This is a genomic window from Paenibacillus plantarum (assembly GCF_013141695.1).
In the GTDB taxonomy this organism is placed as follows: Bacteria; Bacillota; Bacilli; order Paenibacillales; family NBRC-103111; genus Paenibacillus_E; species Paenibacillus_E plantarum.
Genome location: NZ_WHNY01000092.1, coordinates 1 through 57,671, shown reverse-complemented (window position 1 = coordinate 57,671; position 57,671 = coordinate 1). Strand labels below are relative to the sequence as shown.

Annotated in this window: 43 protein-coding genes and 3 pseudogenes (1 of these 46 running past the window's edge); 38 read left to right on the top strand and 8 right to left on the bottom strand. The window is 45.7% G+C overall.

Annotated features, from left to right (window positions below; translation table 11 throughout):
• Positions 1 to 848 carry the 3' portion of a Gfo/Idh/MocA family protein gene (locus tag GC096_RS36390; RefSeq protein WP_171637851.1) on the top strand. It extends 235 nt beyond the left edge of the window, so the window shows 848 of its 1,083 coding nt (coding positions 236-1,083); its start codon lies off the left edge, out of view; it ends in the stop codon at positions 846 to 848.
• A gap of 69 nt (positions 849 to 917) precedes the next feature.
• Here the strand turns inward: GC096_RS36390 and GC096_RS36385 are convergent, their stop codons facing one another.
• Positions 918 to 1,754, bottom strand: coding sequence for a helix-turn-helix domain-containing protein (locus GC096_RS36385; RefSeq protein ID WP_312886422.1), 837 nt, complete (start codon positions 1,752 to 1,754; stop codon positions 918 to 920).
• 406 nt (positions 1,755 to 2,160) lie between these two features.
• Here GC096_RS36385 and GC096_RS36380 point away from each other — a divergent pair, with 406 nt between their 5' ends.
• The 15 genes from GC096_RS36380 (at position 2,161) to GC096_RS36310 (ending at position 23,357) form a co-directional block, all read left to right on the top strand.
• A complete protein-coding gene (locus GC096_RS36380; RefSeq protein WP_171637849.1) occupies positions 2,161 to 4,386 on the top strand; it encodes a helix-turn-helix domain-containing protein in 2,226 nt (741 codons plus the stop codon).
• Positions 4,387 to 4,626: 240 nt separating this feature from the next.
• Complete coding sequence (locus tag GC096_RS36375) at positions 4,627 to 6,210, top strand: type 2 periplasmic-binding domain-containing protein (RefSeq protein ID WP_171637847.1); 1,584 nt, start codon at positions 4,627 to 4,629, stop codon at positions 6,208 to 6,210.
• 95 nt (positions 6,211 to 6,305) lie between these two features.
• Entirely contained in the window at positions 6,306 to 7,274 is a 969-nt protein-coding gene (locus GC096_RS36370) for an ABC transporter permease (RefSeq protein WP_312886419.1), read from the top strand.
• Positions 7,275 to 7,304: 30 nt separating this feature from the next.
• Positions 7,305 to 8,189: a carbohydrate ABC transporter permease gene (locus GC096_RS36365; protein WP_171637844.1), complete on the top strand. Its 885-nt coding sequence runs from the start codon at positions 7,305 to 7,307 to the stop codon at positions 8,187 to 8,189.
• Between the two features lie 34 nt (positions 8,190 to 8,223).
• Positions 8,224 to 10,335, top strand: a complete 2,112-nt coding sequence (locus GC096_RS36360; protein ID WP_171637842.1) for a right-handed parallel beta-helix repeat-containing protein — start codon at positions 8,224 to 8,226, stop codon at positions 10,333 to 10,335.
• Positions 10,332 to 11,453, top strand: a complete 1,122-nt coding sequence (locus GC096_RS36355; protein WP_171637840.1) for a glycoside hydrolase family 88 protein — start codon at positions 10,332 to 10,334, stop codon at positions 11,451 to 11,453. Before GC096_RS36360 ends, GC096_RS36355 begins: the two co-directional genes overlap by 4 nt.
• Positions 11,450 to 12,346, top strand: a complete 897-nt coding sequence (locus GC096_RS36350; protein ID WP_312886421.1) for an amidohydrolase family protein — start codon at positions 11,450 to 11,452, stop codon at positions 12,344 to 12,346. The genes GC096_RS36355 and GC096_RS36350 overlap by 4 nt, the downstream gene beginning before the upstream one ends.
• Complete coding sequence (locus GC096_RS36345; RefSeq protein ID WP_171637836.1) at positions 12,343 to 13,005, top strand: hypothetical protein; 663 nt, start codon at positions 12,343 to 12,345, stop codon at positions 13,003 to 13,005. The genes GC096_RS36350 and GC096_RS36345 overlap by 4 nt, the downstream gene beginning before the upstream one ends.
• A gap of 33 nt (positions 13,006 to 13,038) precedes the next feature.
• The gene (locus GC096_RS36340; protein ID WP_171637834.1) at positions 13,039 to 14,121 is read left to right on the top strand and encodes an enolase C-terminal domain-like protein; all 1,083 of its coding nucleotides are present in this window, start codon (positions 13,039 to 13,041) and stop codon (positions 14,119 to 14,121) included.
• A gap of 45 nt (positions 14,122 to 14,166) precedes the next feature.
• Complete coding sequence (locus GC096_RS36335) at positions 14,167 to 15,510, top strand: DUF455 family protein (protein WP_171637832.1); 1,344 nt, start codon at positions 14,167 to 14,169, stop codon at positions 15,508 to 15,510.
• A 34-nt stretch (positions 15,511 to 15,544) separates the two neighbouring features.
• On the top strand, positions 15,545 to 16,447 hold the full coding sequence (locus tag GC096_RS36330) for an aldo/keto reductase (RefSeq protein ID WP_171637830.1): 903 nt from the start codon (positions 15,545 to 15,547) through the stop codon (positions 16,445 to 16,447).
• Positions 16,448 to 16,464: 17 nt separating this feature from the next.
• Positions 16,465 to 19,161, top strand: coding sequence for a right-handed parallel beta-helix repeat-containing protein (locus GC096_RS36325; RefSeq protein WP_171637828.1), 2,697 nt, complete (start codon positions 16,465 to 16,467; stop codon positions 19,159 to 19,161).
• Between the two features lie 14 nt (positions 19,162 to 19,175).
• The gene (locus GC096_RS36320) at positions 19,176 to 20,615 is read left to right on the top strand and encodes a hypothetical protein (RefSeq protein ID WP_171637826.1); all 1,440 of its coding nucleotides are present in this window, start codon (positions 19,176 to 19,178) and stop codon (positions 20,613 to 20,615) included.
• 48 nt (positions 20,616 to 20,663) lie between these two features.
• The gene (locus GC096_RS36315) at positions 20,664 to 22,403 is read left to right on the top strand and encodes a DUF5107 domain-containing protein (protein WP_171637824.1); all 1,740 of its coding nucleotides are present in this window, start codon (positions 20,664 to 20,666) and stop codon (positions 22,401 to 22,403) included.
• A 111-nt stretch (positions 22,404 to 22,514) separates the two neighbouring features.
• Entirely contained in the window at positions 22,515 to 23,357 is an 843-nt protein-coding gene (locus tag GC096_RS36310) for a phytanoyl-CoA dioxygenase family protein (protein ID WP_171637822.1), read from the top strand.
• Between the two features lie 62 nt (positions 23,358 to 23,419).
• Here GC096_RS36310 and GC096_RS39635 read toward each other — a convergent pair whose 3' ends face one another.
• From GC096_RS39635 to GC096_RS36295, 3 genes are read right to left on the bottom strand one after another with little or no spacing between them, the layout of a single operon-like run.
• Positions 23,420 to 23,707 carry a DUF6171 family protein gene (locus GC096_RS39635; protein ID WP_376769554.1) on the bottom strand — a complete coding sequence of 96 codons (288 nt, stop codon included), beginning with the start codon at positions 23,705 to 23,707 and terminating at the stop codon, positions 23,420 to 23,422.
• Between the two features lie 12 nt (positions 23,708 to 23,719).
• Positions 23,720 to 25,198 (bottom strand): alpha-N-arabinofuranosidase, encoded by a 1,479-nt coding sequence (locus GC096_RS36300; protein WP_171637818.1) that lies wholly within the window; start codon positions 25,196 to 25,198, stop codon positions 23,720 to 23,722.
• Entirely contained in the window at positions 25,191 to 26,240 is a 1,050-nt protein-coding gene (locus tag GC096_RS36295; protein WP_171637816.1) for a GntR family transcriptional regulator, read from the bottom strand. Before GC096_RS36295 ends, GC096_RS36300 begins: the two co-directional genes overlap by 8 nt.
• Positions 26,241 to 26,457: 217 nt before the next feature.
• Here GC096_RS36295 and GC096_RS36290 point away from each other — a divergent pair, with 217 nt between their 5' ends.
• Together GC096_RS36290 and GC096_RS36285 are read left to right on the top strand one after the other, a co-directional pair.
• Entirely contained in the window at positions 26,458 to 26,796 is a 339-nt protein-coding gene (locus tag GC096_RS36290; RefSeq protein WP_171637814.1) for a hypothetical protein, read from the top strand.
• A 231-nt stretch (positions 26,797 to 27,027) separates the two neighbouring features.
• On the top strand, positions 27,028 to 27,696 hold the full coding sequence (locus GC096_RS36285; RefSeq protein ID WP_171637812.1) for a hypothetical protein: 669 nt from the start codon (positions 27,028 to 27,030) through the stop codon (positions 27,694 to 27,696).
• 23 nt (positions 27,697 to 27,719) lie between these two features.
• Here the strand turns inward: GC096_RS36285 and GC096_RS36280 are convergent, their stop codons facing one another.
• Together GC096_RS36280 and GC096_RS36275 are read right to left on the bottom strand one after the other, a co-directional pair.
• A complete protein-coding gene (locus GC096_RS36280; protein WP_171637810.1) occupies positions 27,720 to 28,010 on the bottom strand; it encodes a hypothetical protein in 291 nt (96 codons plus the stop codon).
• A 13-nt stretch (positions 28,011 to 28,023) separates the two neighbouring features.
• Positions 28,024 to 29,280 (bottom strand): annotated as a pseudogene (locus GC096_RS36275) (ArsB/NhaD family transporter).
• 271 nt (positions 29,281 to 29,551) lie between these two features.
• Here GC096_RS36275 and GC096_RS36270 point away from each other — a divergent pair.
• The 4 genes from GC096_RS36270 (at position 29,552) to GC096_RS36255 (ending at position 35,930) form a co-directional block, all read left to right on the top strand.
• Entirely contained in the window at positions 29,552 to 31,396 is a 1,845-nt protein-coding gene (locus tag GC096_RS36270; protein ID WP_171637808.1) for an ATP-binding protein, read from the top strand.
• Positions 31,386 to 32,078: a response regulator gene (locus GC096_RS36265; RefSeq protein ID WP_171637806.1), complete on the top strand. Its 693-nt coding sequence runs from the start codon at positions 31,386 to 31,388 to the stop codon at positions 32,076 to 32,078. The genes GC096_RS36270 and GC096_RS36265 overlap by 11 nt, the downstream gene beginning before the upstream one ends.
• Positions 32,079 to 32,576: 498 nt before the next feature.
• On the top strand, positions 32,577 to 35,420 hold the full coding sequence (locus GC096_RS36260; protein ID WP_171637804.1) for an RCC1 domain-containing protein: 2,844 nt from the start codon (positions 32,577 to 32,579) through the stop codon (positions 35,418 to 35,420).
• 363 nt (positions 35,421 to 35,783) lie between these two features.
• Positions 35,784 to 35,930 carry a hypothetical protein gene (locus tag GC096_RS36255; RefSeq protein WP_171637802.1) on the top strand — a complete coding sequence of 49 codons (147 nt, stop codon included), beginning with the start codon at positions 35,784 to 35,786 and terminating at the stop codon, positions 35,928 to 35,930.
• An 850-nt stretch (positions 35,931 to 36,780) separates the two neighbouring features.
• Here GC096_RS36255 and GC096_RS36250 read toward each other — a convergent pair.
• A pseudogene (locus tag GC096_RS36250) lies at positions 36,781 to 37,045 on the bottom strand (transposase); the annotation flags it as partial.
• A 58-nt stretch (positions 37,046 to 37,103) separates the two neighbouring features.
• On the opposite strand from GC096_RS36250, the gene GC096_RS39630 reads away from it, so the two are divergent.
• The 4 genes from GC096_RS39630 (at position 37,104) to GC096_RS36230 (ending at position 43,980) form a co-directional block, all read left to right on the top strand.
• Positions 37,104 to 37,274 carry a family 4 glycosyl hydrolase gene (locus GC096_RS39630; protein ID WP_376769553.1) on the top strand — a complete coding sequence of 57 codons (171 nt, stop codon included), beginning with the start codon at positions 37,104 to 37,106 and terminating at the stop codon, positions 37,272 to 37,274.
• Positions 37,271 to 37,864: a family 4 glycosyl hydrolase gene (locus GC096_RS36240; protein ID WP_171637768.1), complete on the top strand. Its 594-nt coding sequence runs from the start codon at positions 37,271 to 37,273 to the stop codon at positions 37,862 to 37,864. Before GC096_RS39630 ends, GC096_RS36240 begins: the two co-directional genes overlap by 4 nt.
• Before the next feature lie 267 nt (positions 37,865 to 38,131).
• On the top strand, positions 38,132 to 41,194 hold the full coding sequence (locus GC096_RS36235) for a right-handed parallel beta-helix repeat-containing protein (protein WP_171637800.1): 3,063 nt from the start codon (positions 38,132 to 38,134) through the stop codon (positions 41,192 to 41,194).
• Between the two features lie 5 nt (positions 41,195 to 41,199).
• A complete protein-coding gene (locus GC096_RS36230) occupies positions 41,200 to 43,980 on the top strand; it encodes a hypothetical protein (RefSeq protein WP_171637798.1) in 2,781 nt (926 codons plus the stop codon).
• A 14-nt stretch (positions 43,981 to 43,994) separates the two neighbouring features.
• On the opposite strand, the gene GC096_RS36225 is transcribed toward GC096_RS36230, so the two are convergent.
• A complete protein-coding gene (locus tag GC096_RS36225) occupies positions 43,995 to 44,798 on the bottom strand; it encodes a helix-turn-helix domain-containing protein (RefSeq protein WP_171637796.1) in 804 nt (267 codons plus the stop codon).
• A 156-nt stretch (positions 44,799 to 44,954) separates the two neighbouring features.
• Here GC096_RS36225 and GC096_RS36220 point away from each other — a divergent pair, with 156 nt between their 5' ends.
• From GC096_RS36220 to GC096_RS36165, 12 genes and pseudogenes are all read left to right on the top strand, one after another.
• On the top strand, positions 44,955 to 45,749 hold the full coding sequence (locus tag GC096_RS36220) for a M55 family metallopeptidase (protein WP_171637794.1): 795 nt from the start codon (positions 44,955 to 44,957) through the stop codon (positions 45,747 to 45,749).
• 60 nt (positions 45,750 to 45,809) lie between these two features.
• Positions 45,810 to 46,562: a LamG-like jellyroll fold domain-containing protein gene (locus tag GC096_RS36215; protein ID WP_171637792.1), complete on the top strand. Its 753-nt coding sequence runs from the start codon at positions 45,810 to 45,812 to the stop codon at positions 46,560 to 46,562.
• A gap of 176 nt (positions 46,563 to 46,738) precedes the next feature.
• On the top strand, positions 46,739 to 48,487 hold the full coding sequence (locus tag GC096_RS36210) for a sensor histidine kinase (protein WP_171637791.1): 1,749 nt from the start codon (positions 46,739 to 46,741) through the stop codon (positions 48,485 to 48,487).
• An 18-nt stretch (positions 48,488 to 48,505) separates the two neighbouring features.
• Entirely contained in the window at positions 48,506 to 50,098 is a 1,593-nt protein-coding gene (locus GC096_RS36205) for a response regulator (protein ID WP_171637789.1), read from the top strand.
• Between the two features lie 131 nt (positions 50,099 to 50,229).
• Positions 50,230 to 51,183 carry an ABC transporter permease gene (locus GC096_RS36200; protein ID WP_171637787.1) on the top strand — a complete coding sequence of 318 codons (954 nt, stop codon included), beginning with the start codon at positions 50,230 to 50,232 and terminating at the stop codon, positions 51,181 to 51,183.
• 27 nt (positions 51,184 to 51,210) lie between these two features.
• Positions 51,211 to 52,077: a carbohydrate ABC transporter permease gene (locus GC096_RS36195; protein WP_171637785.1), complete on the top strand. Its 867-nt coding sequence runs from the start codon at positions 51,211 to 51,213 to the stop codon at positions 52,075 to 52,077.
• 108 nt (positions 52,078 to 52,185) lie between these two features.
• Positions 52,186 to 53,700, top strand: a complete 1,515-nt coding sequence (locus GC096_RS36190) for an extracellular solute-binding protein (protein WP_171637783.1) — start codon at positions 52,186 to 52,188, stop codon at positions 53,698 to 53,700.
• A 174-nt stretch (positions 53,701 to 53,874) separates the two neighbouring features.
• Positions 53,875 to 55,200: a Gfo/Idh/MocA family protein gene (locus GC096_RS36185; protein WP_246303245.1), complete on the top strand. Its 1,326-nt coding sequence runs from the start codon at positions 53,875 to 53,877 to the stop codon at positions 55,198 to 55,200.
• Positions 55,201 to 55,248: 48 nt separating this feature from the next.
• On the top strand, positions 55,249 to 56,100 hold the full coding sequence (locus tag GC096_RS36180; protein WP_171637774.1) for a sugar phosphate isomerase/epimerase family protein: 852 nt from the start codon (positions 55,249 to 55,251) through the stop codon (positions 56,098 to 56,100).
• 35 nt (positions 56,101 to 56,135) lie between these two features.
• On the top strand, positions 56,136 to 56,255 hold the full coding sequence (locus GC096_RS39625; RefSeq protein WP_171637772.1) for a hypothetical protein: 120 nt from the start codon (positions 56,136 to 56,138) through the stop codon (positions 56,253 to 56,255).
• A gap of 139 nt (positions 56,256 to 56,394) precedes the next feature.
• Positions 56,395 to 56,651 (top strand): annotated as a pseudogene (locus tag GC096_RS36170) (ATP-binding cassette domain-containing protein); the annotation flags it as partial.
• A gap of 171 nt (positions 56,652 to 56,822) precedes the next feature.
• Complete coding sequence (locus tag GC096_RS36165) at positions 56,823 to 57,311, top strand: AAA family ATPase (protein ID WP_171637770.1); 489 nt, start codon at positions 56,823 to 56,825, stop codon at positions 57,309 to 57,311.
• The last annotated feature ends 360 nt before the right edge of the window (positions 57,312 to 57,671 follow it).

Here is a 57,671-nt window from a genome sequence, read left to right as displayed (position 1 = left end):
ATGATTCCCACGCGGAAATTACGATTGCTGCATTGGAAGCTGGCAAGCACGTTATGTCAGAGAAGCCTATGGCGAAAACAGCTGTTGATGCAAGACGTATGGTGGAAGCAGCTAAACGTACTGGCAAAAAGCTAACAGTTGGCTACAACAATCGCTTCCGTGGCGATAGCCAACATTTATATAAGATTTGTTCTGAAGGCGAGCTTGGCGAGATTTATTTCGCGAAGGCACATGCGATTCGTCGCCGCGCGGTACCTACATGGGGCGTATTCCTCGATGAAGAGAAACAAGGCGGAGGCCCGTTGATCGATATCGGAACGCATGCCTTGGATTTGACGTTGTGGATGATGAATAACTATGAGCCAGCGGTTGTTTTGGGGACTTCCTATCACAAACTATCTGGGCGTGAGAACGCGGCGAATGCATGGGGCCCTTGGGATCCGGCTAAGTTTACGGTGGAGGATTCCGCTTTTGGCATGATTACGATGAAAAATGGTGCAACGATTATTCTTGAATCGAGCTGGGCATTGAATACGCTTGAAGTCGATGAAGCGAAATGTACACTTTCTGGAACAGAAGGCGGCGCTGATATGAAAGGCGGCCTTCGCATTAACGGCGAGAAGCACAGTCGCTTGTTCACGACAGAAGTGGAATTGCAAGCGGGCGGAGTTGCTTTTTATGATGGAAAAGCAGAAGTTGCCTCAGATCTAGAAATGAGATTATGGATTCAAGCGATTGAGAACGACACCGATCCCGTTGTTACACCAGAGCAAGCTTGTGTGGTATCTGAGATTTTGGAAGCTATTTATGAGTCTGCGAAAACAGGTAAAGCTGTGTATTTCGACTAGTGTGATTCCTAATCCCCCCATGCCTGGGAAATAGTTAATGACATCAAAAATCCCTTCTTCCGATAGCGATTATCGGTTGGAGGGATTTTTTGTTGTTTTTCGATGTTCGCCGGGAGACGTGCCGGTGCGTTGTTTGAATATTTTAGAAAAATGATGCAAATCAGCAAAGCCACAATAATCGGAGATGGATTCAAGACTGTGCTCTGTATTAGTAAGTAATTCTTTGGCATGGTGTATGCGCATCTGCAATAAGTATTGGTGAGGCGAAGTACCGTAACGTTGCTTGAAGAGGAAACTGAACCTAGAAACAGATAAATTGGCGCGGTCCGCCATATCCTGTACAGAAAGGGGATCACTCAAATGATGAGAGAAATAAGAGGTGATCCAGTTTAGGGATGGCGTTGGTGAAGGAGCCTCGTGTTGATAGGGTTCTAATAGAGTTAGGATGATTTCTAGCATGACTTGCTGAGCTCTTAATTGGGTAAGCGGATTAGGCATATGGACAAGCTCTATGGTTTGCAGCAGTTTTTCTTTGAGAAGAATAGGGTTCTGTGGTTGAACGTGTACGGGAACGCGAATCTTGAACAGATCTTGAAGGGTTGGCTGCATCAGATGACTGTAGGCTGAAAGATCAATTTGCCCTGGTCGGGTGGGAAAGCTGTCTTCTCGTTCAGGATTATAGGCGATATCAAAGTGGAGAAAAGGCGTGACCGTGTTCGTTAGTCCTTCTAAGGAAAGCAGACTGCCTGGTTGAATGAGGCAGAATTGCCCCGCGTAAAACATATATTTCTGATGATCAACCCAGAAGCAGCAAGTACCTTCTTGGATGTAGACCAATAAATAGTCAAGGAGTCTACGCTCTGGAGAACTCCAGGGCTTGCGTACGGCAAAGTCACATTCTCTGATATAAGGGACAACAATTGGCGGAGAATCCAGTAATGGTTGCAGTATGAAAGCCCCCTTTCATAATATTCATAAGCATCTTTCGGATTGTAGGTGGTTGTACACTACTCTCTTATTTTAGTTCAGGAGGAGTGTTGAAATCCAGTTGTTTAATATCTTTGAACCGATTATCTCCGAGTTGGTGAAAACGTTGAACAACCAAGATAAAACGCTGGATAAACGGTGATACGTATGGGAAAGCGTTTTTCCAAATTGTGAATATATGTGTGAAAAGGTAACTGCCATTCAACGATATTCACCACAATTCAAAGAAAATACAATAGCCATATTGCCCGCAATACCTTAAAATAAGGAAACGGTTACTGTTTTAAAAGAAAATTGGAAGCGCATACAATTGGAGGGGATGCCAATGGGGGCTATGGCTAAATTTAAGAACAGCTATCTCGTCCGACTTCTAGTGTCTTACATTTTATTAGCCGTTGTGATTATTGGATTATTTGGGGGTATCCTCTATACGAGAGCGAACCAAATGATGGTCAAAGAAATGTCGCAAAGCAGCAACAGGAGCTTGGAAAGCATTCGAGATTTTACGGAGAAAGAATTCCTGCCCAAATTTGTTGACACCTATAAAACGATGGCTACGGTCATGCCAGAGATGTTGAAGGAAATTGCCTATTTGATCGATTATCCTTATCGGGATAACAGCTATATCATCCCTACATTTAACCAGCATCTAAAGCTGGCTTCTTTAGCCAATCCGGGCACGAAGAATATCACGTTTTATTTTCTCAAGGACGACATTATTATTGATACCAACTATTTCTACGAGTCACCTGACCGTTCCCCGGATCTTCCGTTTATCGAAGACATTCAGAATATCCCGGTACATCAATGGTTTTTCCGGATGTCTGGCGTGGACAATGAGCTAGAGGCAAAGCAGCACCGCGTGTTGACCTATGTCTCTACACTGCCGCAGCGGTCGGTCGGCGACCAGATTAAAGGGTATATGTACGTGGATGTCGATCTGGCTTACCTGGATAATACTTTGCAGAATATACTGGCTCCACAGTTGGAGACTCTGACGGTGCTCGGACCAGACCGACAACTGCTGCTTGGCAGGCTTCCGAACGATGAAGCGGCCCTGCAGGCGACATTAAATTATTCACAAGAAACGACATCGGGTTTCGAAGTCAAGGAGGGCAAGGATTATCGGGAAGTCGTTTCTTATTCGCCGCAATCGTATTCAACTGTTGGGTGGACGTACATAGTCAAGAAGCCGATGAATGCCTTTCTGCTGTCGGCAAATTCATTCAAGCGAGATATCATACAGGGCTGCATTGCACTTCTTGTTTTGGGTGTACTGATTTCTTTGATTATCTCGCAAAGGTTCTATTTGCCGGTGAAGAAGATTGTTGCTTACATCCGCAAACAACATGGGCAAATGCTATTTCAAACGAACAACGAGTATACGATGATCGATAGCGTGCTGCATACGCTGGATCGAAACCTGGTTTATCAAATGAAAACGAGGAGGCTCTACGACCTTCTCAACGGAAATCCGTACAAAACAACAGGAGTCCGGTTGATTCCTTCGGATGCAATCTGCATGGTGGCTGTAGTTCGGATGGAACATGGCTACAGTGAGGAGTTCAAGCGCTGCTATGAATGGTGGCCGAAGGCATTTTCATGTGACTATGACATCTTGAATGCCAAAGATTTAGCTTTCCTGCTCTATGTACGGAACGAGGAATTGAGCAGCATTGCCCAAGTACAGGCGCATTTTGCCGACTTCAAATCGGTGATTAACGACGAGCTAACATTCAGTGTAGGGATCGGTCACGTCGTCAGTGCGGAAGAGGGCATTCACCAATCCTATAAACAAGCTTTGCATGCGTTGAAATATACGTTTTTGTTTGGTGGCAGCCACATCATTACGTATGAGGAAATTGCCGAGCGCCAAAGCTTGCAGGACAAAATTCCGTATGATCAGTATCAGAATGCGCTGCGAGCTGCGGATACTGAGGCGCTTGAGCGGTTCATGGCTGAATTCGCGAGCGCTATCCATCGGGTGCCGCTTCAGGTGGAAGTGGTGGAATTCGAGCTGATGCAGCTCATTTCCCGATTGTCGCATGTGATCATCGATCTGAATTTGCACGAAGTCGCCATTTCCAGCTCGGACCTGCTTGATAATTTCCGTAAAACTACGATAGACGAAACGCTTGAATGGCTGCAAAGCATCAATCTCCGCATTGCCGAGTACTTGCGTTCGCGTACGATTAATCCGCATGCAGCGGTCATTCACCGGCTGAAGGCATTTATTGATGAGCATCTGGACGAGGACATTTCACTAGATACGTTATCACGGCAAGCTTCGTTGTCACCTTCCTACGTTTCGTCGTTATTCGGTGACATATTGTCGGTGTCCTTCTCTGAATATTTGACGAATGCCCGGATCGAGAGAGCAGCGGAGCTGCTTATCGGAGGAACGAGGTCAGTTACAGATATTTCAACTGCGGTCGGGTATCGTAACATCCAGTATTTTTGCCGTAAATTCAAGGAAATGTATGGTGTAACTCCGACGCAATATCGCAATTCACGAGGTGACGCTGCCGTATTACTGGCAACTAAAGCATAAGGATATCATTATTAGAAACAAGTGTGCCGAGGAATGGACTTTCGTTCCGCAGTTCACTTGTTTTTTTCGTCAGAAAGGCTGAAACCGGGGTGCATTATCTTTGTGAGTCGTTCATTCGAGAAATTATAAAGCGTTTTCAAAGAATGTAAACACAATTCAATAATATTGCAATTGTTGCAAGTGTTTTTTTTAGATACGATGCGAATGTGATTATACTTATGGGAAAAGGGGTTGAACAAAATGACTAGATTAAGAAAATGGTCTGCGGGATTATCACTTATTTTGACTGCCAGCGTCTTTGCCGGCTGCACATCGAGCCCGGCGGAAACCACTCCGAAGGGAGAGCCTACAGCATCTACGCCCGTTACGAAGGAAAGTCCGATGGAAATCTCATGGGCGGGCCTGTATCCCCCGAATGACAACAATTCAAAAGTACAGCAATATTTGGAGAAAAAGTTTAACGTGAAATTCAAGAATATGAAGTTTGATCGTTCCAATTGGGCCAGTCAATTTAATGTGAAGATAGCTGCGGGGGAGATTCCTGATTTCTTTATTTATGAAGGAGGCTTAACCGTACAAACCTTGCAAAAGCAGGGTGTGCTGGCCGAAATTAAGATCGAAGAGATCCAGAAATACATGCCGAAGTATACGAAATCCGTATTGGAGCTTGAACCCACGATTTGGACGGTCGGCAATGTCGAAGGTAAGAATTATGGTATTCCGCAAACCTTTCCTCCCGGTGCTACGCCATTCCTGCCGGCCTATAACGGCAAATGGCTGAAAGCTATTGGCTACAATGAACCGCCAAAAACGATTAAGGAATTTGAGGATGTTATGTATAAGTTCCGAAATAATGATCCAGACGGCAACGGGAAGAAAGATACGTATGGATTGAGTGCGAGAGGGAAGGACCAGAACGGCTTCTATTTCTTTAATTCCGTCTTCGGTGCATTCGGAGTCAATCCCTATCAATGGAATCCAGACAAGAACGGAAATTTGCAGTTCGGCATGATCACGGAAGAGTCGAGGCAAGCCTTTAAGCTGCTCAGCAAGTGGTATAAGGACGGGGTAATCGATCCGGAATTTGTGACGGAAGACGAACCTAAACGGAGACAAAACTGGGTTAACGGTCGTTACGGCTATCTCGACGGAGGCTTATGGTATCACTACTTACCGGGTATCGGAGCCTACAGCGGGGATTTTAAAATCAAAAATCCGGATTCCGACGTAGTTGTCGGACCGATTCTATCCGGCCCTAATGGACCGGGAGTTGGTTTGGCACAGGGGGTCAAGCAGCAGCCTTTCTCCATGGGGATTCAGGTGGAGAAGGACGAGAAGAAACGAATCAAGATCCTGCAAATATTGGAAGCGCTCAGTACGGATGACGAAGTTTATTTGTATGCTTCCTACGGTGAAAAAGGCGTGGATTGGGATATGAAAAATGGCGTCCCTGCGATGATCAATCCCGATTACAACGATGCTGCCAAACTTGGCGCATCCATAGGCGGCGGTTTTTTCTATTCGTTCTTCAAAACCAAATCTCCATTGATGGATAAGTATTCGTACAGCCAAGCAGAATTGGAGATGCGGGAGAAATGGACGAAGGGGCACAAAATTACAGTTAATCAATATCCACCTGATACGAAGACAAAGACGGAGCATCCGAACCTTGGTAAAATGCAGAGTGAATTTTTCCTCAAATTCATCCTCGGACAGGTTGATTTGGATAAAGGCTTCGACGATTTCGTCATGCAATGGAAAAAAGAAGGCGGCGACGATACGACTGAAGCCGCTAATATTGCCTACAAGGCTATGAAGAAGTAGTGACAAATTAGGTCATGCGGTTGCCGAAGCGTTATATAGGCCATCCTTCGGCAGCTTTCTCTTATTATTATGATGTAAAGGATGTGACCACGTTGGTGTCTACTACTGCAATAAATCCGGACACACCTTTAACCAAGGGTAAAGCTTCCAGAAACCGGTATCCGGTTTGGAATCAATACAAGAAATGTTCGTATTTGTTCCTCATGCTGCTTCCGGTTCTCATTTGGTACGTCATTTTCTGCTACGTCCCGATGTATGGCATCGTCCTCGCATTCAAAGACTTTAAGCCGGTACTCGGCATTTTCGATAGTCCATGGGTCGGATTTAAAAATTTTGAACTGCTATGGGATCCGTACAGCGGATTTGTCCCGGCGGTTAAAAATACGCTCATTATTAGTTTTTATCACATTGTCTTCGGTTTTCCGGCTCCGATCATTTTGGCGTTGTTATTTAACGAACTGAGGCTCCAAGTATTCAAGCGGGTTGCGCAAACGATTTCGTATCTTCCGCATTTTTTTTCATGGGTCGTCATGGCCGGCTTGTTGAATGTTATTCTTTCTCCTTCTACGGGAGCGGTCAATGTGATTATTCAGTGGATCGGCTTCGACCCCATCTATTTTCTCGGCGACAAAGAATGGTTCCGTTTCACGCTGATTACTTCCGGCATTTGGAAGGAGGTAGGGTGGGGAACGATTATATACTTGGCCGCGCTCGCTTCCGTGGATCCGCATTTGTATGAAGCTGCCGTGATGGATGGAGCAAGCCGCTGGAAGCAAATTTGGTACATTACGCTGCCGTCGCTGCTGCCTGTCATTTCGCTTCTGTTTATTTTGAGGATCGGTCATTTGCTGGATGGCGGCTTCGATCAAATTTTCAATTTGTACAATCCTGCGGTTACCGAGGTTTCGGATATTATTGACACGTTTGTCTATCGGGCAGGTTTGACTTCTATGCAATACAGCTTTGCTACTACGGTAGGTTTATTTAAAAATGTTATCGCTTTCATACTGATTTTAATAACGAACTATGTCATAAAGAAATCCGGTCAGGAAGGGTTAATCTAGCGATTCCCCGGTAGGGAGGGAGGTTATGTGATGTTAAGCAAAATGACTGTAGGCGAGAGGCTGTTTCAGCTCGTTCTCGTCGCGTTCATCTCCCTGATGTGCGCGGCTATGATGTATCCGTTTATTCACGTATTGGCACTTTCGCTTAGTTCGTATGAGGAATCGCTGCGCCCAGGTATTCATTTGTACCCGCGCGGATGGTCGCTTGATGCCTACAAACGTACTTTTGCTTCGGGAGACATCTTTATTGCCATGGGCAATTCCGTATTCCGAACGGTGGTTGGAACGGCTTTATCCATCTTTGCGATGGCTCTTGGGGCTTATCCTTTATCGAAAAAATACCTTCCGCACCGGGCTTTCTATACGACGTTCATCGTGTTCACGATGTTTTTCAGCGGCGGACTCATTCCTTCTTATTTGCTGATCAAAGCACTCGGATTGATGGATTCCAGATGGGTCCTGATCATTCCTACGTTATTCAGCACGTTTACGATGTTCATTATGCGCAATTTTTTCATGAGCATTCCGGCGGAATTAGAGGAATCAGCGCGAATGGATGGTGCGAACGATGTTCGCATTCTGCTTACGATTATTATGCCATTGTCGAAGCCGATACTCGCAACGGTGGCGCTGTGGACAGCAGTTGCTCACTGGAACGCGTGGTTCGATGCCCTACTCTATATAAGCGACCATTATAAAATGGTGCTGCAGCTGTATCTGCGCAAATTGATCATCGAAAACCAGGAACAGGCGATGCAAACCATCATGCTGCAGACGACTGGGGATTCCCGGCCTACGCCAGAGACCATTAAGGCTGCCGTATTGATGATTGCCACGGTGCCGATCGTTATCGTCTATCCTTTTCTACAAAAATATTTCGTCAAGGGTATCATGGTCGGTTCCTTGAAAGGGTGATCTGGTCAAGAGCTGAGGACAGGAGATGTGAGCTATGCATAAAGACAGCAACCGAACGTTTTACGTCGCACTTGATGGGAGTGACCGTAATCCGGGAACACAGGAAGAACCGCTTTCCACGCTGGAAGGGGCGAGAAATGCGATCCGTCAGATGATCAACGAGTCGGGATTGCCGGCTGACGGGGTTATCGTCTATATGCGCGAAGGCGCTTACCGGCTCACCGAGACGTTCCGTCTGGAGGCACAGGATTCGGGCACAGTGGATCGGCCGATTGTGTATACGTCGTTTCCCGGTGAGGAGGTACGTTTCGTCGGTGGAGTAGACCTCCCGGCAAACAGGTTCGGCCCGGTGACAGAATCGGCGATTAACAACCGTCTCAAGGAGCGGGCACGCGACCATGTTTTGCAAATTGATTTGAAAGCGTTAGGAATTACCGATTACGGGAAAATCGTGCCAGGCGGCTTCCGTATATCGAAAGACGTCACGGAGGCAACGCCGGAGCTTTTTTTTGCAGGGAAAACGATGATGCTTGCGCGTTACCCGAATGACAATTACGTCAAAATTGCCGGGGTCGTCGACCCGGGCGGCAACCCGCGCGAATTTGAGTTGGATGAAGCTAAGATGGCGGAGGAAAACGTCAAAGGCGCAAAGTTCGAGTATGCTGATCCGCGGCCGGGAACTTGGCTCAACACTGGTGATGTATGGATGTATGGCTATTGGTACTGGGATTGGGCCGACGGTAATTTACGCATCCAGTCGATCGACATCGCCAATAAGCGAATTCTGACGGAAACGGCAAGCTTTTATTCGATTCGCTCCGGTCAGCGGTATTTTTACTACAACGTGTTGGAAGAGCTCGACTCACCGGGTGAATGGTATTTGGATCGTGATACAGGCATTCTCTATTTGTATCCGCCATCTCCTATTACGGAGGGCAGCGTTCAGCTTTCCTTATTGAAAGATCCGATGGTACATCTGGATGGCGCATCCCATGTCAGCTTCAGTAAGCTAACGTTCGAGGTTAGTCGTGGCAGCGGAATTCACATCGTGGGTGGCTCGCATAATGTGATTGCTGGGTGCACAATGCGGCGATTGGCCGGCTTTGCCGTTATTGTAGGCGAAAACACAACAACGGGGACGAATGCAGGGACGCATCATGGCATCGTCAGCTGCAACATATGTGATACCGGAATCGGCGGAATCAGCCTGGGCGGAGGTGACCGACAAACGTTGACGCCTGGCGGCAACTACGCCCGGAACAACGACATTTCCAACTATAGCCGGTTGAAACTGACCTACAGCGCGGCTGTACAGCTGAATGGAGTCGGCAATATCGCGGCTAATAATTACATCCACGATGCGCCTCATGTCGGCATACTGATTTACGGAAACGAGCATGTAGTGGAGTATAACGAGATTTATAACGTCTTAATGGAAACGGGTGATGCTGGTGCCATCTACATGGGCCGCGATTGGACGGAACAAGGCAATGTGATCCGCTACAATTACATCCATAAGATTTATAACGACGCGTCGGAACTGCATATTGGCATTTATCTTGACGACATGGCTTCAGGTACGACGATCTACGGAAATATTTTGCATGATATTGATTTGGCTGTGATGATCGGCGGCGGTCGGAACAATGCTATGGTGAACAACCTGATCCTCAGCTGCCAAAGATCGCTGCAGTTGGATGATAGGGCCATGCCCGACTGTTGGGCTGCCTATCATGTGGAGGAAGGGCAGGTTATGCAGCGGCGGCTGCAGGCGATGCCTTATAACGAAGAGTCGTGGCGCACCAAGTATCCGAGTTTGCTTACAATCTGGCAGGACGCCCCGGGTTCTCCGAAATATAACAACATTTCTCGAAATGTGCTTTGTCGAACCGGAACGACCTCTTATGGTCAACAATCGCTTCATGAAGATACGATGGCGATCGTCCCGACAGCTAGGGAGTTCGGTACGATTGAACACAATTGGGTAACGGATACGGATTTGCTTTTTGCCGATGAAAACAGCGGCAACTTTTCTTTACAGGACGATTCACCAGTTTTCAGCGAGGTACCCGGATTTGAGGCCATACCGTTCGAGCGAATTGGTTTGTACAGGGATGAATATCGCAGGAAGGGGGAGCGTCTATGACGGAACAAACGTCGAAAGCATGGATGGAAGAGGCTTGGCAGCGGGTGGTCGCCAAGGTCGGACGTACGAGCGTACGCATAGGCGACAGCTTTCCATATGTATCGATCAATGGCAGATACAATGCGGAACCATGCGACTGGTGGACGAACGGTTTTTGGCCGGGACTGCTGTGGCTTCTGTACCGAGAAACCGGGGAAGCGCGTTTACAAGCTTTGGCCGAATTCTGTGAGGCGAAGCTCGATGAACCGCTGCAGGCTTACGAGCCGTTGCATCACGACGTCGGTTTCATGTGGAGTTTATCGGCGGTCGCCAACTACAAACTCACCGGAAATACTTTGTCGAAACGGCGTGCCTTGACAGCAGCCAGCCATTTGATGGGACGCTACAATGCTCGGGGGCACTTTCTGCGTGCTTGGAACGGGGGTGACCAGCAGGGTTGGGCGATTATCGACTGCATGATGAACCTGCCGCTGCTTTATTGGGCGAGCGAGACGACGCAGGATCCACGGTTTCGCCACGTAGCGGTGGAGCACGCGAATATGGCACTCAAGGAGTTTGTCCGCGAGGACGGCTCCGTCTATCATATCGTCTGCTTCGATCCAGAAACGGGTGAGCGGCTCGAGGCAAGAGGAGGGCAGGGATATGCCGCGGATTCCGGCTGGTCCCGAGGTACAGCTTGGGCAATTTACGGCTTCACACTCAGCTACAAGTATACGGGTGACCTGCAGTATTTGCAGGCGGCTAAGAAGATAGCACATTATTTTCTTGCTAATCTTGCCGAAGACTGTGTTCCGAACTGGGATTTCCGTGCTCCTCTCGAGGAAAATATGGCCAAAGATTCAACGGCTTCGGCCTGTGCGGCAAGCGGACTTCTGGAGCTGAGCCGGCTTGTGCCCGCAGCCGAGGCAGAGCTGTATGCGTCGGCCGGTGCTAAGATTGTTCAAACGCTGTACGAGAGGTATGGCGCATGGGACTGTGATGACGAGGAGGCGTTAATCGTCATGGGTACGGCCAATCGACCGCGTCAGACTTATGTGAACGTGCCGATCATTTACGGCGATTATTTTTTCACCGAAGCGCTACTGAAGCTGCGCGAACGGACGGAATTGTTTTGGTGACGGGTGCTGGAGCACCATTGATAATCGATACGCACGTTCATTTATGGCGCCCGGACAGAGGAGATTATGGCTGGTTGAAGCCAGAGAACCCTGTCCTGTACCGTGATTATTTACCGCAGCATGTGCAGCCGGAGCTTGCTCGAAAGGGCGTAACTGCCGTTGTTGCCGTACAGGCGGCCGCAACAGTTGCGGAGACCGAATACTTGCTGACGCTGGGGGATCATTTCGGATGGATCGCCGGTGTCGTCGGCTGGTTGGACGTCGCTTCAGGCGATTTCGTCAAACAGTATGAACGATTGCGACGCAACCCGCGATTTGTCGGCATCCGCGTGAACGGCAGCACTTTCGCAGCCATACAGGACGGGGAGCCGCTCAGCCAACTGAGCCGCAATTTGCGGCACATGGCCGACGACGGCTTCCCTGTCGACCTGCTCCTGCGTCTGGGTGAGATGCCGTCCGTCATCAAGCTGCTTCGCGAGGTGCCGCACCTAAAAGCGGCGGTGAACCACTTGGGAGTTCCCCCTGTGCTGGATCAATCGCCGAAGGATTGCGAGGCGTGGAACAGCCTGATGCGAGAGCTGGCCGAGTATGCTGGCGTCGTCTGCAAGCTGTCCGGCATGATCACGCAATCGCGCGGATACGATGTCCGCTTGTGGCGTCCATACGTTGAACAACTCGTGGCGGCGTTCGGGCCGCAGCGTCTCCTGTTCGGCAGCGATTGGCCGGTTTGCTTGCAAGCCGGCGGATACGACGAAGTCATGCGGTTGTTTCACGAGGTGCTTCGTGGACTTCTGGACGAATCCGCTTTGGCGAGAATTTGCGGTGATAACGCTGTGTCCTTTTACCAGCTTCAGGCTGTCGGTTTGCCTGGTCTTGGAGGTGATTTCAAATGAACATATCGTTGAAACGTTCTTTATATATGTCGCAATTGAAACAGGGGACGCTCGAATCATTTCGGAAGTTCTTGCAATCCGACGCCCCGGCGTTTGTGGTACGGATGCGGAAACGGAACTTCATCACATTTTCCCTGTTTAGTTGGCAGCATCAGCTTTTTCTATATACGGAAGCGCCATCCGAAGACTGGGAATTTCAATGGCCCGAGGCATACACAGCGTGGTTGGAAACGTGGCCGGACTGGTCGGGTTATGCCAGAGCACGCAATCTAGTGCCGCTGATGGACGTTTTCCACGACAATCGGCCTGATGATACAGCGGGATGGCGAGGTGTTCACTCTCCGCAGCAAAGGATTGGCAAGCTGGCCAGGTTGAAGCCTGAGAGGTACAGCAGCTATGTTTTTTACCACTTTCAGAAGCAGGAAGAGGAGCCGGGAAGCTTTAATGATCGTTATATCATTGGCGCTTACGAAAATTTACTTTTCTCATATCATGAGCTTCCCGCGATTGTCAGCGAGGCTCCTACAGGTTTGCTGCAAACGAATAATTCCCCCGAGGATTGGCATGGCGTTATGCACCCGCATTTTGACCCGTGGACCGACACGGAGGAAGAAGGAGAAAAGTTATGGCGGAGCCTGGAAGAACTGCTCAGTTACTAATTACTTGAACATCACAAGGAGTGAATCATACAAATGAAAATTATTGACGTCAGAGCTTACGGTATCCAAACGCCCGTAACAACCTCGTTTAACTGGCGTAAAGGGCTGCCGGGGTCAGGGGCCGTTCGAGAGCAGGGGATTCTGCGCATCATTACCGACGAGGGCATCGAAGGCATTGCCGTGACGCAGCGTGCCGGAATGACGGTCGATTACGTACAGCGAAGATTGAAGGGGATGCTGATCGGCAAAGACCCGCTGCTCAAAGAGAAGCTCTGGCACGAAATTTGGGAAATGGATCGGTTGGAGGAATTTCAGATCATGTACATGGGGCTGGTCGACATGGCGCTCTGGGACATTACAGCGAAAAAAGCCGGCATGCCGCTGTACCAGCTCATTGGCGGAAACAGCGATCGTGTGCAGGCGTATGCCTCCACCGTCACTTATGATACAACGGAACAATTCCTTCAAGTCGCGGATGCTTGTATCGAACGCGGTTATCGAGCGATCAAGCTTCACGCTTGGGGCGATGCACGTAAAGATGCAAAGCTTTGTCAGGATTTGCGCAATCACGTCGGTGAGGAGATCATCCTCATGTACGACGGATCTGCTGGCTTCAACCTGCAAGAAGCGATTTACCTCGGCAAGGCGTTGGAGGAAGCGGATTACCACTGGTACGAAGAACCGATGCGCGAGTTCAGCATATGGAACTACAAGAAGCTGTGTGACGAGCTAACGATTCCTATACTTGCGGCAGAAACGTCCGATGGCTGCCATTATAACGCTGCGGATTTTATTGTGCAGGGTGCTTGCGATATGATCCGCACGGGTACGCTGCTGAAGGGAGGCATCACGGGTTCGCTGCGTATCGCACATCTGGCCGACAGCTTCGGCATGAAAGCTGAAATTCATGGCGGCGATCAAGCGAACGTGCAGTTGGCCTGCGGCATTCCGAACAATTCGTTCTTCGAGGTGCTTGTTTGGGGAAAAGGGGATTCCATAGGTTTTGGTTATCCAGATGTGGATAGGGACGGTTACATTTCGGCCCCGCAAGGACCTGGCATCGGCTACACATTCGATTGGGAAGAAATAGAGCGAGAAGCCAATGTTCAGTGCTGACGGCGACCTTGGGGAAAATAATGTCTTTTCGTGGGAGGGAGTCACATGTCAAATCATCCAGATAAATCAAAGTTAGACCATGAGGAGTTTCTATCGACCTCTTTTTCGGATATCAAGGTGGGACAATTTCTGCGACCACAGGATACAGCTAAGCTCCTCAAAGAACTCGTTTGGAACTGCTTCGAACTATCCAGATTGGCATTTGGTTGGATGCCCGCCTTGGAGGACTACGAGTTAAAAATTCAACTGGGCCGCTTTGGTTATTTACATGCCATGCATGTCAAGCAATTAAGCGAGCGTATCGCGGAACTTCCAGATAAGTTGGGGTTCAAGGAGAGATCGCCTCAAGCCTTAAGAGAACTGTATGAACGTGGATCACTTGCGCCAAATTCAGAAACGTTTTTCTATAGTTATTTCGTTTTTGTCCGCAATCTGTACGACCGAATAGAGGAATTATCCCTTCGTTTAGACACCATATTGGATGCGCCTACTATGGATGTTCTTGACCTTTTACTTATGAAAAAACAAGAGCTCTTAACTACGTTGCGAAAACAATTTCAATTTGTTCCATCTGAAAGCGATCAACGACGGCAAATATTCCAAGACTGGAAATTGTATGTGTCGAATCTTTGGCATGCCTATTCAAGTAGACAGGTGTGGCCTCCTGCGCCGGGTGTTCCGCCAGCAGGACCTGTACCAGCGGAAGGCAAGCTCGATCCGAGGTTTCCGCACTACTCGCACAAGCCAGATCAATACAAGAAAGCTTACTCCGATCCAGGAATGTCTCCTCTTCAGGACAGCATTCAGCAGATGCATTATATTAACGCTACTGAAATGTCTGCTGCGGAAAGTTTAAGTTATTTATACTACGCAGTACAGAACATGCCTCTTGCATTTTATTTTGACTTAGCTCGTCATTTGTGGGATGAGACCAGACATTTTGCGATGGGGGTAAGAAGGCTTCTTCAGCTTGGTTATTCATTGGATCAGTTTCAATTTTTCAAAAGCGGTCCTGGCAAACAGGTTGAGGATAGCTGGTACGCGGATATGTATGCCAGTCTAACGATGGTTGCGGAGCCATGCTCATTTATCAAAAAGCGTAAAGCAGCGGAAGCTTTCTGGGAGTTTGGAGATGCGCTCTCTGCTATCCATTGTGAATTTGATATGGTGGATGAACGTATGCATGTCGATTTTGGAAAAAGATGGGGGCATGAGCTTTTCAAAACATTAAAGAATGATCTCATTACCGCGCAAAAGCTTTCGGAGAGAGCTAGATTAATCCGCTTGGAATATCTGGATGTCCCGCTGGAGGAACGTCAGCAAATTGCCAAGAACTTTCCGGCATTCTGCGGGTTTTCAACGGTTGAACTGTCTTATTCAAAATATTAATGGAAGCATGACAGTCGTTCAAGGAGTGGTGAACATGGAATATTCCCTATTAGGTAAAACGAACTTCCGCGTATCCAAGTTAGGACTTGGAGGGGCCCCGCTTGGTGGCGATTTTGGAGATACGACGGATGAACAGGCATTTCGGGTCATTGATGCCGCTCTTGATTTGGGTATTAATTTTATAGATACAGCACCGTTATATGGGCAAGGGGAAAGTGAAAGGAGAATCGGTCAGGGGCTGAAAGGGAAACGAAACCAAGTCATTTTAGCGACCAAAGCGGTGGTGCGCGGAGTGCCGTATACGTATGAGAATACCATGAAATCGGTGGAAGAGAGCCTGAAACGGCTGCAAACGGATTATATTGATTTAATTCAGCTGCACGAGCTGGAGTCGGTCAGTTATGAAGCTGCAATGGAAGGTACTGTGGCTGCATTCTTAAAGCTAAAAAAGGATGGGATTGTTCGTGCAATCGGGGTAAATGCAGGAAATATTGAGCGTCTAATTCCATTTGTGCAGGATGGCCTTATCGATACAATTCAAACCTTCGGAAGGTATACGCTGGTGGACTATACCGCCAAGGATGTACTGCTGCCTTTGGCAAGAGAGATGAATATCGGCGTCATTCATGGGAGCCCGCTCGGAATGGGCATTTTGACGGATCGGCCGGCGCCATTTCTTGCTAAGTATCCGGCTTTGCTGGAAGAAGCGATGAAGCGGAAGAATGAGCTGGATTTTCTGCATAAGAACGAACCCAATGGGCTAGTAGAGCCTGCAATGAGATTTAGTCTTTCATGTCCTGATATTGCGGTGACGCTTACAGGTACGACTTCGGTGGATTCATTAACGAGAAACGCTGCTTATTGTGATGGGGTAGGCTTATTATCTGAACATGTAGCTAGGGTCCTATCCTTATTTCAAGGGAAGAAATTAATGTAAGGAGAGGAGGGGGAAATATGGAAGAAATGAAGGGAAACCACTATTACGTTGCTATAAATGGCGATGACAGCAATGACGGAATCACGGAGCAGAGTCCATTTCGCACGATCAGCCAAGCAGCTCAGAGGATGGAAGCAGGGGATACTTGTTACATTCGGGAGGGTACTTATCGGGAAACGATCATTCCGACGAATAGCGGCAAGGATGGCGCACCTATCCGTTTCGAAGCTTTTCAGAGAGAACGGGTTGTAGTGAGTGGCTGCGATGAGATAACGGAATGGATGCCTCATAAAGGCTCAGTTTATAAAGGGAAAGTGACGTGGGATCTACTTGATGGCAGCGGAAATCTGGTTTTCTTCGATGAGGAACTTGGCATGGAAGCACAATGGCCGAGTCTGAAAGACCGACTGGATAAGTCGCAGTATGCAGTTGTGGATGCAGCTACTAATGAATACCCAACCTACACGCTGTATGATGAGGATTTGAAGGCATTTCCTGACGGGCACTGGGATGGAGCTATGGTGGCTTGCGTGAACGGAGTGAGCTACTTTATGTCAACGGCAAGGGTGACAGGCTTCGAAGCCGGCACTTTGTATCATGATCAGTGGGTCAGCTCCGCAGAGCATTACCGTACGCAGCCAGGTAACCTATATTTTATTACAAGAACATTGCAAGCGTTGGATACGGAAAAAGAGTGGTATTACAATGCTGACGAAAGGATGCTATATATCATTGCTCCAGGCGGGGGGCATCCATCCAGCCATACCGTCGAGGCAAAGCGCCGTGACTACGCGTTTGATTTGAGGAATAAGCAGCATATTCAGATTATCGGGGTGGATTGTCGAGGCGCATCGATGACGACGAAAGGTGCGAGCCACTGTCAAATACGGAAATCTCGTATGTATGGGCTAGATCGTTCGTTCGGGTACCGTCAGACGATTTACGGTCGGACCCATGGCATTGAACTTGGCGGATCGGATAATCTAATCCGCGATTGTGAAATTTCCCATTTTGAAGGGATCGGCGTTTATGTTTCGGATGAACGGAATGCAGTAATGAATTGCTATATTCATGACGGCAACTTTGAAGCATCCTATGCGAGCATGATCTGGTTGACAGGCTCTGAGCATAAAGTAAGCCGCTGCACCATAACGAGGGGAGGCCGGACTTCCATATCCGGTGTATTTGCGCGTTCCGTCATTGAATATTGTGATGTGTCCTTTGCAAATGCGCTAACTAAGGATTCAGGCATGATTTATCTGTTTAACCATGACTTTGACAACACACAAATTCATCATAATTGGCTGCATGACAATCTATCTGACCATCTTAGCTTTGGTTTTTACATGGATGCTTGGACGAGTGGTGTAAGCTTTTTTCGCAACGTGATTTGGAACATTCCCGAACGGGGCATGGTGCTCAATCGTCCCATTCAACGAACACTCATTTATAACAATACGTTTTACCGCAAGGCGATAGCGGATTCTTCGGTCTTCTGTTTCGATGATATGTACGGTACGCATATGGCGAACAATCTTTTTGCAGATGGAGAAATTCGCCGATGGGGTAACCACAGTGTGGTGTCACATAACCGATTTGATGTCGAGCCGTGCTTCGTGGATGCAGAGCGTGGTGATTTCAGACTTCGTCCGGAATCACCTGTCATCGGAAAGGGGACTTTTGTAGCTGGCGTGACGGATAATCATACAGGCGAAGCTCCGGATGTGGGCGCATATGAATGGGGCGGAGAAGGTTGGATTCCTGGACATGATTTCGGAAGTAGGCAGGAGTCCAAGGAAACCGGAGGGAAGGTCATCGCATTGGATCATGAAAGCCGAATCCGTAATGGTGGCTTCGAAACGGGTGCATTGGCTCCTTGGAGGAAGGCCACGGGCTCACCCCGCATTGTGTTCGAGTGTGCATGGGATTACAGCAGGAATGGGGCATACCCGTCAGTAGTTCGCAGCAACAAATATGCTGCTGTCCTTCATACGGGAGATCGTATCGAGCAATTCATTGAGGGATTAAAGCCAAATACGACTTATATGTTTTATGCGGGTATCAAATCCGGAGGTGAGTACCGATTGGCGACAGAGCATTCGGAACGGTCCTCTAGCGGATTGTGGGATAAGGAGCCAGATGGCAATTGGGCTATATACCGTGATGTCCGATATGTCGGCCCGTGGAAATCGGAGGAGTGGTTAAAGTTTTCGGACATTGATTTCGGTTCTCTAGGTAAATATGACGTCCTTTCCATCGGGTTAAATAAGATGATTGGCCCTGTTACGATTGAGGTCAGGATCGATCGATTAAATGGCGAATTGATTGGAGCCGTAGTTCAAAAGACGGATTATAATGCGACTTGGAATTACTTCGGTACACCGCTCAGCCTCATTGGAGGCGTACATGATGTGTATTTGGTTTTTTCAGGGGAAGGACAGTGTTTGGTTCATAATCTGGTGATTCATAATTCGTTTCGTGCCGCCACAGCCCGGATGTCTGTTAGTGGACATGATGCGGAAGAGGTACAACTTACCGTGAACCGCTGGAATTGGGAAAGCACGATGTCCGAGCTGTATTTCACGACGGGTGAGGGTAGGACATCTGCAACAGTAGCTATAGAGAATCTTGGAGGGCAAACCGTTATGGGGCTGCCAGGACACAATATTTATGTAGATGATTGCGGTTTATGGATCAAACCGCAGCAAATCTGAGAGGAGGTGCGATAATGAAACCCCATGCAGGTGCGTTAGCGAATTGGTTATTATCGTGGGTTCAGGATCATGGAGCGATTTACGGGTTTCATAATCATTCCGTATGGGGCTCGAATCCGTATAGATGGAGTGATTTCACATGCGGTCACAGCACATGGGCTAGTCCGCTGCTCCCCTCCTTAGCATTAATGCTGCAGCAGAAACCGGATTCAGAACTGGAAGATACCTTGCTGCGTCTCATACAGTTTCAAACGGAATCTTTTCAAATGGATGGTCAATATGCACATATCGGCTTCCAAATGGGTGAGAGTCTTTCGGTCGGATTAATTCATAATATGATGCCTAACGTTTCTCTTGGATTGACAGCCTGGTATGCGAAAGATTGGCTTCCCGAAGCCTATATGCAGCGAATACGCAGCAGCATGTCCGCTACTATGGATGCCTGTGACAGGCATTATCCTTTTGGCATCATGTATACGAATGGTAGAGCGATCAGCAATCAGGAATATGCCCGTTTATGGGGTAAGCTCCTATACGTGAAGGTTTTCGATGATCAGCGGTGGGGGGCAGAACTTCAACGTCAACTGGATAGGATGATAAAGGATTTTCATTTTATCGGACTTCCGGATCAAAATTGTACGGCTTCTTACAGGTATGCAGGGGATGCTTCAAGCACAGAGCCTGCAGAATATTACGGGCTTCTGATTGCGCCACTTGTATTGGCCTATGAGATGTATGGGCAAAAGAAATACTTGGAGCAAGCTGGTGCCCTATGCCGCCATTTGGCACGTTCAGCTTGGTATGACAGTAAAGGACAAATTCGACTGCACCGCGTCTATTATCATTCCGGGAGCAGTTGGGTCAAAATCAATGAACCCATGCTGATTGCCGGCATGGGCATGTCCTTATTTGGTATACATCAGTACTTGGCAAAACAGGAGGATGCAGAGCTCACTGCCTTCCTAAAGAAATGTGATCGCACTTATGCGAAATATCAGAACCCTCGGGGGTATTTTGCTTCCGCTACAGGTTGGCACAATGAAGCGGACGTAGCCCCGAGCAGCGCCTGGCACAGTCATGATTTATTATATTTAGTCGCCCGCCATGGGGCAGATGAAGACGTTTGGCGCGACATGAACCAACCATACAATCAAATCTCAATCCTGCTTGGAGACCGCTGCATATGGATGGAGCATAATCGTCATTGGACGATTACGGACTACCAGTCCATGGATGTCTATCAGCTGCTGGGGCACAAGGATGAACCGCGGTTTGGCCGCGATATGAGCTGGGTCGGCGGGGAGCGTAAGCTGCCCAGCCATTTTAACTTCGCGAATCGGCCAGTATTCGTGAAGACGGATGAGGGTATTTTCTTACGGAAGGGCGAGTTTACGGAACAAGATATACAGCTGTCATCGGTAGCTTCAGTACCTTATTTGGGGTTATGGTCTTAGTAGAATGGACAGTATTGAAAAAAATCTGCAAGGGAGGGGGATCGTCGCATGCTGGAGATTCGAGCATTTACGGATGTATTACTAACACACCCTATGGTGAGTGCTGGACCTATTCCAACCGCACAAGATCCGGACGGGGTTTATCCTTATGAGAGTTATGCAGAGACGAGCCGCCGCCCTATCATCAAAACGTATCAGTTCCTTACCATGGAGAATGATCGAATAAAGGTAACTGTTTGTCCTGATCTGGGAGGCAAGGTGTATTCCTTAATCCATAAAGCTTCAGGCAAGGAGGCGCTTTATTCAATTCCTGTGATCCGACCCATACGGATACTTCCCAGACATTTTTTTATTGGCGGGGGGATTGAGGTTAGCTTCCCGATATCCCATTCACCGGTGCAGATCGTGCCTGTTCACTTTCAAACCTTAGCAACAGTCAATAGGTTATTCATTTGGTGCGGGGAGCGGGAAGCTCGTTTTGGGATGCAGTGGACCGTTGAGTATTCACTGGGGGAAGACGATGATTTCTTGACACAACGAACCTATTTCTATAATCCCACGTCCGAGCCGCATCCCTGGATGTCATGGTCCAATGCAGGAGTACCCGCTCATGCGGACACTGAATTCTGGTTTCCAAATGGACCGGTGCTTTCACATGGCGATGAGATGAAAACGATCGATTGGGCTGTAGAGGGACCTAGAAAGCAGGAGGAGATTGATCGGATGATCGGTTTTTTCTGGCGCGAGCCGGACTGTCAGGCCTTTGGTGTATATACACCAAGCATCGGAAGCGGTTTATTCCATGTCGCAGACCAACGGATAACGCCTGGCATTAAATTATGGTCGGATGGCACTGGCAAACATGAAAAGTGGATTACCCAATACACGAAAAATGGGGAGCAGTGTTTAGAGATGCAAGCAGGACCCATTATGGATCAATCGATTAAGAACAGGCTGGACCCTGGAGCTTCACATGTCCATGTGGAGTTTTGGATTCCGACGGATCGACGGTTAGACATTCATTCGTTGCCGGTTCCTGTTGTTGACCTGCCAGCTCAAGAGCAAATCCCCTTATTCGGTTTTGCTCGCCCACATGAATCGGAGCTATGGGAGTGGGTCGTGGAGGCTTACAGTAAGCAGAAGTCGGAGCTTCTTCCTCTTCCTCCTGGTATAGACGATAATCGATGGGCCCTATCTGGCTATGAAGAGTTGGAGGAGGCGCTTCGTTGGGCAGCAACGGTTCAACCAGACCAATACACCTCATGGAAAATGCAATTAGGTGCATGGTATGCAGGGAAAGACCGGATTGCCGAGGCACTCACGGAGCTTGAAGCTTCGGGAGAAGACAGGGCATTGGCGCTGGCGGCTCGGTTATATCGGCGAAATATAGGAGATTTATTCAAAGCTGCTGCATGTTACCGGAGAATCCGTTCACGGGCATTCGCTTTACATCCACAAGTGACGTTTGAAAGAGATGTGACCTTAGCTGGTATTGGAGCGGAAACTCTTGAGGAGCGGGCATATTGGCTAGCTCAAACGAGTGCGTTGCAGGATGAATGGTTAGTGGAGCGGCGCGCAGCATTATTGGTGGATCAAGGGGAATTCGAGGAAGCGAAACAATTGCTTCAGTGCACCGTCTTCCAATTGGTTCATCAACGCTATGCACGCACGAAGCTCTGGCTTCGCATAATGGAGGGGCTGGGTGATCCAAGCCGAGAGGTGCCTTCTTCGTTAGGTGAGGACGATTTATTTGAATTCGGTGCTTATAGGGAATATCAAGAGGACTAGTGTCTGAAATCCAGTTGTTTTTGACAAATGAATAACCTTGTTTGACAAAGATTATTAGGGACGAGGATCCTATAATTAAGCTATAAATAGACAAATTGAGGTGCATAGCGTATGAGTAATCTAGAGGCGAATCAAGTCCACGCATTGCCATTGTTAGAAGACAGTTACGCGTTGTCGCAAGAGCAGCAGGAAAGCTATCAGCGAGATGGCCATATCGTTCTTCGCGGAGTAGCGAACGAAGCCGAGATCAATATCTATGAACCGATTATCTCCGACTTGGTGAAAACGTTGAACAACCAAGATAAACCTCTGGATCAACGTGATACGTATGGGAAGGCGTTTATCCAAATTTCGAATTTATGGGAACAAAGTGAAGCGATTGGGCGTTTCGTGTTTGCTAAGCGCTTTGCCAAAATTGCCGCTGACTTAATGGGCGTTGATGGCGTTCGTATGTATCATGATCAAGCGTTGTTTAAGGAACCGCACGGCGGTCATACCCCTTGGCATCAAGATCAAATTTATTGGCCGCTTGATACGGATAAGACGATTACAATGTGGATGCCGCTTGTGCCGATCTCGGAGGAAGTGGGGTCGATGACGTTTGCTTCCGAATCGCATCTGATGGGATACATTAATAAGATGGTTATCTCCGATGAATCCCATCGTACGCTGGCAGGCTATATCGAGGGGAAAGGGTTCGAGACCAAGTCTCATGGTGCGATGGCAGCCGGGGATGCGACGTTCCATGCGGGTTGGACACTGCACAGCGCGCCTGGAAATCCGACGGATACGATGCGCAAAGTCATGACCGTCATTTATTATGCAGATGGATTGCGGATTGCAGAACCGGATAGTAAAGCACGTGAGAGTGATTTGAAAAGGTGGTTTCCTGGCTTGAAGCCTGGGGAGCTAGCTGCTTCTGAGCTGAATCCATTGTTATACAGCCGCAAATAAGTATAAAGATCGCTTGCCCACTGTTTAAGTGAGTAAGCGATCTTTTGTTTAAGCCTGCCAGGTTACCACTTGCTCCCATGTGGGGAAGGGCAGCGGGCGCTACTAAGTTTGGCTTTGATACCCATCAAGCAGCCGCAATGGCGGCAAGTTGTGCCGTAATGATAGTCACTGCAGCTGGTGCAGACCGCGATACGGCGATCATATTCGGCTTCCGTTGTCAGCTTCAGGTTACGCACGCGTAGCGTTTCGCCAAAAAGCTTGGCGATTTCTTCAGGTGTCACGTGAACAGAGGCTGAACACCCTTTGCAATCCGAACCGACTTCCGAACTTGTTCTAGCTGAAGTATCCATTACGCAGCACTCCTACTGTAAACAAAGTGTGACCACGGAGCGGGCAGGAAGGGTCACAAGCAGAACATCATTTTCGACCCGATAATCGGTAAAAGGTCGTGTGTTCACAGCATTAGGCTCTTCGAACGTATTGTGCGCATCCATCGTATCCGAGGTGATAACCAAACCTGAGATCATTCTACCCAAGTGACCCTTGATGTCGCACTCAACTTCAAGCGTTTCGGCATGATGCAAATTACAAAGGGAAATATGTAGTTGGTTGTCTGCATTTAATGAAGCGGATGCGCTAAGTTGGTCAATTTGCTTACCATCCATTTCGTAGGAAGGGCTCACGGCATCTGTAGCAATATAGCTCGCGTCTTGATGCACCTTGTACATATCGAACACATGATAAGTCGGCGTAAGCAGCATGTCTGCACCCTCTGTAAGGATGACTGCTTGCAATACATTGACAACCTGCGCAATATTGGCCATACGTACACGATCACTGTGGTGATGGAAAAGATTTAAATTAATGCCTGCGACGAGCGCATCGCGAATCGTATTTTGCTGATAAAGGAATCCAGGGTTCGTGCCAGGCTCTACATTGTACCAAGTGCCCCATTCGTCCACGATTAAGGCAACTCTTTTGTCAGGATCATAGGTATTCATTATGGCCGAATGACGAGTAATGAGTTCATCCATGTATAGGGTTTTTTCTAAGGTATTGAACCAGTCTTGTTCATTGAAATCTGTTGCTGAGCCTTTATCTTTCCAGACGCCAGTAGGCAGGGTATAGTAATGAAGGCTGATACCATCCATATATTTGGTTGCTTCGCGCATCAAGACTTCGGTCCAATTGTAATCAGCGCTATTGGCGCCACAGGCGATTTTGAAAATCTTATTGTCCCCGTAGTTCCTTACATAGCAAGCGTATCTACGATACAAATCTGCATAGTATTCCGGACGCATGTCGCCACCGCAGCCCCAATTCTCGTTCCCTACGCCAAAATAAGTGAGCTTCCACGGCTTCTCACGGCCGTTTTCTTGACGCCAGTTCGCCATCGGAGACTCGCCGTCGAAGGTCATATATTCGACCCATTCCGACATTTCCGCCACGGTACCGCTTCCAACATTACCGCTAATATAAGGTTCAGCGCCAATCAATTCGCATAAACGTAGGAACTCGTGCGTGCCGAAATGGTTATTCTCGAGAACACCGCCCCAGTGCGTATTGATCATTCGCTTACGTTTCTCGGCTGGGCCGACACCGTCTTTCCAATGGTACTCATCAGCAAAGCAGCCGCCAGGCCAGCGGAGAACCGGAATTTGCAGTTTTTTCAGCGCTTCAAGTACATCGTTACGCATACCTTCCGTATTAGGGATAGGTGAGTCGAGTCCAACCCAGATGCCTTCATAGATACATCGTCCTAGATGCTCAGAGAAATGACCGTAAATATTTCGATTAATCGTTTGGAGCGGTGAATCCGCGTGAATCGTCAGCTTAGCCATGAAAGGTATCTACTCCTTCGTGTTTCAAATTGGTATTGGAAACCGACTCTCGACTGATCATTGCAGCCGAAAGTATGATTTGCTCCTTGCTGTTTGACACATCGGCGTGATGACGGTGAATGGCGGAAAGCAGTTCCTCGACGAGATGCTTGGCATCCAAGCTAAATGTCGTCAGTCTTGGCGATATTTGAGCGGCCAGCGGAATATCATCACAGCCAATGATGGATACGTCGTCCGGAATAGTGCGGCCATTCTCTCGAAGGCCTTGGATGCAACCAGCAGCCATCCAATCATTCACGGCGAAAATCGCATTCGGCAGCTCGGCTGTAAGTAGGAGGTTTGCTGCTCGGCGACCGCCTTCCCAGTTCATTTTCTCCGTAATGACCTGGACTTGTACGTCTTTCGTCTGACAGAAGGCAAGGAAGCCTTGCTTACGAAGTCGCGAGGAATCGTACTTATCCGGCCCTGCCAGCAGGGTGAACGAGCGATGCCCTGCATCGTATAACGTTTTGGCCGCTTTACTGCCGATCCGATCATCATCAAAATAAATTTGGATGATATCTTCTCGGTGGGCATAGCGCTGAATGGAGAAAAGCTGGCCTGCCGTCGTCTTGAGCCGATCTAATTGCTCGTCTTCCATCTGTCCGATTAGAATGAGCGGACTCTTCGGTGCAGCTTCGCGCGGCAGATCAGGGTGCACCATGGAAATTTTGATCGCTTGCTTGGCAGCTAAATTCGTAATTTCGACAAGGAAATTCGTGTAGTAAGGGTCATTTCCTTTGATATCCGATGAACACATGACATATAACGTGTCCAAGAGTACAGCCGGAACGATGTAGGTTCCTTTGCCAATTAGTTGAACAAGAAGGCCTTCTTGGACTAAGGTCTTGATTGCTGCGCGCACGCTTACCCGGCTTGCTTCGAAGGTTTCGGCCAAATCTCGCTCAGATGGAATCTTGATGAGTTGATCCTTTTGTAGAGATCGAATTTGGACACGAAGTTGTTCGATAAGTCTTTCCTTGATAAGTGGAGATTTCTCCATGTGACCAAACCACCATTCTGGGTGATACCATTTCTAATCTATATAATACCAATAAGATACCACGTGTGGTGTGGGGAAGTCTAGGTTTTTTTTTGTTGTTGTTTTGTGTGTGGTGTCATAATTACTGAGAATATTTCCAGAATTTATGAGAAGGAAATTCATAATTATTGAGTAATTAAAATACTAAATTTTACATGATAGTGACACTACAACTACAATGCGAAAAGGGAAGCAAATCAAAAATCCGGCATGGGCTCATAATGAGAAGATATATAATGCTGTAATCGATCGACCAGAAACGTCAAAGGTAAGGCATTTAGCTTCTTTAGGGAATTTTGAGAAGGCTTATTTTGGGGAAGAAGTCAGTAATGAGAAGCCCTATAATGCAATTTTGAACCTCCAACAAAACAGCATTGCCTTTGCAAAAGTTGAGTTACTTCTAGAAGCCCTGCTTGATCACGGCAAGGAGCCTCCACTTGGGGCTCTGCAATGGACAAGCATTGCTCAATTATTTGCGACTATAAACCAAGTAATACCGCCAATAAGATTTGAATAGTTGATTTTTTTTATAGAGAAAAAATTGAAAAATTGTCCGAATAATCGCAAATGATAGGGCACCTGATAAAGAAAGTAAAATTTTCTTCTTCATGATAGCTCTTCTTAAATTTTTTCTTACTTCGGATTCTTTAAATTGATTAATTTAAAGAGAGTTAAAACGAGCTTATATAGACTATTGATTGAATAAAATCACCTGAATTGATCAAAGATGTAAATAAGGGGTGATTGCTTGTTTACTTGGGATCTAATTCTGTCCTTGTCAATTTCGTTGCCTAACCTAATGCCTGCTGCAGAGAACATAGAGATCTCTCAACGGTCGCAGAGAATCTTAGAGAGTATTCGTGCAGAGAGCGAAAATACATTACAAGTGAAATGGAATCCAGTTACTCAAACGCCAGAATTACTTGATGGGAATTTAACTAAGCCTTCAGCACATTCACCTGGATGGATTACATTCAGATACCTGGAGAAGATCAAACGACTTTACGACCTGAAGCAGTTAGATCAAGATTTGAAAATTATCTCCATTGACAAGAGCGCCACTTCAACAAAGGTTACCATGCAGAGACAACTATATAAGAACCCTGTATGCGGGGATCAAATGATTGTAGAGTTAGACAGATCAGGAGTCGTGCAACGAATAAATGGCACCATACATGCAGGATTAGAAGAGCAACGCCTAGGCAGGCCAATGTACCCGGCTATATCTCTCGAAGATGCGAAACAGAAAGCCAATATACACGACGCTACACTTAAAACAACTAATCCGATCCATGAAGTTTCTTGCTATCTCCCCACTAGAAAAGGTATTCCTCTTGTTCATGTCCTCACTTATGAAAAAGGTGGACGTCAAGTATCCATTAGGATTCACTCGATGACTGGGCGAATAATCGAATAGCAATACAGTAGAGGAACTCCTTGTTAAGGAAGTTCCTTTTTCCATTCGACTTTCGTTAATAGTTGGTTTTTCATTAGTTGAAGGATGAAATCTACGTAATAATCTTTGCGGACGATGACACGATATTCGTGGTTGGTGTAGGTATAAACTAACACATCCGTGATGTCGTCATTTGATTCGAAGACTTTCTGGATACTCTTCATATCATCAAAGTGCGATGGGGTGAGAACCTTAATGGAGAATTCGATATCATTCAATACCTCATCTTCGCTAATATCAATTACATGTTGATTCCACTCATAATTGAGTTTCACGTTGCATTCCTCCTCATTGAATTAAGTATCGGACATAAATATAAATGTTTGCTAGTACAACGGAAATTAACATTAACGGAAAACCATATTTCATAAACGTAATGAATTTAATCGGGCGTCCTTCTTTCGCAGACATGCCAGCTACAATTAAGTTAGCACTTGCCCCAATTAATGTGCCGTTACCACCCAGACATGCTCCTAATGCTAGGCTTCACCACAGTGGTTCTAGATTCACTACCCCCATGTTACCCATTTCCTGAATCATAGGAATCATCGTTGCCACAAAAGGTATATTGTCTAAAAACGCCGAGGCAATGGCGCTGAGCCATAAAATCAAAATTGATGTCGCAACAGGATTCCCTCCTGTGAGTTCAATAGCATGAGCAGCTAATTTGGATATGACTCCTGTTTCCACTAAGCCTGAAACTAAGACGAACAATCCAATAAAGAAGAAGATCGTGGTCCATTCCACTTTTGTAAAAGCTTCTTCCATGGAGTGCTCTCCAGTAAGGAGCAGTAACAGGAAAGCCCCAGCTAAGGCTACAGTTGCTGATTCAAGGTGTAGCATTTGGTGGAGAAAGAAACCAATAATCGTAAGACCTAAAATGGAAAGACTTTTCATAAGTAGTTTTCGGTCTGCGATCAATTCTTTTTCATCAATTTGCATAATACTCATCTTTAACTCAGGTGTCGTCTGTATGTGCTTGCGGAATATGAATACGAAGATCGGAATTGTGACAGCCATAATGACGGCAACAATTGGAGCAAGATTGTTGATAAAGGCCATAAAGGTCAATTCCTTAACAGCACTTCCGATCATGATGTTAGGTGGGTCGCCAATTAATGTTACAGTGCCACCGATATTTGATGCGAGAATTTGAGTAATTAGAAAAGGGACGGGATTAACGCGTAATTGCCGCGTGATACTGAAGGTAACAGGAACCATGAGGAGTACGGTTGTAACGTTATCTAGAAAGGCTGATCCAATTGCCGTGATAAGGACGAGTGATACTAGAATCCTGACGGGATCACCCTTTGCCTTCTTTGCCGCGACTAGTGCAATATACTTAAATAATCCTGTTTCAGCTGTGATACTTACAATGATCATCATACCGATTAAGAGTCCAAGTGTATTGAAATCAATGTGAAGCAATGCGGATTCTTGATCAACTACACCAAGAACTACCATCAGGACACCACCGATCATTGCTACGATGGTGCGATGAATTTCGTTTTTGTAAGTAATATTCCCTAAATAACAAGTGCGCATAAAAAAAGAGCCCTTATCAAGGACTCCTAATGTCGAAAAAGAACAAAAGGAAGCCTTGGTGACAGGCTCCTCCGCAACGCAAAAATATATAGTTAGTTATCTAGAAATTGTAGAGAATAATGGTATCGATTATACTGTTAGAGATTAGACAGAAGTAATAAGTATGCGTAAGTTTTTTGTGTCCATCGTAATTTTACGCTTTCAAGGGATTGTATGTACGATATTTAACCGAAGTATCCCTATCTATTAATGAAAATAGCGAGGTTTAGAGATGATATTAAAAGGCGAGTACCCATTTTCCTTGTTGCTAAGCAGTATTATTTATTTAATTTTATTCGTATACTCTTTCCGGTTTCGTCAAAAGCCACAGTTCGTTTATTTCGTGGTGTTGATGGTGTTAATGTCGTCTCAAGGCTTGTTTAGTATCTTTGAGCTCACAGGGGGTTCTTTGGAAGATAAGTTGTTCTGGCGTAACGTACAGCAGATTCCTCTGTATCTCTCACCGGTCATGTTGCTTGGAATGATTATGTCCTTCGTGGGTACGAACAGCAAAGCCATTGTTCGGAGACTAACTATACTTATCTTCATCGTAGTGATCTATTGGATTTTGCTTTTCATAGATTCACATACCCATCTTATTCGATTGACCGTGTTTTTAGAGGACTTCCAGGGGACCCAGCGCATCGAGATGACGCGGACTCCTCTTGGGTATCTGTTCTTGGCTTTAAATAAAGCGATGGGTTTGTGGACGCTTACCTTGTTGTTGATGCATTACCGAAAAGTCGTAGGGATGCAGAGAACGCAACATATTTTATTAGTTATAGCTGTTGTTTCACCTTTTTTCTTCCCCGAGCTGGCTGGTTTAATCGGTTGGCAAGCGGGCGTGGCGGAAGCGATGCTACCGTCGGGACTCCTACTTTTTTATGCATTGTTCGTTTATAACTTCTTACAAGTCTCACCGATCGTCAAAGAAAAAGTGCTGGAAAACATGACCGAGGGCATCTTGATCGTCGACGAGAAACACTTAATTATCGACGCGAACCCTGCTGCCCATTCCATCATTCAGAGTGTAGGCGGGGATTACAAGTTGAAAGGGACCTACATAACGTCTCTCATGGCGTCTTATCCCGCTCTTCAGGCGCTATATGACTCCAAGGAGCAGGGAGAGGTCGAGATTGAAAGTGTCGGAATTCATCTTTGGATTCGGCAAGTTTCCATTCAGATGAGTGGAAAGCGTACGGGGTCACTCGTTATCTTTTCCGATATTACGCAACGCAAGACTTACCAAAATGAGCTGATTCATCAATCAAACGTGGTAAAAGAACAAGCATTAGAGTTAAAGCAAAGCCATAGCCAGCTGGAACAGGCCTATGCGGAGCTTTCTAAAGTTGATGAAGATCGCCGTCGTTTGTTCTCCGATATTTCCCATGAGCTAGGACATCCGATTACTTCGATACAAGGATATATCCGAGGCATGATTGATGGCGTTATTTCCGAAAGTAAAACGGAATATTTGCATATTGTCTATGAGAAAACATTGTACTTGCAGCGTATGTTTCATGATTTAATGGAGTTGGCACGTATCGAATCCGGACAAATACAATTTAATAAGAAAATAATTGACCTTGGTCCTTTCCTCCGAGAATTGGTTGATAGATATCGATGGGATATAGAAGATAGCGGTATTGACTTTGTATATGATGAGGGAGTACCCGCAAATTCGTATCATGCGGAGGTTGATCCTGACCGGATTGAGCAGGTATTTTGCAATTTACTTTTTAATGCCAAGAAATTTACGCCTGGCGGTGGACGAATTACCATTCAAACGTCTATTTCAATAGATAAAACGGGGTGTTTTGTGGTTGCCATGCAGGATACGGGGTCAGGAGTAGCTGAGGCAGATATTCCATATTTATTTGAACGATTCTATCAAGTGTATAAGGGAGATCGCAAGGGAAGCGGCTTAGGATTGGCAATTGTTAAGGGGATTGTGGCTTCGCACGGCGGCTATGTAGGTGTTCATAGTATTGTGGGTGAAGGAAGCCGATTCTTCTTTGGCATTCCGGTTTCGTCGATCTCAGCACCCGAACAGGGAGAGGTATGGCATGCAGAATAAAGAGAGAATTTTGATTGTTGAAGACGATCCAGATTTAAGTGAACTTATCAAGCTATATTTAGAACGTGACGGATATGAAGTGGTGAAAATAGACAAGGGGCTACAAGCAATCGTCGAATGCCAAAAAGAAACGCCGCCAGATTTGATTTTACTGGACATTATGCTTCCGGATAGCAATGGGATAGAGGTCTGCCGAATGCTTCGTCAGCATTCCAATGTTCCTATCATTTTTATCAGCAGCAGACAGGAGGCTGAAATGATGGTTCTTGGACTGGACGGAGGAGGGGATGATTATGTGCTCAAACCGTTCCATCCCAATGTATTGGTTGCGAAGGTCAAAGCCTTATTGCGTAGAGTCCATGGTCCATCCTCGGAACAATGGGAGTACGAGCATTTAAGGTATAATTATACGTCGGCTGAGCTGTTTGCTAATGGCGTAGCGATTCCGCTTTTTACAAAAGAAAGGCAGTTGTTAGAGTTTTTTCTGAGAAACCCCAATCGAATCTTTCATGCTGAGGAATTATATCAGGCGGTATGGGGATGGGATAGTCTAAGTGATCTAGGTACGGTGATGGTGTATATCCGTCATTTGCGCACCAAAATAGAACTGGACCCTTCCAAACCAAGTTTTATCGTCACTGTTCGAGGTTTTGGTTACAAGTTTGTGATGTCCTCCCGATAGTCCGCCCCTCATGCCGTCAGCCAACAATGAATTTGTACTTACCCTCGTTGGCTGAACGACACACCACATTTGTAAATATCATCTCAATGCATATTCCTGCAGAATTTAAAAATAATAGTGCTGTTTAAACTGATTTTAAACTTCCTCGTTTATACTCAAAAAAAGGAGAATTCACAAGATTTCCGTCGAATCGCCGCTCGGAATCTCCCTCCCCAACTGCATCAGGCTACCCCAATTGCATTAGATGAAGAAGATAGGATGAATGGATTGTTCGCAGTCGTTAAAGAAGCTGTAAAGCGGGCAATAAAGCCATTTTATGCAATGCTAGGGTTCGTTGTCGTGTTAAACATACACGTAATCCCTTTTTATTCCGGGCATGGTTCAGGAGGTTCGTGGATTGGGCTCTACAGTGCTTGTATGGCCATGGATTGGAAGCAAGGTGGAAGTGCCAGCTACATTATAAAGATTTTCAACAGATACATAGGAGGTAAAAGAAGTATGTCTATTTTCAACAAGTACTTACAACAGAAATCTATCAAGGGAATCTTCCCGAAATTACTCATCATCGCATTGCTAGTCAGCATCATTCAACCGATGTTGCTCGCACCATCCTATGTTTCTGCAGATACGGAGCCATCTGTGCAGGGCGTATATTCCTTCGGGAGTAACGGCAATGGGAAATTAGGCAATGGGGGGGGTTCGAACGAATCATCCCCTCGACAGCTCGAAGGACTCGCCAACATTAGCGGAATTGCCGCGGGAAATGATCACTCCCTCGTCTTAACAACCGATGGCGACGTCTATTCATTTGGTAATAATTATCGTGGTCCACTAGGGCAAAGCTCGAATAATGTCCAAAGCACCCCCAAAATGATTGCTAATTTACCTAAAGCAAAAGCAGTCGCTGCTGGACAATATCACTCCCTCGTCTTGACAGTTACTGGCGACGTCTACTCATTTGGCGGTGATGGCGGCGATTACTTCAACTTTGGGCAATTAGGGCATGGTGATCGAAGCGCGAAGCTAACCCCGACGAAAATTGAGGGATTACCAGAAGTTTCAGCAATTGCTGCTGGGAGGGATCACTCCCTTGTCTTAACGGTGACTGGTGAGGTCTATTCCTTTGGTTATGGAGGCTTTGGGCAATTAGGGCATGGCAATTGGTCTAACCAGCTCAGTCCTAAGAAAATTGATGCGCTGAACAATGTGACCGTCAAAGCGATCGCTGCTGGAGGAGATCACTCCCTTGTTTTAACAAGAGATGGCGAGGTTTATTCCTTTGGTCAAGGGGCTGCCGGGCAACTAGGGCTTGGAGTTACCAGTACTCAGACTACTCCTGTTAAAATTAATTCTTTACCCCCTATACAGGCGATCGCTGCTGGAGCAACTCACTCACTCGTCTTAACGACAGATGGCAAGGTTTATTCTTTTGGTGGTACTTATTATAACTGGAGTCCTAACGAACCCAACAGTGGGCAATTAGGTCATGGTGATACAAATAATCTGTCTAGCCCTACTAAAATTGATGCACTAAACGATGAAACCGTAACAGCGATCACAGCTGGAGGATATCATTCCTTAGTCTTAACTACGAATGGCGAGGTATATTCCTTCGGTGCCGGGGGCACTGGGCAACTAGGACTCGGTAATTACGTTGACCAGCTAAGCCCAACAAAAATGCCATTTCCAAGAAGGGTAACCGCAATCGATGCTGGAGTAGACTACACGCTTATGCTTTCCACAATCGATAGCAGGATAAGCCCGAGTTATACTTCATTTGATAAATATGTACAGCATCAAGATCACACAGACCAAACGATAAACCTGCAATTGAATGGCAATCCATTCACAGGCATTACGAATGGAACATACACATTACAAGTAGGCGACGATTACACCGTAGATGGCTCTACCGTCACCATTAAAAAGGAATACTTGAACACCCTGGAAGTAGACACGTCTACGACTTTGACATTTTCGTTTAGTTCAAGTGCATCGCAAGACTTGTCGATCTATATAAGTGACAGTAGACCCAATAATGCTAACTTGACCGATCTTCAAGTGGACGGAACGACGGTAACAGGCTTTGCCTCAGGAAAAACCGGTCCGTATGAAGTGAGCATCCCCTATGCTCAGACTACATCAACAATAACGTACACGCTGTCTGATCCCGATGCTACTGTTGATGTGGCAGGGAACACGAATCTTAGTGTCGGAGAAAACACCGTTGAGGTGACCGTAACCGCACAAAAGGGGAATACAAAGGTTTACACGATCACTGTCACCCGTGCAGCTGCACCGATCGATACTGGCGGCGGTGGAGACTCAGGTAGTGGTGGTACAGCAGGTGGCAGTGGTACAGCAGGTAATAGTGGTGCGGCATCAACAACTCCGATTACTTCAACGGATGGGAAAATGACCTTGCCAGTTGGTCGGGATGGCGAGGTCAAGCTCGGGGAAGAAGCTGCTGTATCGATCCCGAGTGGAGCAATGGATCAACCAACCACAATTACGATTGAAAAGGTGAAGGACATTGCAGGGCTTGAACAACAAGGCATCGTCTTGGCGAGCCCCGTGTACGAGCTATCGAAGGATGTCCCAGGCAGCTTCAAGGAGCCCGTCACACTTACATTCCAATTCGATGCTAGCAAAGTAAGTGAAGCGCAGCACGCTTCTATTTACTACTTCGATGAAAATCAACAACGCTGGATTGAACTCGGCGGTAAAGTAAGTGGTAATACCATTACCGTAGAGGTCGATCATTTCGCGAAATTTACCGTACTGGTCGTAGACAACCAGAAGATAGAAGTAACGTTTTCCGATATCGCAGGACACTGGGCAGAAGCGCTAATTCATCAAGCTGTAAGCCGAGGAATCGTAACTGGTTATTCAGATGGAACATTCAAACCCAATGCAACGATTACACGCGCTGAATTTACGGTGATGTTAATGAATGCCCTCAAGCCATTAGGGGATGGCGCACCGCTCAGCTTTAGCGATAGCACGTTAATTGGCGCATGGGCACAACGAGCGGTAGCTCAGTCCGTAGCCGCAGGTATCGTGGCTGGTTATAACGATGGTACATTCCGTCCAACCGCTAACATCACACGTTCGGAGCTTGCGTCAATGATTGCTCGGGCGTATGGAGCAGGCTTGGCAACCGTAGATTCTACAGGTTTTGCAGATGATAGGGATATTCCGGCATGGGCAAAGCCAGCTATTCTAGCAGTTAGAGAAGCGGGAATTGTTGAAGGTATTGGAAATAACGTGTTCGCACCTAGTGCGACAGCAACGAGAGCAGAAGCAATCACAATGATCATAAATCTGCTGAAGGCGAAGTAAGGACTAACTGACCCATTAACGTAAAACAAATCAAAACACCTCCAAGAAAAGTAAATCATATCGTTAGATATGAAAAACAACTTGGAGGTGTTTAGCATGAGCAAGAGTGGGGGATGAAAGCATATGAAAGACGAAAAGAAGTTTTTATTGATTATGTATGTTTAGAATGTGAGTGCATAGACCCAGTTCCCGATTTTACAAGCAGCTTCTGGAGGATCTTGGCAAGAGATCGACATGACCTCAATCGTGCAGGAGTTGTCTGTGAACGGTGGGACTGCCGCATTCGCTGTAAAGCAGCGCACAGTTGGAGATCCTCAGTTGACATCGATATGGAGCAAGGAGCAGGGTCTTTGAGCTCCGATCTTGCGGATTACGTATGCGCTATTGCCACAAACGGACCGAACAGCACTACAAGCAGCTATTGGGGAGTTCTCCACCTTGCACCTTGTGGCTGTTATTGGAAGTCAGTCAGGTAATTATCCGCAAGCAACTACTGACGAATTCCACTAGCGATTGCAGCGGCTGAAGCCGTTGAGCAAAACGCTTACGCGAGCCAAGTGGAAGTTGATGTGGCTGTCTTCGAACTGCAAAACGCAAAGAATAGCTTCTTGGCGCAAGTTGTGCCTCCGCCGCCGCTTCCTCAATGCACGCAGATACAGCTTGCGGAGAAAAAGTGCTACTAAAATTGATTACTGTTCTGCAGGCTTGGAATTCGCCGTACTTGCAGAGTATCCAGAAATACTTCATCAAGTGGCTGAAGAATTATCCGTCCTGCGCAGCTGTTCAGTAAGGTTCGCTGGTCACGGCGCTAGGGAAAAGAAAAAAGCTCATGAAATCAGTTGGCTTGGAGACTTGACTTTAGATGTACGAGTTTTGCTTTTACAGAGTATGCGGTGGCGGTTCTAACTGTGTTTTAGTCAAAGGTGATTTAATTTATTCCCAATATGGCACACAGAAAATATATCATCTAAACTCAATTGGAACATGGAATAAAACTTTTGTCGCATCTCCTTACAATGGTATGGGTTTTCGTCCTATAACAGTGCAATTCGATATCACGACTTCTTGAGTGGATTCGTTGGATAGGTAATCCTATAGACGGACTTGGATATGATTCCAAATGTGAATCTTTTAGTAACTTGAAAGTGCCGGATACTGTTGGTACCCACACCGTACAGGTAACATCACGCAGATAAAAGAAATAATCAATTAATCTAAGCAATAAAGAAGAAGTGAAGCCCGGGCGAAAATGCTCGGGCTTTTCTTTCAAGTCCCATTAGTCATGAGATTAAAAAAAACAACCTACCAATATAAGGAGGCCACTGAAGAACTAGCCTTTTTAGTTTAAATTGGGGTTCATTTACCAAAAGAAGACATCTACCGAAGTTGTCGATGTCTTCTTTTTGCTGTATTGGCCTTTCAGAACTTCAATATTAATCGTTAGCTTCAAAATTCGTTTTAGATTCACTGCAAAAAATCGCCATTGCTCCCTGAAGTTCCATACCTAATAGACCCGCGGAAGTGGCTACATCATACCCGTGTCTATGCTTCAACTCACTGTTTTTCGCTTCAATTTTGTAGCGTTTCTTCGACTTCGCTTTAAAATTTTCACTCTCTTGAACAGCCCGCGTTGGCGGACTTGAGGCATTTAAGTACGATATTGAGATTCCGCTGAAATATGGGGTGGATCCATGTGTCGGCGATACGTTGGGCCCCGGTGGTGTGTTCTTTGGACTACGTACAATCCCCGTGCTGCTGGATTTGGCGAAAGATATCAGAGAGCTTGCAGCGAATGCGCCGGAATCAATCATCAGACATGGTTTATCAAACTGGCTCATCAAGGTCGAGATTTGACTGCTGGACTGTTGGAAGCCTATGAGAAACATCCAGTCATCTCCAAGCAAGAGCCTTGCCGAATAGATGTACTCCGAAGATTCGGATACTATTCCACCGAGTCGAACGGGCATCTAAGCGAATATTTGCCTTGGTATCGTAAAGGGGATCAGGAACGGTGGATTAACAATGAAGTATGGAGCGGGGGGCGCACAGCAGGCTACTTGGATGCGTGTACGAAACGCAAGGACGAATACAAGAACATGTATCCGAAGTGGCTGATTGGGGAAACAGAATTCATTCCGTTGGTCAGCGCTCCGAAGAGTATGGTTCTTATATTTTGGAAGCTTTGGAAACGGGAAGGACGTATCGAGGCAATTTCAACGTCGAACCTACCAGGTGGCATCACGGTGGAAGTTCCATGCTATGTGGACAAAACTGGCATTCACGCGGTTCATGTTGGTAATCTTCCGATACAATGCGCAGCCACTTGCCGTACGAGTATCAGCGTTCAGAAGATGGCTGTCGAAGCGGCTTTGAAAGGTGATAAGGAACTTGTTAAACTGGCGGTTTTACATGATCCCACAGCCGAAACTATAGCAAGGCGATAACAGATGCGGATTGGCAAAGGCAGGTCGTAAGAGCCACTCAAAAAAAATTCCATGATGAAATGCGATATGATCTAGATAATATCTTGATCGCGAATTTGATTCATGACTACGGCATACCTTTGTCGGGGTCGTGCATTTTTTATTGCGAATTGGATGCAAGCTGAACAATAAAGTATATAAATGCAATGAGAAAAGGCATGTTCTTCAAACTTCCCCTCGGCTAAAGTAAAAGGGCAAGATCACACTGATAAGGATGGGGAGTTGTGAATGACAAGATTAGGGTTACGTAAATTGGCAATGGTCATGATGTTTACATTGTTGTTACAGGCTGTCTGGGTAACACAGCAAGTTCAAGCGTCAGGCGTGACCTATTATGTGGATGCGAATGGAGGTAATGACGCAAATTTAGGAACAAGCGAAGGAAGTGCTTGGCGAACGATAACGAAGGTGAGGGCCGCTGTGCTTCAACCAGGTGATTCCGTCTTGTTTAAGCGTGGACAGAGCTGGTATGGCAAAACCTTGCAGCTTGCTAGTTCAGGGGCAGAAGGCAACCCTATTCGAATTGGCGCTTATGGGGAAGGTGCAAAGCCGATAATAAGCGGTGCAATTCTTGAAACGGGCTGGATCGGTCCGGATGCGAATGGTGAGTATGCTAAATCAGGGTATCCATCTGGGAATAATTCCCTTGCATCGATCATGGAGGATGGTATTCGACTTCCTGGCAATGGATATTTGCAAGCGCTACCAGGTCAGGTGAAGGGCTCGCTAACCCCGGGAAGCTGGGTGTGGGACGCTGCAACATCCAGTATTTACTATAAGCCATCTTCAGGAACACCGAGTGATCACACGGTAGAAATATCTACGTTCAGTGGTTCGTATGCGTTCGGTTCCAATGGCAAAAGCAACATTGAAGTATCCGATTTGGAGCTTCGCAGCGGATATAGTTATAGCGTGTTGATCTTCAATAACAGCTCGAATGTTGTTCTTAAGAATAACACGATTCGTGGGGCTGGACGCTACGGTGTAAGGATATTCAATGCAGATAACAATAGCCTATTATCGAATGAAATCACAGATGCTGGCTACTCCGGCGTTGTCATTGAGAATGGCGCAGATAATAATGTGATAGATGGTAATCATATCGCCCATATTGGCCAACTGCCATCGGATGATGGGAATTTGGTAGGTATTTATGTCGGGGCAGATTCCGGACAAGCGCGCTCGACACACAATACATTATCACATAATGACATCGAGCATATCGGTAAGGATTGGTATAAAGGAAAGTTGGGTTCGACTTCCACAGGGCTAATGTACAGTACAGGTATTCATGTGGAATCCACGAGCGAAACACAGATCTTGAATAACCGGATTCATGATGTTTGGCGCGGAGGAATTGCTGTATTTACTGCTAATGCCGACGCTCTGAACACAAATATTATAGGTAATGTAATCTTTGATGCAGGGAAGATGACGGAAGTGAATCAGTATAATTCCGGTATCTATCTGAACAATAGCAAAGGGAAGATCAGTGGAACACAGATTCTCCATAACACCATTACAAACGCGAATTTCCATAGCAGTACCAACCGCGAAGCAGGTATTTATGTGAAAGCGCATGGTACTGGAACGATCCCAGGTGCTAGTGCGGCCTTCGATAACATGTCTGTGATCAACAATCTGATCGCAGGGAGCATAGGGGATTATGCACTTACCTACGAGTTCGAGCCAGGGGTAAGCGTATCGAATTTCACCTCCGATTATAACTTGCTACGTCCTGATTCGGGCGGTGGTGTATATTCCCGTGAAGGCTCCTCCGTTACGATCTACAATGCTTCGCATATCGTTGGTGCAGGTTCCACGTATTTCTCGTCAGCAAGGAACAAAGATACCCATTCTGTAACGGGTGATCCTCTGTTCGTGAACGCTGCGGGAGCGGATTATCATCTGGGTGTTGGATCAGCAGCCGTAGATACAGGAACGATCACTAGTGTTGCAACGGATATGGATGGTTATACAGTGCCATTCGGCTATGGAACAGATATCGGAGCCTACGAAAGTCAGACTCTTCAAGCTGTAGATACGATTGCACCTATCATTTCGGGAGTAACAGATGGGGAGACATATCATTCCGTTGTAACAGTTACCTACAATGAAGAAACGGGTGTAGTATCACGCGATGGCGGAGTAACAATGCCATTCACTACTGGCACCTCGTTTGGTGATGAAGGCAATTATGCCGTTACCGTGACGGATGCAGCCTATAATGTGACTACTGTTCATTTCAACATGACATATCTCTTAATTCCGGTCGCAAATGTCGAGATTGGTCAGAGCTATAGTGTGGCTGTTACACCTACATTTGCTGTGGGAAGTGCAACCTTAACACGCAATGGTGGAGAACCAACTGCCTATACAACAGGGACTCCGGTCTCACTTGATGGCGTGTATGTCCTTAGTGTGACGGCTCCTTACACACTGCCGACCACGATCATGTTCACGATTGATAGCACGCCACCTGTGATTACGGGTGTTGCGAATGGAGCCACATATGTCGGTAGTGTAACACCATTATTTAATGAAGGTGTTGGCGTATTGACACAATTCATAACGGAAACCATTCAACAAACAAGAACGATCTATACACGCGAAAGCACATCGTATTCACCGACAGCACAGATTGGTGAAGTGATTGAGCTGATTGAAAGTGCGGGTACGGAGCAAACGACAGTTATTGTGAAAACAAAACCAACGATTGTCGATCTTTATGCCATTTCTGGGACGACAATAACGCAGCCAGGAAGCTATCAATTAACCGTGACCAACGCTGCATATCTAGTCAGCCAAGTGAACTTTGAGGTTGTACCGGTGCCAGAAGTTATTGTTGTCCATTATGATGAGCTGCAAGCCCTCATTACTAGTGCGATGACGATTAAGAATACGGCACGAGAAGGAATTGCGAATGGCAACTTCTTCCCTGGCTCCTTGAACAAATGGAAAACTACCTTCAATACGAGCATCATACAGGCACAATCTGTTGCTGCGAATCTAGTGGCTATACAGACTATGGTTGATCATGCAACAGAGGAACTTCAAGCAGCGATTCAATTGTTCGAAAGCTACCGCATTACGTCAACTACGGGCGATCTTAATCACGACACCAAGCCTGGTTATGATGCGGGAGATATTCAGATAGCTCTCAAATACATGTGGAAATCGAAGACGAGCGCGAACTGGGCACAAGCTCGAATCGCAGATGTCAACCAAGATGACGTGGTCAACTTGATCGATCTGGCTTTCATTACACAGCGCGTATTATCTAGGAGGTAAACCGTATGAGTGCATATAAAAAGTCAAGAAGATACGCATGGATGAAGCTCATTTTGGCAGTAACACTGACACTTTCGGTATGCGGGCTGCCTCAAGCGGTATTCGCAACCAATGAACTCAATGTGCACCAATATTTCTCCAATCAATCTGGGAATGGTTTCTTTCGATATTTCATGCCTGGCGTTATTCGTCAAGATCAAGGAACGATGGAGTTCACTGTGAATATGAGTAAGCCGCATGACCAGACGGGTGGTACATGGGACTTCTTATTTACTTCTGCCCCAACGAAGCTTATTGGTACGTCGAGCAATACGTTGATGGCTCTCTACATGCCGCAGGCGGCCTCTTCGGTTGCTGGTGTTCCAGCAGTGCCGAAAGGTCTTATATTCAGCATGAGAACGGATCAAGCAACGAATAGCTCCGTGAATTATGTAGATTTCAATTACACCGTGGGTGAGAAGATGAATATTGCGGTCTCATGGGGCTCGGAATTGCGCATCTATATCAATGGGGTATTGAAAGCAAATGCACCGTTTACTGCACCATACTCGGATGCTGTGATGCCGTATATGTTTACAATTGAGGATCAGAATCCGTACTACCCAGAACAAGTGAAAATTTCAACGCGTGAACGCACAGCAAGTGAATTAGTGAGTTCACCTGCAGCCTCGTTCACAGCGGACTCTGATACGAGTCTCCTCGTGAATAATCAGCTAAAAACAATAAAGCGTGTGTTGACGAATTGGCAGAAGAACACGAACTATTCCAGCATATTGCCTGCGTTAAGAGAAGACACACAAACCTATGTGCAAGGGCAGGACGTGAAGCTTCCCTTCGTAACTGTCAATTATGGCGACATACCGCGATATTATGAAGTAGAGGTCACGGCTAAGAATGAGTCAGATGACATTGTTATAACCAAACAGTTTCCAATAACGGTTGCAGCGGATCGTAAATATCATATTGAGGAGCTGCCACTGTCAGAATTGAATCTGCATGGATTCTACAAATTGACGACGACATGGCACGAGGTTGGAGGATCGACCTTCACCAAAGATTCTTCAATTGTAGTCGTTCCACCAGATAATGCCGCCATTCCAGATGGAAAGTTGGAGAACTACTTAGGCTTCCATCACTTGCAAGAAATAGATCCATCTATTATTAATAAGTTGGATATTAAATCCGCCAGATCTTGGGGCGAGGGCGAACCATTCACTTGGTTTAATATAGAGACAGTACCAGGCGTATTCGATTGGTCGGATTCGGATCAATATGTAGCGAACATGAAGGCAGCTGGTTTGGACATATTACCCGTGCTAGGGTATCCACCTACTTGGGCGGCAGATCCGAATCTCCCTGCGATTGAAATTTTGAACAAAGATTCAGGGAAAGGAAGTTTACGTCCCGATCGATGGAAGCCGAGAAGTATGGAAGAGTGGGGCAATTACGTTTATCAAATCGTAAATAGGTATAAGAATGATATCAAACACTGGGAAATATGGAATGAAGTGAATTTCCAACCGCCGAATAATCCTGCAGCCTTCTCTGGAACAACAGCGGATTACTTGGAAATGCTGAATGTTGCTTACCAGAAAGCGAAAGAAGCTGATCCGGATAGCCTTGTATTAACGAGTGGATTCTCGGATAACACGTCTTCGAATCTTTCAACGCCATTGCAAGCGGCGTCAATTCCAGCGGGGTCCACGTATGATATTTTAAATGTACATGGGTATCAAGGCATAGGGAGTGCGCATACACAGTCTGTCTTAAACCAGTATCAAGCGACCAGACCTGAAGGAAAGTATTGGATGACGGAATACGGTCCTTTGTTTGAAAGCTTCCAATTCGATCGACTCTATAAATTAATTGAATATCCAATTCAGTTTCTGGAGAAAGGATTTGAGCGATTCTATTTGTTCAGTGAGTATTCGCTCTTCATTAACCGACACACCTTATCACCAACGATCGATTATTCGGTTGTTGGAGTCCTGCAGAATAATCTTCGTAAAGCAGAGAGTTTCGAGGGTGTGTACACGTTCCCGAACGACACCAAGTTTACAGTCAAGCATCAATTCAAACGGACGGATGACCAGACATTAAGTATCCTTGGCTCCAAAACAGGGGAATACGAGGTTACGGTAACGGGGACACCGTCAGAAGTGACAGATATGTTCGGTAAGCCAGTTGCTGTTACGACTGTTAACGGTATCTCACAATTTAAGGTGAAGGGTGTTGTGTATGTCATCAGTGCGGCTCCGCTAGTGATCACGAACGCACAGACGACATCCACGATTGCTGACTTGATCTATAATGGCGGATTTGAGAGCCCACTTGGCGACGTCGGTGCGGATCCGGACGGTGTCGGTCAAGATTTTTGGACGTACCATGAAACCGACTTCGATGCGAATGGCAATATTGCTGTGAGCACGTCCAAGCGTAGCGGCAGTTATGCGATGGAATTCACATCCAGCGGAAATAAGGTGAATATGGATCAGGTAACAGAAATTACACAGCCTGGTCGCTATCAAATTAAAGCTTTCGTTAAGTTAGTTTCAGGTAATGCGGCGGTTGTAAAGCCATATGTATTCGTCAATAACCCGAATGCGGATGTACCGGTGCAAGAATTGACGAAGGCGAACCCTACTACGTCCTACACGTCGATTACCTTACCTTTCGAGGTAATACAAACACCTGTTCAGCCCATCAAGGTGGGGACAGGTATACTATCAGGAGCTGGTGTCGTCGATATCGATGATTTTGAGGTCACGTACCTAGGACCGAATTAAGGAATAATCAAAAGTTAGAAGCGATAAGTCCTTCGGTATTCCGAAGGGCTTATTTGCATGATTTTGGTGAACACACGGCTGAAGTAGAAGCCGTTCTGATAGCCGCAAAGCTCGGCGATTTCTTCCATTTTTTTATCCGTATCAATTAACAAATCTCGTGCGATCTGAAGTCGAATACGCGTTAAGTACTCGCTGGGAAGCATGCCAAGAGAAGCGTTGAAACGACGTGTGAAGCGAGACTGGCTTAAGCCAACGGAGGCAGCTAATTGCTGAATGGAAATGGGGGTATGTGCTTGATTGCGGATATGTTTAGCAGCTTCATGGATAAGCTGATCTTTGGACAATGAACGTTGGACTGAAGTTACTTCTTGTCGATAAAGATAGAGCATATCTTGCAACATATGGTTGGCGAAGTCATTGCTATTGCCTTGAACCACTTCACCAACAGCACGCAAATGTCCGCATGTTGTGGATAAGCGATTCAAGTCACGAATGGAGACCTTGCCATAAGGGAAATCTGTTTCATCCAGCGAGACGATTTCTTCACCTTGTCCATCGAACCATTTGAATACGAAGAAATGTGCGGAAACGGGTGTAAGTGATTTACGTCGAAACGCCATATTGGGCGGAATTAAGATGATGTCACCAGGTCCAGCCTCCCCATCAGACTGGTTGCCAACACCGAATTGATAAGAACCTTCTTCTGCATACATAAGACTCCAATTGGGGTAACTGCCAATAGGGACGACAAGGTGCCGATGGGGACCAATGATATAGTGGCGTAGCAAGTGTGTTGCAATTAGTAGTTTCCCATTCAAGTGCTCCTACCTCCTTGTATGCAAAAAAGTATATGAAATCATGGAAGATGTGCATGTGCAAGTGGAACGGTTTTCGGTAACATAAATATCACAAAATCTTATTGAGAAATCAAGCCCCTGTTGAAAATAAAGTGAGTGTGGAGGGGAGTATCCAAGATGAAAATATATGTCTGTGTGGATATGGAAGGAATTAGTGGTATTGTACATCCCACGCAACTGATGAAGGGCGAAGCGATGTACGAAGAAGGCAGACGACTGCTGACGAATGAAGTGAATGCGGTTGTGGAGTCCTTGCTTCAAGAAGGGGTCAGAGAAATTATCGTTCGTGATATTCATGCAAGTGGTGTTAATTTCATACCAGAGAGATTACACCCGGGCGCATCTTATGTCATGGGGGGGACACTGTTCCAAGAACGCTTTCCCGGCCTAGATCACACATTTGATGGCGCACTATTGATCGGCTATCATACGATGGCGGGGGTAGAACGAGCCGTTCGCGACCATAGTTATTCGAGCCGTCATTTCACTTCGCTCAAGCTGAATGGTCGTCCGATTGGAGAGATCGGCTTAGATAGCTTGCTGCTTGGTACGTACGGTGTGCCTGTCCTTCTGGTAACAGGGGATGAAGCGACCTGTAAGGAGGCAGCTAACGAGTTGGAAGAAGTGACAACCTATGCAACGAAAGTAGGGTTAGGACGCCATAGTGCTATCCTAAAGTCACCTGTGAAGGTGCATGAGGAACTCAGAGTGACCATTGCCGAAGCGCTTAAGCATAGAGACAGTTACAGACCATTCATCCAGTCGGGTCCCTATGAGCTTCAAGTCCAATATATGAGTACAGATTTGGCTGACGCTAAATATTGTGACGGTAAACAAGCAATCAGGCTAGATGGATTAACCATTCGTGTGATGGACGATGATCTAACAAGCCTGCTATGTCGAGCATTGTAATACGGATCTGCATAAGAATTCGGATTGATAACTATTAGAATGAAAGAGGGATATCACGTCATGAGTAGTCAACAAACGAATGTGATTTTAGCACAACCTAGTTTAGTAGCTTTTTGGGATTTTCAAGAAGGAGCGGGAGAAAAGCGAATTGCGAAAGGACCTAACGCATATGTGTTGCAAGAGGGTGCGCGTCTTGTCCATCGAGAAGAAGATGGGATATTCGGTCCCTATGCGGCGCGTCTGAACTTTGGAGATTGGTTCATGACCCCGCGTGAGATGTGTCCCGAGCTCAATTTCCATGGATCTCGTTCAAATTTAACTATTCTGGCGTGGATTAAACGGGAAAAGAATGATTATCAGCATTGCCAAGCTATCGCTGGCATGTGGGATGAGACCGATTCGAAGCGGCAGTATGCTCTATTTCTTAACCTACGGATCTGGGATAGCTATGAGCAAGTAGGTGGTCATGTCTCCGCAGGCGGTGGCCCAACAGAAGGTTATACGTATTGTATGACGTCGTCACTTGGGGCAACAGAAGTGAATCGTGAAGAGTGGCATGTTGTCGGTTTTACCTATAATGGTAAGGAAGCTATCTCGTATTTGGATGGTAAATTGGATCAACGCGAGACCTATAACCCTTTCTATTACGGGGAGGAGCTCTATGATGGTGGGCAGAACGGGTCTGATTTCACAGTTGGGGCTGTACATCGTTCGGAAGAAATCGGGAATTTCTATACGGGTCTATTAGGCGGATTAGCTGTATTTAATCGGGCGCTTACACAGGAAGAGATTGCGATCCTTAGTCATCGCTAATCATCGTTGATTCATAGATCACAACGCAGTAGAGAGGTCAACAGGCGAGAACCTGTTGATCTTTCTGTTCAATTTAGACGATTCTGGTAAGCTTGGAAGGGATAGTCTTTCATACTATTCTAGGCTATGATGAAGGGGATAGGTGTCAATTATAGAGAGGCGGGTTGGATAGCAACATGCGGTTTCCAAACAAATTTCAACAGTCCATTCAACTGAAAATAACAACCATATTTCTTTGTATTCTCATACCGCTTGTGTGTGTTAGTTTATTCAGCAATCAGATGTCACAGCGTATCCTGAAGCAGCAAATTAGTGACAGAGTACAAGCCTCCATTCACTCTTCCGTTGGGTATTTGGACCTCGTGGTTAGTAATTTGGGGCAAATGTCTTACTTAGTTAGTACGGATAAGGGCATCATTGAAGTGATCAGTCATTTCACGCAGGAGATATCGACAGAAAATTTATATGAGCTACACGGTGTGCAGCAACAGCTGACGACCTTATTAAATGTGAATAGATCCGTGCAAGAAATTTCCATGCTGAGTGGAAGAACGGGCAACATGCTGTCTTCCGAAGCAGGTATTGTTCATTTTGACAATGTGTATGAACAAGCTTGGTACAAGGATGCAATCAGAGAAAATGGCGGCATGATTGTCTATGTACCTTCGAATCAAGTAGTTCGTGAGCAGAAATATTGGAAGAAGGATCGCATTTATTTTATTCGTGTCATGGACCCCTATAATTTGAACAACTCCGATAAAGATCTCGTAATTACGGCGATTAATCAGGCTTCTCTGTTTGCCATCGTCAAGCCGCTGATTACCTCTACAAGTACCGAAATGGGCTTGTACTACAAAGGGAGTATGGTCTTATTCCAGTATGCGGAAGAACCAGCTAATGAAACTGAATTATTGACGATGACTTCAGGTACGATGGCAGGTGGGTGGGAACTTACGATTAAGCTGCAAGAAGCCGAAATCCTAGCTGCTAATTATCAAATTCGTAATTTCACCTATGTCATCATGGCTATGAGCATCGTACTTGCTTTGGGAATGTCATTCTTTGTATACAATGCGATCGCCAAACCTTTGTTTCGTCTCACGGCCCAAATGCGTCAGTTTTCTATCGGGAACCTCAAGGCGTATGTACAGCATCGACGAAAGGATGAGCTAGGGTATGTCATGGATTCTTTTAACACAATGGTAAGTAAGCAGAAACAACTGATCGAAGATGGCTACGAGAAGGAGTTACGACTTGCTAAATCTCAATTCCGCTTGCTGCAGTCGCAGATTAATCCACACTTTCTATACAATACCTTGGATTGTATGTATTCCATATCGGAAGAGCATGAGGTTCATGAAGTGAGTGAGATGGTCATGAATTTGGCCAAGTTCTTTCGAGTTAGCCTTGGGAAAGGCAGAGATCAATTCACGATGGAGGAAACGATTGAGCATCTGATGTACTACATTCGTGTGCAGCAGATGAGATTAGTCGATCGCTTCACTGTAACCGTTGAGATGGAGCCGGAGGCGAAATCCATACAATTGTTGAGGCTCTTATTGCAGCCACTCATCGAGAATGCCATCGTACATGGCTTGGAGAATATTGCACACCAAGGCAGTCTTGCCATTCGTATTTCCATTGTGGAGCCACATATGCTTCAGATCGTCATTGCAGATACGGGCATCGGTCTACAAGAAACGATCCTGCAGGAATTGACGAAACAGTTAGATCGCATTGAAGGTGATCATGTTCATCTGTTGATTAACGAAGATGATTCCGTTACTTCACAATTTTTTGCACTGAAGAATGTGAAATCTCGCATGAAGTTATTCTATGGAGCTGAGTCTCAGCTTATGATAGCTAGCACCTGGGGAGAAGGGGCAACGGTCACCATGCTTCTGCCCATCCAACAAGAATTTTAGGGAGAGTGAGACTGTACGATGAAGCTGTTAATTGTAGAAGATGAGGTGCGTCTGAGGGACCGTATTGCAGAAGGAATTGCTTGGGAGCAGTATGGCATTGAATTAATTGGTGCGGTGAGCAATGGGGAAGAAGCACTTCAATTGGTGGATAGAATAGGCACGGATATTGTCTTAACCGATATTCGAATGCCTATCATGAATGGCTTGGAGCTAGCCCGTAGATTGAAGGAGCAGCACCCTGCTACGAAAATTATTGTACTAACCGGACATGATGAATTTGACTATGCGAGAGAGAGCATTGAACACGGTGTTAGTAAGTATGTATTGAAGCCAGCTTCGAATGAAAGTGTTCTTGAAGCGATCTTGGCTGCTGCCGAGCTAAGAAAGAGAGAACTAGTTGAGAAGCACAACCATACGCTCCTACAAGAACGATGGCAGACACATTTACCGAGATTAAAGGAAGCCTTTTACCGCAATTGGATACTAGGCCGTTACAGTAGCTGGGAGCTGGAGAAGAAGAGTGAAGAGCTCATGCTTGAGCTGCCAGAGCAACTATATATTCCTGTTCTGCTGGATATGGACCCGCTACAGGATGAGGATACACGCTACCTACGCTCGGATCGCTCACTGCTGCTCTTCTCCCTCAACACGATTGCGAAGGAACGCTTGGAAGGAACCTCCTCTTTGGTGTTCCAAGATGATAATGGCATGACCATTGTATTATTCAACGGCAGCTTGGAAGAGGATCATATGGCTTTCTATCAACGAGTGAACCATATGGTTACCGATGTGATCGCGATGATGAAGGATTGCTTGAAAATTACGGCAAGTGCTGGGATTGGTCCGATCGTAACTGCCAAGGAGCAAGTACCTGACGCGTATGTGAAGTCCAAGCAAGCACTGCAAACTAGACTCATCTATGGTCATAATATCGCGATCACCTTTCGTGAGGCTCCTAAACCTATGAATCAATGGAATTCTCTAGCTGAAATGGAAAAACAACTAGAAACCTTCTTCGAACTGGGTGATGAGGCGCAAGCAAAACAAGTGGCATGGCACATGATCCAGTCTGTCTTCTCGTCGGAGAGTATTCTTGAGGTACGTGAATTCCTGATTCATATCAGTGGCATGTTGTCTCGGTTCATACACGCTCGGCAGTGGGTGCTGACAGAGGTGACAGGTGAGGACTATACGTATTTCGAAAGTCTGAAGCAGCTACGAACCCGCGAACAGATTCAAGAGTGGGTTCTACGGACGATCGGTCGTATTTGTCAGTTTGTGAATGAAAGCCGCAAGAGCAGTACGAAGCAATCGATCCTGGATATTGTGAAATTTATCGATACGCATCTGCAGGAAGATATTAGTTTGTACAAAATATCCGAAATGTTATATATGAATGCTTCCTATCTAAGTCGCTTATTTAAAGAAGAGATGAAAATGTCGTTCACGGACTATTTGCTAGAGCGAAGAATGGAGCGAGCCAAGGCGCTGCTCGTGCAAGGTCTCAAGGTCTATGAAGCAGCGGAGCAGGTAGGCTTTAATTATGTCAATTACTTTTCTAAAGCGTTCCAGAAATATTGGGGCGTGAAGCCAGGAGAATTGAATAAGTGACGTCAGATAACCTCATAATGTCATGAAAGTTGCCTATGAAGTCATGCTAGTAGCGTAGGAAACCTCATCTCTTACAGGTATGATAAGACTATCAAAGAAAGCAACTTATCAGACGTAAGAGGAGGCACACCATGCGTACAGCAGCCACAACGCAGCTCGCCGCCAAGAAGGCTAAACCGAATTCACGCGTATGGAAATCGTTGGTCAAGCATTGGGATTTATATCTCATGTCCGTACCGGGATTAGTATTTCTGATCATATTCCGATACACGCCTATGTATGGCATCGTGATTGCATTCAAGGACTATAACATCATCCGAGGTGTCATGGATAGCCCATGGATCGGATTCGAACATTTCAGGACGTTGTTCGCTTACAATGAATTCCCACTAGTCATTCGCAATACGTTAATCATCAGCTTCATGAAGCTTGGAATTGGTTTCCCGGCACCTATTTTACTCGCGATCTTGATTAATGAAATGAGAAACATGCTTTTCAAACGGATGGTGCAAACGGTTACTTATATTCCTCATTTCATCTCTTGGGTCGTTGTAGGTGGGATTTTCATCGACATTCTCTCCCCAGGATCGGGTATTGTCAATTCCTTCATCAAAGCGTTAGGCGGAGAACCTATCTACTTCATGGCTGATACGGGTAAATTTCGTTGGATTCTCGTCTTCTCCGAGTCATGGAAAGAAGCAGGCTGGGCAGCGATCATTTACTTAGCCGCTATACTTGGCATCAATAGTGAATTATATCAAGCTTCCATTGTTGATGGTGCGAATCGCTTCAAACAGGTTTGGCACATCATGCTACCAGGTATTCGATCCACAATCATCGTTATTCTCTTACTGCGCATTGGCCATATTCTGGATGCCGGATTAGAGCAAGTGCTCATCATGTACAATCCAGCTGTCCTAGGTGTTGCAGATATTATTGATACGTATGTCTTCCGAGTCGCGTTTGGCAAGATGGAGTTCGGTCTCACAGCTGCTGCTGGATTATTCAAGTCAGTGATCGGATGTCTTCTACTCATAACAGCTAACTGGTTAGCTCGGAGAATGGGAGAAGAAGGAGTCTACTAAACGTTTAGAAGATAGGAGGCATACACGATGATTCAAACAAACGGTGAAAAAATATTTGGTGTATTAAATTATGTGCTACTAACCTTACTTAGTCTAACGATGTTGTTACCCTTCATTCATTTACTAGCCAAAGCACTTAGTTCTGAAGCCTACGTATTAGCGAAGGACATAACCTTCTGGCCAATAGGCTTGCAATTTAATTCATTTAACTATGTCTTACAGAATAAACAATTCCTCACCACCTTCGGCAACTCTGTGTTTATTACGGTCGTAGGAACGTTCCTTAGCTTACTGATTACGATGCTTTCGGCGTATCCACTGTCGAAACAGTCGTTTCCAGCGAAGAGGGTCATCCTCTTCCTCTATGTTCTGACGATGTTCTTCTCTGGAGGAATCATTCCTACGTATTTAGTTGTCAAAGCAATTGGACTCACGAATACGCTGTGGGCGATGATTATTCCGGGCCTATTAGCTCCCTTTAACTTGATCTTGATGCGAAGCTTCTTCATGAGCATACCGGATGCGTTGGATGAATCAGCGCGAATGGATGGGGCATCGAATACACGTATCCTATTTACCATTTATCTGCCGCTATCGATGTCTTCCATTGCAACCATCACGATGTTCTACGCTGTAGGGTATTGGAACAATTTCTTTAGTGCCATGCTGTACATCACGGATCGCAATCTGATGCCTTTGCAGATCTACCTGAAATCCATTATTCAGAATGAGTCGAGTGTCAGTGTTGGTGATATCGAAGCGCTCCTTAATACATCACCAGAATCCATTCGTGCAGCAACGATTATCTGTGCCGTCGTACCGATTCTTCTGATCTATCCTTTCTTACAGAAGTATTTCGTCAAAGGTGCCTTGGTAGGCGCTGTGAAGGGTTAATTCTTACGTGTCCTTATTATTCAAAGTCATGGTGCGCATTGATCGTGGGTTCAAGGGGATTCCCGTACTATAGAACCAAAGGTAAATAGACTAGAGGAGGTCGTTTAAATGTTTAAGAAGAGAAGCAAAGCCATTGTATCTGTTGTAGCCTTATCTGTACTTGCCGTTGGTTGCTCATCAGGTGATAAAGGAACGAGTGAAACGACATCACCAACTGCTTCAACAGCAGCAGCTTCAGCTGCACCAAAGAATAAAAATGTGAAAATTGTTGCGGGTTATAATGTCGCTGCAGAAACCTACAAAACGGGTATGGATCTTAATAACAACCCAATCATTGCTTTACATCGTGAGAAGTCTGGCTACAATGCGACGATCGAATTACTGCCAAAGGATGACCCGAAACAGAAAATTTCCTTGATTCTTGCATCTGGCGATGTTCCTGATTTGTTGCCAATTGGCAGCAAAGAAGATTTCTTTAAACTTGCGGGACAAGGTGCGTTCTTGCCTCTTGATGATTTACTTGCGAAAGTACCTAATTATGCGAAACTGCTTTCGAAAGAAGAATTGGATGTAGGGCGTGTAAATGGTAAACTCTATGCCTTCCCATATCCGAACACGACACCGATTTCTAGGGGCTTATTAATACGTACGGATCTATTGAAGGAATTGAATTTGAAAGTACCAACAACGATGGATGAATACTATCAAGCATTCAAAACGATTAAAGAGAAAAAAGGCATTACGCCATTTACCTTTGCAGGGGCAGGCCCAGAAGATTTCGATACAACTGCTGGTTCCATAGCTGGATCTTTTGGTGTTAGTACACGAACAGTTGTGAAGAATGGCAAGCTAGAATTCTCATATACACAACCAGAATACAAAGAATACTTAACGTTCATGAAGAAGTTATATGATGAAGGTCTAATCGACAAAGAATTCGCAGTGACGAAGCCCGCGAACCTGAAAGAAAAGATCATTGCTGGAACAGCAGCAGCAGCAGACATCACGTGGTGGGATGCCAAAACAATTGCAGATTCCTTGAAAACCAAAGCACCAACTGCCGTAACAGAATATACAACATTACCTGTGGGCGCGAAAGGCAAATCAGGCATTATTCAAGAAGTAGTAACTGCACGATATATGACCATTCCTAAAGGTGCGAAAAATCCAGAAGGTATAGCAGAATACTTGAACTACATGTCTTCTCCAGAAGCAATGAAAGTACAAGATTATGGTATTGAAGGTACGGATTATAAAGTTGAGAATGGCAAGCCTACACAGACGATCGAACAAAGCACCGCTGTTGGCTGGAGAATTCTATACCAATTGATGGATACCAAAGATAACTCTCAGAATCGACTTGTAGCCAAGGGATTTATTCCATACTACAATCCGGTATTGAAGAATGTGCAAGTGAAAGAAGAAACGTATTATGCGCCTTCTATCGATGACTATGACAAAAAGCTAACTGAACTTATTACTTTTAAAAACCAAAATGTAGTTAAATTTATCATGGGTGCTAGAAGCTTGAATGAATTCGATGCTTTCGTATCAGAGTTCAATTCACGCGGTGGTAAAGCAGCGATTGATGCTATGAATGCTTGGTACACAACGAAAAAATAAGGAATAGGCTTCTCTTTTAACGTCCAACTCGCTAAGAGCTGTTGGACGAAGGAGAAGAAAACTAGTGGACTGACCTTACTAAGGAATTCACTCACTGAACATTAAGTGAGTGAAACTCTTTCTAAGAGCAGTCCTTCTCTTTATCGAGATAGAAATGGGAGGTACGACATCATCATGATGCAGGTAGAGTCACAGCAAGATATAGGAAATACCAAGAGAAGAATTAAGGCTATCGTGGTAGGTGCGGGCAGCCGTGCAAGTCAATATGCGGGATATGCACTTACTCACCCAGAGCAATTACACATTGTTGGCATCGTAGATCCGAATGAGATTAGACGGAATCGCCTAGGTGATGTACATCAAGTGCCTTTGACGCATCGATTTAGTTACATTACGGAACTATTATCGGCGAACATTCAAGCAGACGCGGTTATTAATGGGACGATGGATGCCTTGCATGTGGAAACATGCTTGCCGTTACTCGCACATGGCTATGATATTCTCTTAGAGAAACCAATTGGGATTTCACGAGAAGAAGTTATTGAGCTCCTTATAGCGGCCAAGCAGTATGAGCGTAAGATTATGATCTGTCATGTATTGCGTTATGCGCCGTTCTATCAGGAGATTCGGAAGCGGATAGCTAGCGGTGATATTGGAGATATTCTCAATATTCAAACGGCCGAGCATGTCAGTTATCATCATATGTCTACGGCGTTCGTTCGTGGCAAATGGAGTAACAAAGAAGCTTCTGGCTCAACTATGCTCATGGCGAAATGCTGCCATGATATGGATTTAATCACGTGGTTTAAGAGTGGAATTAGACCAACAAGAGTCACAAGCACGGGAGGGATTATGCATTTTAGAGAAGAACAAGCGCCAGCAGGCTCTGGTACTCGTTGTTTGGTTGATTGTGCGATCGAAACCGATTGTGTGTATTCCGCCAAGAAGATATATGTGGAAGAAAAGAAATGGCAACATTATGCGTGGGCAGGGATTGAGCAACTAGGCCCATCACCAACGGAGCAACAGATGTTAGCATCATTGCAATCGGATAATCCGTATGGACGTTGTGTATGGCATTGTGACAATACAGTTGTCGATCACCAATCAGTCGCAATCAAATTCGAAGATGGCTCCACGGCAACCCATAATCTGGTTGGCAATACCGCTAAACCATGCCGTACTGTTCATATCATTGGTCGCAAAGGGGAAATTCGTGGCGTAATGGAGGATGGTTATTTCGTTGTTCGTAAGCCAGGATTCCACGATGGACAGGATTATTATGAAGAGAGAATACAACTAGATATATCTGATGAGATGCATGGCGGAGGGGATTTACTTCTAGTGGGGGATTTCGTCCGAGTCTTGCAAGGTGAAGGGGGATCTATTTCCACGACATCTATTGAAGATTCTATTTATGGACACTTAGTAGGCTTCGGGGCGGATCGCGGCATGGATGAAGGCATTTGGGTTGGGCTTGATAAGCTGGAAGAAGCTTGAAATATGTATAGTAATTTCGAAAGAAATGACAACCAAGGAGGATATAAGATGAAATTCGCAGCATTTAGCGGTGTATTCGCTGCCTACAGTATGCAAGAAGCAATGCGCTTAACCAAGCAACTAGGATTTGACGGAATTGAAATCGCAGCAAGAGGTCATCATATCGCACCCGATGCAAGTCCAGAGCGTGTAAGCGAAATTGGTGCGTTAGCACAAAGTCTAGAGCTAGAAATTCCTGTACTCGCTGGGTACATGGGAGGATTCTCCACGGGAAGCGATAAAGAATGTGAAGCATCTCTTGAGGACTGCAAGCGTCTATTGCTAATTGCGAAGGAATTGGGCGCCTCGATGATCCGTGTTCATCCAGGTGGACCGAATGCGTTCATGGCCCAAGCATATCATTATGTGAAAGCTGCCTATTGGTTGAAGCAGTGTGGGGAAGAGGCGGCGAAGCTTGGCATCCGTATCGTTCTGGAGATTCATAATGAGTCGCTCGTCGAAACGGTAGCTAGCGCACAGAAACTGCTAAGCTTAATTCAGCATGACAATGTCGGATTGATCCATGATGCAGGGAATATGTACATTACGGATACGGATTATGGCAGAGAATCGATTGAAGAATTAGGCGGAGATCTGTTTCATGTGCATGTGAAGGATGAGTTGCGCATTGCGGAAATAGGAGCCCCTGGAACATTCACGAATAGGACGCACCGTGGTGAAGAAGCCTTCTTGCAATGTCGATTGGGGGAAGGTGCTGCGAATCATCAGCCCTTATTCGATGCTTTGCGCGATATCAAGTATAACGGTTGGATCACGTTAGAATGTCATGCTCCCTACCCGCCTTCTGAACGATTAGCTCATGATCTTGAAGTTGTGAAGTCGATGTTATCAAGGACATAAGACGCATTAATTCGAAATAAATAGTATCCTTAAAGGTGGGAAAAGGAGATGTCTTCCTGATTCTTCCTGATATGGAGCACAGTCTGCAAGTTACGGATAACAAAGAATTCGAAGTCATCACGACTGATTTCCTTCCAAAGCCGGTCTCCGAATAATAGAAGCCTTTATCCGAAATTTGGATCTCGCTTATCACACCGATTACAGTGAATGAAGGCATACCTAGGCTTCCTCATACCTGGCTGCATATTGGGAAGAGCAAGCAATCGCTATTCGAGCAATTGCTGCAGGATATGCAGGACGATGGAATTATCTGGAGGCTAGCAGCAGCGTGTGGCGATAGCGCGTACATTGGCGGGAGATTCGGCGATTATTATGCGGATGAGCCAACAGGCGCTTTGGATTCGAAGACGGGCGTTGAGATTATGGAGATATTTAAGAGATTGAATAAACAGGGTAAGACGATTATTTTAATTACGCATGATCATACGGTTGCGCAGCAGGCGAAGTGGGTTGTAAGATTTCGGAATGTGTGGTTGTTGGAGAGTGTATAGAATGAAAAACCTTCAAAAAAAGTATATGTAGGAAAATAGATAGACTGCAATTACTATTCTTCCTTAGTGAATGCAGTCTATTTTAATTTAATTCGAACGAACAATGTTTATAATTTCTAATGTATGGAAATAATTATATTATATCTGGTACTCGTGTTGGGAGTGGGAAGTATGTTTAATAATTTAAGATCAGAAATTGAGAATTTTTATACTTCCACAGCAGATTTTATGTTTGTTGATGGATATTCTGGAACTGGTAAGTCACTTTTTGCAATGCATATTTGTGAAGATATCAATAGAGTAACTATTATTAATTCAGCAGTACTAACTAATGTTCCTAGTAGCGGTAGTGAAAAAGAGTTTATCATTTCATTATTGCGAAAGATGGATCTTAATCCGCTACGAAAAACTACCTTAGAATTGGAAGCTCAGCTATTATTAACAATATCTCAATACTTGATTCTAGTAATCGATGACTCACAAAATCTATTAATATCAAATAGATTGATTCTGAAGCATTTTTCATTATTGTCTCGGGTTGTGGATCAAACCAATATAAAAGTTCTATACATGGGAACTTTACCGTTTCAATCGCATATAGAATCTATGAATATAGCAAACATTAATAGAAGAAGCATACATTATAGTCTGATTGCTTAAATATAAATAAAAATTAATATAGATTCCAAAAAAGGAACACGAACCCATAGGGCTATCGTGTTCCTTTATTATTTTCTGAAAAGTGTATGCATACGGAACCCAAAAGGATTAAAGTTAGGATATACATTTCTTGCATAAAAAGTGTATAAAGCATCTGGAGGTTATTCTCAATAATTCTGAAAAAATGCGCTTTAAATGAACTTCATCAGTATTATTGTCTCATTAATTATGAATTTCTCCCTTGATAAATCAACGTTTTTGACCTCAATATTCTCAATAAATATGACACCACACAATTTTTCTGTGTGGTGTCATATTTATTGAGAAAATTTTCAGAGTTGTTGAGAATGAATTTTCAAA

Coding starts and splice junctions, on each gene's coding strand:
- GC096_RS36380 (WP_171637849.1), top strand. CDS start 2,161: ATGGGGGCTATGGCTAAATTTAAGAACAGCTATCTCGTCCGACTTCTA.
- GC096_RS36315 (WP_171637824.1), top strand. CDS start 20,664: ATGCTGGAGATTCGAGCATTTACGGATGTATTACTAACACACCCTATG.
- GC096_RS36200 (WP_171637787.1), top strand. CDS start 50,230: ATGCGTACAGCAGCCACAACGCAGCTCGCCGCCAAGAAGGCTAAACCG.
- GC096_RS36185 (WP_246303245.1), top strand. CDS start 53,875: ATGATGCAGGTAGAGTCACAGCAAGATATAGGAAATACCAAGAGAAGA.
- GC096_RS36345 (WP_171637836.1), top strand. CDS start 12,343: ATGAACATATCGTTGAAACGTTCTTTATATATGTCGCAATTGAAACAG.
- GC096_RS36375 (WP_171637847.1), top strand. CDS start 4,627: ATGACTAGATTAAGAAAATGGTCTGCGGGATTATCACTTATTTTGACT.
- GC096_RS36265 (WP_171637806.1), top strand. CDS start 31,386: ATGCAGAATAAAGAGAGAATTTTGATTGTTGAAGACGATCCAGATTTA.
- GC096_RS36205 (WP_171637789.1), top strand. CDS start 48,506: ATGAAGCTGTTAATTGTAGAAGATGAGGTGCGTCTGAGGGACCGTATT.
- GC096_RS36325 (WP_171637828.1), top strand. CDS start 16,465: ATGGAAGAAATGAAGGGAAACCACTATTACGTTGCTATAAATGGCGAT.
- GC096_RS36310 (WP_171637822.1), top strand. CDS start 22,515: ATGAGTAATCTAGAGGCGAATCAAGTCCACGCATTGCCATTGTTAGAA.
- GC096_RS36165 (WP_171637770.1), top strand. CDS start 56,823: ATGTTTAATAATTTAAGATCAGAAATTGAGAATTTTTATACTTCCACA.
- GC096_RS36270 (WP_171637808.1), top strand. CDS start 29,552: ATGATATTAAAAGGCGAGTACCCATTTTCCTTGTTGCTAAGCAGTATT.
- GC096_RS36215 (WP_171637792.1), top strand. CDS start 45,810: ATGAGTAGTCAACAAACGAATGTGATTTTAGCACAACCTAGTTTAGTA.
- GC096_RS36335 (WP_171637832.1), top strand. CDS start 14,167: ATGTCAAATCATCCAGATAAATCAAAGTTAGACCATGAGGAGTTTCTA.
- GC096_RS36330 (WP_171637830.1), top strand. CDS start 15,545: ATGGAATATTCCCTATTAGGTAAAACGAACTTCCGCGTATCCAAGTTA.
- GC096_RS36260 (WP_171637804.1), top strand. CDS start 32,577: ATGTCTATTTTCAACAAGTACTTACAACAGAAATCTATCAAGGGAATC.
- GC096_RS36365 (WP_171637844.1), top strand. CDS start 7,305: ATGTTAAGCAAAATGACTGTAGGCGAGAGGCTGTTTCAGCTCGTTCTC.
- GC096_RS36300 (WP_171637818.1), bottom strand. CDS start 25,198: ATGGCTAAGCTGACGATTCACGCGGATTCACCGCTCCAAACGATTAAT.
- GC096_RS36355 (WP_171637840.1), top strand. CDS start 10,332: ATGACGGAACAAACGTCGAAAGCATGGATGGAAGAGGCTTGGCAGCGG.
- GC096_RS36340 (WP_171637834.1), top strand. CDS start 13,039: ATGAAAATTATTGACGTCAGAGCTTACGGTATCCAAACGCCCGTAACA.
- GC096_RS36210 (WP_171637791.1), top strand. CDS start 46,739: ATGCGGTTTCCAAACAAATTTCAACAGTCCATTCAACTGAAAATAACA.
- GC096_RS36180 (WP_171637774.1), top strand. CDS start 55,249: ATGAAATTCGCAGCATTTAGCGGTGTATTCGCTGCCTACAGTATGCAA.
- GC096_RS39635 (WP_376769554.1), bottom strand. CDS start 23,707: ATGGATACTTCAGCTAGAACAAGTTCGGAAGTCGGTTCGGATTGCAAA.
- GC096_RS36195 (WP_171637785.1), top strand. CDS start 51,211: ATGATTCAAACAAACGGTGAAAAAATATTTGGTGTATTAAATTATGTG.
- GC096_RS36320 (WP_171637826.1), top strand. CDS start 19,176: ATGAAACCCCATGCAGGTGCGTTAGCGAATTGGTTATTATCGTGGGTT.
- GC096_RS36360 (WP_171637842.1), top strand. CDS start 8,224: ATGCATAAAGACAGCAACCGAACGTTTTACGTCGCACTTGATGGGAGT.
- GC096_RS36290 (WP_171637814.1), top strand. CDS start 26,458: ATGCGAAAAGGGAAGCAAATCAAAAATCCGGCATGGGCTCATAATGAG.
- GC096_RS36190 (WP_171637783.1), top strand. CDS start 52,186: ATGTTTAAGAAGAGAAGCAAAGCCATTGTATCTGTTGTAGCCTTATCT.
- GC096_RS36295 (WP_171637816.1), bottom strand. CDS start 26,240: ATGGAGAAATCTCCACTTATCAAGGAAAGACTTATCGAACAACTTCGT.
- GC096_RS36230 (WP_171637798.1), top strand. CDS start 41,200: ATGAGTGCATATAAAAAGTCAAGAAGATACGCATGGATGAAGCTCATT.
- GC096_RS36220 (WP_171637794.1), top strand. CDS start 44,955: ATGAAAATATATGTCTGTGTGGATATGGAAGGAATTAGTGGTATTGTA.
- GC096_RS36235 (WP_171637800.1), top strand. CDS start 38,132: ATGACAAGATTAGGGTTACGTAAATTGGCAATGGTCATGATGTTTACA.